Annotated in this window: 51 protein-coding genes (1 of these 51 only partly in view); 40 read left to right on the top strand and 11 right to left on the bottom strand. The window is 50.8% G+C overall.

What is annotated here, in order from left to right:
* Positions 1–114: 114 nt before the first annotated feature.
* From cybH (OEY64_04255) to OEY64_04235, 5 genes are all read left to right on the top strand, one after another.
* Positions 115–897, top strand: coding sequence for a Ni/Fe-hydrogenase, b-type cytochrome subunit (gene cybH / locus OEY64_04255; protein MDH5542160.1), 783 nt, complete (start codon positions 115–117; stop codon positions 895–897).
* A 79-nt stretch (positions 898–976) separates the two neighbouring features.
* Positions 977–2,107, top strand: a complete 1,131-nt coding sequence (locus tag OEY64_04250) for a hydrogenase small subunit (protein ID MDH5542159.1) — start codon at positions 977–979, stop codon at positions 2,105–2,107.
* Between the two features lie 4 nt (positions 2,108–2,111).
* The gene (locus tag OEY64_04245; GenBank protein MDH5542158.1) at positions 2,112–3,764 is read left to right on the top strand and encodes a nickel-dependent hydrogenase large subunit; all 1,653 of its coding nucleotides are present in this window, start codon (positions 2,112–2,114) and stop codon (positions 3,762–3,764) included.
* Positions 3,765–3,774: 10 nt separating this feature from the next.
* A complete protein-coding gene (gene cybH, locus OEY64_04240; protein ID MDH5542157.1) occupies positions 3,775–4,467 on the top strand; it encodes a Ni/Fe-hydrogenase, b-type cytochrome subunit in 693 nt (230 codons plus the stop codon).
* Positions 4,468–4,628: 161 nt separating this feature from the next.
* Positions 4,629–5,123, top strand: coding sequence for a HyaD/HybD family hydrogenase maturation endopeptidase (locus OEY64_04235; protein ID MDH5542156.1), 495 nt, complete (start codon positions 4,629–4,631; stop codon positions 5,121–5,123).
* Positions 5,124–5,147: 24 nt separating this feature from the next.
* Here the strand turns inward: OEY64_04235 and OEY64_04230 are convergent, their stop codons facing one another.
* Entirely contained in the window at positions 5,148–5,435 is a 288-nt protein-coding gene (locus OEY64_04230; protein MDH5542155.1) for a hypothetical protein, read from the bottom strand.
* A 98-nt stretch (positions 5,436–5,533) separates the two neighbouring features.
* On the opposite strand from OEY64_04230, the gene nadB reads away from it, so the two are divergent.
* Positions 5,534–7,183 (top strand): L-aspartate oxidase, encoded by a 1,650-nt coding sequence (gene nadB / locus OEY64_04225; GenBank protein ID MDH5542154.1) that lies wholly within the window; start codon positions 5,534–5,536, stop codon positions 7,181–7,183.
* A 40-nt stretch (positions 7,184–7,223) separates the two neighbouring features.
* Complete coding sequence (locus tag OEY64_04220) at positions 7,224–7,460, top strand: sulfurtransferase TusA family protein (GenBank protein MDH5542153.1); 237 nt, start codon at positions 7,224–7,226, stop codon at positions 7,458–7,460.
* Between the two features lie 47 nt (positions 7,461–7,507).
* On the opposite strand, the gene OEY64_04215 is transcribed toward OEY64_04220, so the two are convergent.
* Positions 7,508–9,118 carry a hypothetical protein gene (locus OEY64_04215; protein ID MDH5542152.1) on the bottom strand — a complete coding sequence of 537 codons (1,611 nt, stop codon included), beginning with the start codon at positions 9,116–9,118 and terminating at the stop codon, positions 7,508–7,510.
* Positions 9,119–9,211: 93 nt separating this feature from the next.
* Here OEY64_04215 and OEY64_04210 point away from each other — a divergent pair, with 93 nt between their 5' ends.
* The 5 genes from OEY64_04210 to OEY64_04190 are packed head-to-tail and all read left to right on the top strand — an operon-like array spanning position 9,212 to position 16,690.
* On the top strand, positions 9,212–11,557 hold the full coding sequence (locus OEY64_04210; GenBank protein ID MDH5542151.1) for a DNA translocase FtsK 4TM domain-containing protein: 2,346 nt from the start codon (positions 9,212–9,214) through the stop codon (positions 11,555–11,557).
* A 42-nt stretch (positions 11,558–11,599) separates the two neighbouring features.
* Positions 11,600–12,871: a hypothetical protein gene (locus OEY64_04205; protein ID MDH5542150.1), complete on the top strand. Its 1,272-nt coding sequence runs from the start codon at positions 11,600–11,602 to the stop codon at positions 12,869–12,871.
* The gene (locus OEY64_04200) at positions 12,846–14,075 is read left to right on the top strand and encodes a hypothetical protein (protein ID MDH5542149.1); all 1,230 of its coding nucleotides are present in this window, start codon (positions 12,846–12,848) and stop codon (positions 14,073–14,075) included. Before OEY64_04205 ends, OEY64_04200 begins: the two co-directional genes overlap by 26 nt.
* A gap of 4 nt (positions 14,076–14,079) precedes the next feature.
* Positions 14,080–15,924 (top strand): asparagine synthase (glutamine-hydrolyzing), encoded by a 1,845-nt coding sequence (asnB, locus tag OEY64_04195; GenBank protein ID MDH5542148.1) that lies wholly within the window; start codon positions 14,080–14,082, stop codon positions 15,922–15,924.
* A gap of 4 nt (positions 15,925–15,928) precedes the next feature.
* The gene (locus tag OEY64_04190; protein MDH5542147.1) at positions 15,929–16,690 is read left to right on the top strand and encodes a WecB/TagA/CpsF family glycosyltransferase; all 762 of its coding nucleotides are present in this window, start codon (positions 15,929–15,931) and stop codon (positions 16,688–16,690) included.
* Positions 16,691–17,255: 565 nt separating this feature from the next.
* Here the strand turns inward: OEY64_04190 and OEY64_04185 are convergent.
* Positions 17,256–18,176, bottom strand: a complete 921-nt coding sequence (locus OEY64_04185; protein MDH5542146.1) for a 2-dehydropantoate 2-reductase — start codon at positions 18,174–18,176, stop codon at positions 17,256–17,258.
* A gap of 117 nt (positions 18,177–18,293) precedes the next feature.
* On the opposite strand from OEY64_04185, the gene OEY64_04180 reads away from it, so the two are divergent.
* From OEY64_04180 to murJ, 13 genes are all read left to right on the top strand, one after another.
* Positions 18,294–19,970, top strand: coding sequence for an ATP-binding protein (locus tag OEY64_04180; protein MDH5542145.1), 1,677 nt, complete (start codon positions 18,294–18,296; stop codon positions 19,968–19,970).
* Positions 19,971–20,089: 119 nt separating this feature from the next.
* Positions 20,090–21,238: a tetratricopeptide repeat protein gene (locus OEY64_04175; protein ID MDH5542144.1), complete on the top strand. Its 1,149-nt coding sequence runs from the start codon at positions 20,090–20,092 to the stop codon at positions 21,236–21,238.
* A 40-nt stretch (positions 21,239–21,278) separates the two neighbouring features.
* On the top strand, positions 21,279–21,731 hold the full coding sequence (tsaE, locus tag OEY64_04170) for a tRNA (adenosine(37)-N6)-threonylcarbamoyltransferase complex ATPase subunit type 1 TsaE (protein MDH5542143.1): 453 nt from the start codon (positions 21,279–21,281) through the stop codon (positions 21,729–21,731).
* Positions 21,728–22,912, top strand: coding sequence for an LPS export ABC transporter periplasmic protein LptC (gene lptC, locus OEY64_04165; protein ID MDH5542142.1), 1,185 nt, complete (start codon positions 21,728–21,730; stop codon positions 22,910–22,912). Before tsaE ends, lptC begins: the two co-directional genes overlap by 4 nt.
* Before the next feature lie 58 nt (positions 22,913–22,970).
* A complete protein-coding gene (lptB, locus tag OEY64_04160) occupies positions 22,971–23,696 on the top strand; it encodes an LPS export ABC transporter ATP-binding protein (protein ID MDH5542141.1) in 726 nt (241 codons plus the stop codon).
* Between the two features lie 13 nt (positions 23,697–23,709).
* Positions 23,710–24,822 carry a hypothetical protein gene (locus OEY64_04155; GenBank protein MDH5542140.1) on the top strand — a complete coding sequence of 371 codons (1,113 nt, stop codon included), beginning with the start codon at positions 23,710–23,712 and terminating at the stop codon, positions 24,820–24,822.
* A complete protein-coding gene (locus OEY64_04150) occupies positions 24,710–25,189 on the top strand; it encodes a hypothetical protein (protein MDH5542139.1) in 480 nt (159 codons plus the stop codon). Before OEY64_04155 ends, OEY64_04150 begins: the two co-directional genes overlap by 113 nt.
* A gap of 24 nt (positions 25,190–25,213) precedes the next feature.
* Positions 25,214–25,711, top strand: a complete 498-nt coding sequence (gene raiA / locus OEY64_04145; protein ID MDH5542138.1) for a ribosome-associated translation inhibitor RaiA — start codon at positions 25,214–25,216, stop codon at positions 25,709–25,711.
* 24 nt (positions 25,712–25,735) lie between these two features.
* Positions 25,736–26,197 carry a PTS sugar transporter subunit IIA gene (locus OEY64_04140; protein ID MDH5542137.1) on the top strand — a complete coding sequence of 154 codons (462 nt, stop codon included), beginning with the start codon at positions 25,736–25,738 and terminating at the stop codon, positions 26,195–26,197.
* Between the two features lie 16 nt (positions 26,198–26,213).
* Positions 26,214–26,639: a hypothetical protein gene (locus tag OEY64_04135; protein ID MDH5542136.1), complete on the top strand. Its 426-nt coding sequence runs from the start codon at positions 26,214–26,216 to the stop codon at positions 26,637–26,639.
* Positions 26,614–26,895, top strand: a complete 282-nt coding sequence (locus tag OEY64_04130) for an HPr family phosphocarrier protein (protein MDH5542135.1) — start codon at positions 26,614–26,616, stop codon at positions 26,893–26,895. The genes OEY64_04135 and OEY64_04130 overlap by 26 nt, the downstream gene beginning before the upstream one ends.
* Entirely contained in the window at positions 26,879–28,690 is a 1,812-nt protein-coding gene (gene ptsP / locus OEY64_04125) for a phosphoenolpyruvate--protein phosphotransferase (GenBank protein ID MDH5542134.1), read from the top strand. Before OEY64_04130 ends, ptsP begins: the two co-directional genes overlap by 17 nt.
* A complete protein-coding gene (gene murJ, locus OEY64_04120; GenBank protein MDH5542133.1) occupies positions 28,691–30,262 on the top strand; it encodes a murein biosynthesis integral membrane protein MurJ in 1,572 nt (523 codons plus the stop codon).
* A 61-nt stretch (positions 30,263–30,323) separates the two neighbouring features.
* Here murJ and OEY64_04115 read toward each other — a convergent pair whose 3' ends face one another.
* Complete coding sequence (locus OEY64_04115; protein MDH5542132.1) at positions 30,324–33,443, bottom strand: efflux RND transporter permease subunit; 3,120 nt, start codon at positions 33,441–33,443, stop codon at positions 30,324–30,326.
* On the bottom strand, positions 33,440–34,504 hold the full coding sequence (locus tag OEY64_04110; protein MDH5542131.1) for an efflux RND transporter periplasmic adaptor subunit: 1,065 nt from the start codon (positions 34,502–34,504) through the stop codon (positions 33,440–33,442). Before OEY64_04110 ends, OEY64_04115 begins: the two co-directional genes overlap by 4 nt.
* Before the next feature lie 363 nt (positions 34,505–34,867).
* Here OEY64_04110 and OEY64_04105 point away from each other — a divergent pair, with 363 nt between their 5' ends.
* Positions 34,868–35,818: a hypothetical protein gene (locus OEY64_04105; GenBank protein MDH5542130.1), complete on the top strand. Its 951-nt coding sequence runs from the start codon at positions 34,868–34,870 to the stop codon at positions 35,816–35,818.
* Between the two features lie 42 nt (positions 35,819–35,860).
* Here OEY64_04105 and OEY64_04100 read toward each other — a convergent pair whose 3' ends face one another.
* The 4 genes from OEY64_04100 to OEY64_04085 all read right to left on the bottom strand — a co-directional run bounded on the left by OEY64_04100 (position 35,861) and on the right by OEY64_04085 (position 40,204).
* Positions 35,861–37,780, bottom strand: a complete 1,920-nt coding sequence (locus OEY64_04100) for a hypothetical protein (GenBank protein ID MDH5542129.1) — start codon at positions 37,778–37,780, stop codon at positions 35,861–35,863.
* 161 nt (positions 37,781–37,941) lie between these two features.
* On the bottom strand, positions 37,942–38,739 hold the full coding sequence (locus OEY64_04095) for an rRNA pseudouridine synthase (protein ID MDH5542128.1): 798 nt from the start codon (positions 38,737–38,739) through the stop codon (positions 37,942–37,944).
* Positions 38,663–39,382 carry an SMC-Scp complex subunit ScpB gene (gene scpB / locus OEY64_04090; GenBank protein ID MDH5542127.1) on the bottom strand — a complete coding sequence of 240 codons (720 nt, stop codon included), beginning with the start codon at positions 39,380–39,382 and terminating at the stop codon, positions 38,663–38,665. The genes OEY64_04095 and scpB overlap by 77 nt, the downstream gene beginning before the upstream one ends.
* A gap of 39 nt (positions 39,383–39,421) precedes the next feature.
* Positions 39,422–40,204, bottom strand: coding sequence for a segregation/condensation protein A (locus tag OEY64_04085; GenBank protein ID MDH5542126.1), 783 nt, complete (start codon positions 40,202–40,204; stop codon positions 39,422–39,424).
* 91 nt (positions 40,205–40,295) lie between these two features.
* Between OEY64_04085 and OEY64_04080 the strand changes: the two genes are divergently transcribed.
* The 14 genes from OEY64_04080 (at position 40,296) to OEY64_04015 (ending at position 56,215) form a co-directional block, all read left to right on the top strand.
* Positions 40,296–40,622: a hypothetical protein gene (locus OEY64_04080; GenBank protein MDH5542125.1), complete on the top strand. Its 327-nt coding sequence runs from the start codon at positions 40,296–40,298 to the stop codon at positions 40,620–40,622.
* 57 nt (positions 40,623–40,679) lie between these two features.
* A complete protein-coding gene (gene rfbB, locus OEY64_04075; GenBank protein MDH5542124.1) occupies positions 40,680–41,699 on the top strand; it encodes a dTDP-glucose 4,6-dehydratase in 1,020 nt (339 codons plus the stop codon).
* Positions 41,700–41,712: 13 nt separating this feature from the next.
* Positions 41,713–42,555 carry a dTDP-4-dehydrorhamnose reductase gene (rfbD, locus tag OEY64_04070; GenBank protein ID MDH5542123.1) on the top strand — a complete coding sequence of 281 codons (843 nt, stop codon included), beginning with the start codon at positions 41,713–41,715 and terminating at the stop codon, positions 42,553–42,555.
* Entirely contained in the window at positions 42,548–43,522 is a 975-nt protein-coding gene (locus OEY64_04065; protein MDH5542122.1) for an ABC transporter permease, read from the top strand. The genes rfbD and OEY64_04065 overlap by 8 nt, the downstream gene beginning before the upstream one ends.
* Positions 43,515–44,369, top strand: a complete 855-nt coding sequence (locus tag OEY64_04060) for an ABC transporter permease (protein MDH5542121.1) — start codon at positions 43,515–43,517, stop codon at positions 44,367–44,369. Before OEY64_04065 ends, OEY64_04060 begins: the two co-directional genes overlap by 8 nt.
* 47 nt (positions 44,370–44,416) lie before the next feature.
* Positions 44,417–45,184 (top strand): hypothetical protein, encoded by a 768-nt coding sequence (locus tag OEY64_04055; GenBank protein ID MDH5542120.1) that lies wholly within the window; start codon positions 44,417–44,419, stop codon positions 45,182–45,184.
* A gap of 121 nt (positions 45,185–45,305) precedes the next feature.
* Positions 45,306–45,812, top strand: a complete 507-nt coding sequence (locus OEY64_04050; protein MDH5542119.1) for a hypothetical protein — start codon at positions 45,306–45,308, stop codon at positions 45,810–45,812.
* A 286-nt stretch (positions 45,813–46,098) separates the two neighbouring features.
* Positions 46,099–46,848 carry a hypothetical protein gene (locus OEY64_04045; GenBank protein ID MDH5542118.1) on the top strand — a complete coding sequence of 250 codons (750 nt, stop codon included), beginning with the start codon at positions 46,099–46,101 and terminating at the stop codon, positions 46,846–46,848.
* Positions 46,849–46,930: 82 nt separating this feature from the next.
* Positions 46,931–47,392 (top strand): pyridoxamine 5'-phosphate oxidase family protein, encoded by a 462-nt coding sequence (locus tag OEY64_04040; GenBank protein ID MDH5542117.1) that lies wholly within the window; start codon positions 46,931–46,933, stop codon positions 47,390–47,392.
* Positions 47,393–47,513: 121 nt separating this feature from the next.
* Positions 47,514–48,746, top strand: a complete 1,233-nt coding sequence (locus OEY64_04035; protein MDH5542116.1) for an aspartate kinase — start codon at positions 47,514–47,516, stop codon at positions 48,744–48,746.
* The gene (cimA, locus tag OEY64_04030; protein ID MDH5542115.1) at positions 48,743–50,359 is read left to right on the top strand and encodes a citramalate synthase; all 1,617 of its coding nucleotides are present in this window, start codon (positions 48,743–48,745) and stop codon (positions 50,357–50,359) included. The genes OEY64_04035 and cimA overlap by 4 nt, the downstream gene beginning before the upstream one ends.
* The gene (locus OEY64_04025; protein MDH5542114.1) at positions 50,356–51,126 is read left to right on the top strand and encodes a protein phosphatase 2C domain-containing protein; all 771 of its coding nucleotides are present in this window, start codon (positions 50,356–50,358) and stop codon (positions 51,124–51,126) included. Before cimA ends, OEY64_04025 begins: the two co-directional genes overlap by 4 nt.
* A 326-nt stretch (positions 51,127–51,452) precedes the next feature.
* The gene (locus tag OEY64_04020) at positions 51,453–54,959 is read left to right on the top strand and encodes a hypothetical protein (protein MDH5542113.1); all 3,507 of its coding nucleotides are present in this window, start codon (positions 51,453–51,455) and stop codon (positions 54,957–54,959) included.
* Positions 54,959–56,215: a hypothetical protein gene (locus OEY64_04015; protein ID MDH5542112.1), complete on the top strand. Its 1,257-nt coding sequence runs from the start codon at positions 54,959–54,961 to the stop codon at positions 56,213–56,215. Before OEY64_04020 ends, OEY64_04015 begins: the two co-directional genes overlap by 1 nt.
* Positions 56,216–56,289: 74 nt before the next feature.
* Here the strand turns inward: OEY64_04015 and OEY64_04010 are convergent, their stop codons facing one another.
* Together OEY64_04010 and OEY64_04005 are read right to left on the bottom strand one after the other, a co-directional pair.
* The gene (locus OEY64_04010; GenBank protein ID MDH5542111.1) at positions 56,290–57,630 is read right to left on the bottom strand and encodes an NAD(P)-binding domain-containing protein; all 1,341 of its coding nucleotides are present in this window, start codon (positions 57,628–57,630) and stop codon (positions 56,290–56,292) included.
* 12 nt (positions 57,631–57,642) lie between these two features.
* On the bottom strand, positions 57,643–57,671 hold the 3' portion of the coding sequence (locus tag OEY64_04005; protein ID MDH5542110.1) for a hypothetical protein. Its footprint extends 883 nt past the window's final position; 29 of the gene's 912 nt are visible here — the last part of the coding sequence; its start codon lies beyond the right edge, outside the window; it ends in the stop codon at positions 57,643–57,645.

Here is a 57,671-nt window from a genome sequence, read left to right as displayed (position 1 = left end):
GCATTATGTTCTTCTCTGTGTTCTTCGGAAATGATAAAGGGAGATCCCTGTCTCCTTTTGATACCACTTTCTTAGGCGTCTTTAACCGACACCCCCTAATAAAGGTATTTCCTTATGAATGCTCACAGAGTAGCGCCAGCACGTAACGGCGAGATTTACGTAGCTGTCAGAACAAAGACCATACTGGCCTGTATCCTTCACTGGATTCTTGTCCTATCCATAATCTGTCTGATCATCACAGGATTTTATATCGCCAACCCTGTCTATTACTACGGCATGGGGGAGGCTTATCAGGCGTTCGCAATGGCAAACATGAGAATGATCCACTTTATTGCGGCAACAACCCTTATCTTCGTATTGATAGTCAGGATATACATCGCTGTCGGTCCGAAAGATTCGATAATCATCAGGGACTACAAGCAGTTTCTCCCGACGCCGAGAAACATCGTCAACGCGGTGAAGCTGGCGTGGTATTTCCTTACAGGCAATGGCGAACATGGGCAATACCGATACATAAACCCGCTTGGCGGGATCGGCGTTTTCGGGATGATAGTTTTCATGTTCGGCATGGTGTTCACCGGCTTCCTCCTCTACCTGCCGGGCGAGAATCCGAACACCATCTGGTACTCGATAGCCGGTTCGTTTACGAACATGCTTGGCGGCCAGCAGAGCGTGCGTCTTCTTCACCATCTGATGATGTACTGCCTGATGTTCGTGATAGTCATTCATATCTATATGCAGATCTGGAAGAACACGATGTTCACGGAGTCGGATATCTCCGCCATCATTGGCGGCTACAAGGTTTTTCCGATGAGTCAGATAGGGCGCTTCTCAGATTACTACCAGGTCGCGGAGGAGGACTTTTTATCGCGTCCAAAGGAGGGGAAGGCAAAATAGATGTCCGGCGTTTTGCCGCGCATTGTTGAATTAAAACCATGGGTGACTAATTCAGGCGTATTGGTGCGAGGAGGTAAGTATGTGTAAGCAGAGGAACCAGTTCGTAGGGCTAGACCCGGAAAGGCGGAGGGACGCTTTTGGCGAAATTGACCGCCGCGATTTCATGTCGTTTTGCGCGACGATGGCCGCCGTGCTCGGGCTGGGCGCGTCATACATTCCAAAAATAGCGGAGGCCGTTGAAAAGGCCGCCGGGAAACCGTCAGTGATCTGGCTTCACTTCGCCGAATGCACCGGTGATTCAGAGGCGTTCATACGTTCCACATACCCCTCCACCGAAGAGCTGATACTTGAGATACTTTCAGTTGATTATCACGAGACGATAATGGCCGCTTCCGGCACGGCCGCGGAAGAGGCGCTTGCCCAGGCGATGAAAGAGAACAAAGGAAAATACATCGCCGTATGCGAAGGGGCTATCCCGCTCGCCGTTCCGCCTGGGCCGGCGGGGAAGAAAGGGGCCTACCTTACCATCGCAGGAAAGACCGGCCTTGAGCTGGCAAACGAGGTATGCGGAGACGCGGCGGCGGTAATGTGCGTTGGCAACTGCGCGTCGTTCGGAGGGGTGCAGGCACAGAGGCCGAATCCCACCGGAGCGGTCGGCATCGAAGAGGCGACAGGTATCCCGACGCTGAAAATTGCCGGATGTCCTCACAACGTAGTTAATTCCGTTGCAACGGTAGTGAACTTCCTTCTCCTCGGAACATTGCCGAGGACTGATAAGCTGGGTCGTCCGCTATTTGCTTACGGGAAGAGGATCCACGACGCCTGTCCACGAAGGGCGCATTTCGACGCGGGGCAGTTCGTCGAAGAGTTCGGCGACCAGGGCGCGAAGGACGGCTGGTGCCTGTACAAGGTGGGCTGCAAGGGACCGCAGACATATCACAACTGCTCGATAGTCGAATACAACGACGGTACTTCGTGGCCGATAAAGGGGGGTCACGGCTGTATCGGATGTTCGGAGCCGAAGTTCTGGGACAACATGTCACCGTTCTACGAGAGACTCCCCAACGTCATACTGCCGGGCGTTGAAGCAACGGCGGACAAAGTCGGCTTCACCCTTGTCGGAGCGGCGGCGGTCGGCGCCGCGGCGCATGCGGCTTATACCTATAAGAACCGCAGAAAATTTGACGACACCCTAAAAGGGGAGGAGTAAGACAATGGGAAGGCATGTAATTGACCCTATTACGAGGATCGAAGGACACTTGAGAATTGAAGTCGAGGTAGAGGGTGGAAAGGTAAAGGACGCGTGGAGTTCCGGAACCCTCTTCCGCGGCTTCGAGATTTTCCTGAAAGACCGCGACCCCAGGGACGCATGGATTATAACCCAGCGGGTTTGCGGTGTATGCACGACTGTTCACGCGCTTGCCTCCGTAAAGGCGGTTGAGAACGCGGTCGGCATCCAGATACCTGATAACGCAAGGCTCGTGCGAAATCTCATCATGGGGGCGCAGTATATCCACGACCACCCGGTGCACTTCTATCACCTTCACGCGCTTGACTGGGTAGACGTGGTATCCGCGCTGAGCGCCGACCCGAAAAAGACATCCGAACTTGCGAACTCCATAAACCCGAACGCGCCAAGGAGCGGGCCGGGAGATTTCAAGAATGTGAAGGACAAGCTAAAGAGATTCGTCGATCGCGGACAGCTTGGGCCGTTTACGAACGGCTATTGGGGCCATCCGGCCTACAAGCTTCCGCCGGAAGCGAACCTGATGGCGGTTTCGCACTACCTCGACGCGCTGGCCCTGCAGAGCAGGATTGCGAGGATGCACGCCATCTTCGGCGCGAAGAATCCCCACATCCAGACCTACGCTGTCGGCGGCGTTACATGCGTAAACGATCTCAATCCCGACAGGATCAGCGAGTTCCTTTTCATACTCAAGGAAGCGCAGGATTTCATAAACAACGTCTATCTCCCGGACGTTCTAGCGGTAGCCCCGTTCTATCTTGATTGGGCAGGTATAGGCGGCGGCCTCAAGGACTATATCTCCTACGGGATGTTACCCGGCAAGGGCGGGAAAGAGCCTGATTCTCTCTGGTTTCCGCGCGGCGTGATAAACGGGCGCAACCTGAATACCAAGCCGCTGAACGTGGACAAGATCACGGAGGAGGTAACTCACTCGTGGTTCAAGGGGGAGAAACCTCTCCATCCGAGCGTCGGCGAAACCGATCCCTGGTATACCGGGATAGAGACCGACAAGGCGGACGGAAAGTATTCATGGCTGAAGACGCCGAGGTACGACGATACTCCGGTAGAGGTTGGCCCGCTGGCAAGGATGCTGGTGAACTACGGAGCCGGACACAAATCGACGGTCGATAACGTGGGTGCCGTACTGAAGGCGCTTGGCGTAGGGCCGGAGGTGCTGTTCTCGACGCTTGGCCGGACCGCGGCAAGGGCGATAGAAACGAAAATAATTGCCGACGAAATGGGATTCTGGATAAACGAACTTCTGGCAAACCTCAAGAAAGGGGATTTCGAGACATGCACCTCGTTCGATATGCCGGATACGGCAAGGGGATTCGGCATGACGGAAGCTCCGCGAGGCGCGCTCGGTCACTGGGTTGAGATCGAAAAGAAAAAGATCAAAAACTACCAGTTGATCGTGCCGACCACATGGAACGGCTCGCCGCGAGACGCCAAAGGCCGAAGGTCGGCATTCGAAGAGTCGCTTATCGGTACTCCGATACATGACCCGAAACAACCGGTGGAGATATTAAGAACCATTCATTCGTTCGATCCATGTCTGGCATGTTCGGTTCATGTGATAGACCCGGTAACCAACGAGGTTTACGAAACCAGGGCGGTTTGAAGGAGGAGCCATGTACGGCTACGGAATATCGGGAAAGAAGAAACAGCTTGTCTATACCCGGAACTTCACCAACCGGCTCATACACTGGATAATCTTCTTCTCGGTCATAGTGCTGATGGTTACCGGCTACTACATCGGCGAACCTGTGGCTATCTACGGGATTGGCGAACCGTACAGGCTGTTCCCGATGGCGAACATCCGCCTTATCCATTTCGTTGCGGCGATGTTTCTCGATATCAGCCTTATGGTATGGGTCTATCTCGCGTTTTTCAGCTGGCACCACAAGTACTACAGGGAGCTTGTGCCGAGCATTGAAGTTATCAAGGAGTCATGGGTGGTTTTGAAATGCTATTTCAACTTCAAGAAACCGCCGTTTTATCCCCGCTTCGACCCGCTCGACGGATTGCTCTTCTTTTTCCTGAACGTCATCATGGTCATACAGATGCTCACCGGCTTCCAGCTTTATGTTATGGCTCTCCCTGAAAGCTACTGGTGGGCCAACATCATTCATCTGACAACCGACTGGGTAACGTGGCTCTTCGGCAATTCGCAGAACGTGCGAATCTACCATCATCTCATGCAGTGGATAATGCTGGCCGGGGTTATCGTGCATGTCTATCTGCAGGTGACGAAAACGATCCTCTGGAAGGACGGGCATATCGGGCAGATTGTCGGCGGATATAAATACAGGGATGTGGATTAGGGCGGTTTCATAGAACTTCCTGAGAGTTCTTTTCAATATCCCTCCCTTGGCAAAACAGGGAGGGATTCAGTGGTGGCAGGCATCGCATATTTACAGCGTGATCATCAGGCAAGGGAGATGCAGTGCGAATTTAGCGGTATACTCTCCACGAGGTGAAGCCGATGAGCAAGGACGAAAAGATAATAGTATTGGGGCTTGGAAACATTCTGATGTCGGACGAGGGTGTCGGGGTGAGGGTAGTCGACAGGCTTAAGGAGATGTACACATTCCCCGCCAACGTGGAGGTCTACGACGGCGGCACAACCGGGATGCACGGTCTCCTTCCATTGATGGAAGAGGCCGACCATATGATAGTGATAGACGCGGTGAACGCCCCCGGCGAGGCCGGGGATGTCTATCGATACAACCTGGAAGATTTCAAGCTGACGATACCGAAAAAACTCTCGGCGCACGATATAGGTTTCATCGAGTGCCTCGCTGTCGCTGAGATAAACGAAACTCTTCCTCGATCGGTCACGGTCATTGGGGTAAAGCCGTCTGACATGACAACGATGTCGATGGATCTTACCGAAACGGTGAGCGCCCGCATCGATGATCTAATGGATATGACAGTTGCCGAACTCCGCTCGCTCGGCGCGTCACCGATCCTATCCTGAAAAATATTCTATCCGTCAGAGAGTTTACTCAACCAAAATAACGATATGCTCGTTTTTCCGGTGATCGTCTATTTCAATCAGAGTGCCGCGGATCTCGTCGTTTTCCGTCAGCTTTACTATTTCCGCTATATCGATCCCTTTCTCGTCAAGGAACGACAACGCTTTCTTCGGGATTAGCTTGGACGCGGTGCGGAGTATCCCAAGCGGGATCTTTATGGTTACGTCCGGCTCCGTTTTGGAATCCTTGAATACCTTGACCTTGAAAAACAGCATGGCGGTTTCCTCTTTGTTTGCCCTCATATTATCAGACATGAATACTCGCCGCAATTGCCATCCACCTATGGCAAAATGGACATATAGGCGAAACCGCGTTTTAATGTTATTAATGTTCATATAGGAGTAGCGGGAAATTGCATAAATCGCCGGTTTTGAAATTCGATTTTGTCGTCGTCGGTTCGGGACTTGCCGGCCTTACCTTCGCGCTTGACGCGGCAAAGAAAGGGACGGTTGCTGTCATCACCAAGCGGGCGATCGATGTGGCGACCACCAGTTTCGCGCAGGGTGGTATTGCCGCCGTATGGGCGGACGACGATTCCTTCGCTGTTCACATGCAGGATACGATAACCGCCGGCGCCGGCCTCTGCAGAGAGGACGCCGTGAAGGTGCTCGTCGAAAACGGGCCTGCGTCGATTGAGAGATTGATAGAGCTCGGCGCGAAATTCACCCATATGAAAAAGGATCCTTCCTCCCCGCTCTCTCTCAGGCAGGAGGGGGGGCACTCGCGCCGAAGGATAGTTCATGCCGCCGACCTGACCGGACGTGAAATAGAGCGCGCGCTGATAGAAGCGGTAAAGGCGGAGAAGAACATCACGCTTTTCGAGGATCATACCGCTATCGACCTCGTCCTGAAATCGCGCATTGAAGGGAGTCTCGACGAAAATGAGAGCGTAGTCGGCGTATTCGTGCTCTCGCCGGAATTCGGTCAGGTAAAAACGTTTATCGCTCCGATCACCTACCTGGCGACAGGTGGCGCGGGCAAGGTCTATCTCTACACCTCCAATCCCGATATATCGACCGGCGATGGAATAGCCATGGCCTATCGCGCGGGGGCGAATATCGCGAACATGGAGTTCATGCAGTTCCACCCGACATGCCTCTACCACCCGGAAGCGAAATCGTTTCTCATTTCCGAGGCGGTGCGGGGGGAAGGGGGATTGCTGAGGCTTATGGACGGCTCCACCTTCATGGAGCATTACCACAAACTCGGATGCCTCGCGCCGAGGGATATAGTCGCCAGGGCAATCGATGCAGAGATGAAGAAGCGGGGCTACGACTACATATACCTGGACGTAACCCACCTTGAAGGGTTCCGTGTGCGCGAGGAGTTCCCGAATATTTACCGCACCCTTCTGGAATACGGGATCGACATGACGAAGGAGATGATACCGGTCGTTCCGGCGGCGCATTACATATGCGGGGGGATAGACGTTGACACATGGGGAAGGACGTCGCTTCCGGGCCTTTATGCCGGGGGTGAGAACGCCTGTACCGGGGTGCATGGCGCAAACAGGCTAGCCAGCAACTCCCTTCTCGAAGCGCTTGTCTTTTCGCACAGGGCGGCGCAGAAGGCGCTTGAGGAGTGGAAACCTGCCGAGATATCGATAAAAAATCCGTGGACGACAGGCAACGCGGTAAATTCCGACGAACAGATAGTCATCGCGCAGAACTGGGACGAAATACGTCGTCTCATGTGGAGCTATGTGGCGATACACCGCTCCAACAAACGGCTTGAGAGGGCCAAGAGGAGAATGGAGCTTCTCCACGAGGAGATAAGGGAGTATTACCACGACTTCATCGTCATCGCCGATCTGGTGGAGCTTCGCAACATCGCGACGTGCGCAAGCCTTATAATAGAATCCGCCATGAAGAGGCGGGAGAGCCGGGGGCTTCACTCCAACATGGATTATCCGGATAAGCTGCCGGGCAAGCCGCTTGAAACGACCATCTGCAGAAAAGAGGAGCTTGAAAGGCGGTGGAGGAAGTCGGCGGTTGTCTTTTAAAAAAATATAATTCACCAGTAAATTTCAAGGAGGTGTAGCAATGGGAACAGTAAAGGCGGACGTAACGCTCGATTTCAAAGGGATGACCTGCCCCCATCCGATAGTTGAGGCGAAAAAGATCCTCGACAGGATGGAAGCAGGAAAGGTGATGCTGCTTATTTCGAACTGCCAGGCTACGAAGGACGACGTAATCAGCTGGACGAAACGGACGGGGAACGAGCTGTTGAAACAGGATGCAAAAGGGGACGTTCACAACTTCTACATAAAAAAGGGGTAGGCCGCGGTTTGCCCGTTGGCATTACTGCCGCCATTGGGCGAGCCTCTTTAGCCGAGTTTTAAAAGGAGCCGCTTTAGAACGTCTTTATCCCTTTCATGCGGGGTGATGACGAGGTATTCTCCCGACGCGCCCCGCCGAACAAAGCGGTAGCGGGTGATGTCGCCATTATCCAGATATTCAATGCCGAGAATCCATTCGACGAGCTTAAGCCAGCCGGGCGGATCCGCAAGTCCCGAGTACCCTGCGACACTGTACGAGGGGGAGAGATATTTTGCCGGGACTATCAGGCACCCGGCTTCGGCGGAGAGGAGAGTGCGGTCCGGTCTGCCGAACCGGTAGATGCTCAGCAGAGGGGCTTCTATCTCGTCGGCATTTTTTTTGTCGAAGTAGTAGGAGAGGTTCTGCACAGCACCGTATCCCGCGATCACGGCGCATTCGTTTCTGGAGAGATCGTTTATAGCTTCAGCTTCGCGGTAGAGTTCCCCTCTGTCGCCGGATCGGGGGAGAATCGTCGTTGTGAAGTTCACTACGCCGATTGCGACAGTTGCGGCTATCAAAAGATATTGCGTACGTCTGGTCGACTCGGCGTCGAGAAATGTTTCGCAAACCGATTTTAATACGGTACCGGCTAGGAGCAGGAGAGGGAAGATCGTCGAGATGAAAAGCTCTTCCTCGCCAGGGAGCCACCAGAGGTTGAAGAGGTAGTATGTAAAGAGCCATACAACCGGAAAAGAAATCTGGTTCTGCGATATCTTTCCGAGTTTCAGAAAATAAACTGCGAGGCCGGAAAGCGTCAGCATGAAAAGCGAGAAGAGCCCGACAGCGGCGTATCTGAAAATGGAGGTTCCTTCAGGGATATGGATAAGATCCCTGAGCTGACTGTCCACCAGTCTCCCTGCGCCAAGGATGCTGAAATTTGCGCTGGTCCCCCACTCGGGATTCGGGTGGCTGGCGTAGGGGATGCAGAAGCTCACAAAGCGGGCGAGCGAAAATCCTCCGCCTGAAGAGAGAAATACGCCAAGGTAAAAAAGGAGGACTAGCATTCCTGCCGGAAGAACGATCGAAAGAAAGGCTTTCAACCGCTCCATCCCGCTTTCTCCGCTCATAAGGAAAAAGAGAGGAATGCAGAAGAGGACATTCGATTGATGGTAGAGAACTGCGAGAGAGAGCAGAAATATGGCAACAATTTTCCGGGAAGCATCCATTTTATGCCCCTCTCCGGCAAGGAGGGGGGTCAGGAGGATAAGAGGGGCTGTTGCCGGTACATACACCTCCGCCTGTGTGGAAAAGAGCCAGAAACCGTTTGAGACGGCGAGGAGTGAAGAGACCATACCGGCTGTGAAAGTAGCTCCGGTAAACCTGTAAACGGCCAAATATCCCCCGCCTATGGCAAGCGAGGCCCATAGGATATTGTGGATCTGGGCCGCGAGAATCACGTTACAGGAAGTACAAAATGCTGAAATCATGAGGTATACGCCCTTTACGGCAGGGGCGAACAGAATGTGGTGGGGGTGGAACATCCCTTCGCCCGATCGCACAGCGGTTGCGTAGGATAGCGAGTCGGGGGTCTGTTCCAGGGATCGGAAAATGAAGAGGAGTGCGATGGTGACAAAAGAGAATATCATCGCTCTTTTTGCCGAATTTTCCGAAATTTTCAACCCTCTTTAACCCCGGTTAGTCTATAGTTCCCTGATTATCCCATGCCGGAGCATTGTTTGGGAGGGGGAAAAAGGGAATTATCAATTTCATGCATGCCCGATTTTAGCGTAAAATATCGAGCAATGGAGAAACGTGGCGGATTGCGAAAAGACAATCTTGCAAAAGAAGTTGGAGGCGTGTTCCTTATCGCCTTTACATTGCTGATGGTGGTGAGCCTCGTATCGTACAGTCAGGACGATATTGCAAGGCACGCGGGCGAAAACGGGAACGGAGCACTTCAAAACCTTGCCGGGATCACAGGGGCATACCTTTCAGTTTTCATGATCCACGCCTTTGGCGGCGCGTCGATCGCCATCCCGGTAATATCGCTTGCGCTGGGGATGCTCCTTTTCAGGGAAAACTCCAAGAAACACGCCGCGGCGCTGGTGGTTGGAGGAGCGCTTTTCATAATTTCCTCGTGCATACTCCTTTTCGTTATCTGGACGCACGATCCACGCTATCCCCATCTCCCTGGCGGGGGCTTCATGGGGAAAATACTGGCAGAGCAGATCCTCGTTAAGGTGCTCGCCAGGCCCGGCGCCGGAATATTCGGAGCAACGCTCTTCTTCCTCTCAATACTCATTGCCACCAGGCTTAGCGTTTGGGAATTCTGGGAGCTGTTGAAAGAGGTCTCCACGAGGGGGTGGGTGCTCCTTGAAGCGGGTATCAGGAAATTCTCAACCAGGGTGATGGAAGGGGAAATTTCAATCTCCGAAAAGATGGCGGAAAAAACAATGTACGACGAAGCGCCGATAATCTCCGCACCGATCTCGGAGCCTGCTCAGCCTAAAATCATTAAAAAGGAATCGGCAAAACAGTCGCCTGTCGATCATGAGTTCATGCCGGAACAGACGAACCTCCCGCTAGTCGAGGACGGGGTCTACTCGCTCCCTCCGATATCCATCCTAAACAAGGCTCCGCAAATAAACAGGGAAAAGAGCGACAAGGAGCTTTTGGCCAACTCGCAGATACTTACGAAGAAACTTGCCGATTTCGGCATCGAGGGGCGCGTAACGATGGTGCTTCCCGGCCCGGTGATAACTCTTTATGAATTTGAACCGGCGGCGGGGGTGAAAGTAAGCAGGATAGTGAACCTCGCCGACGACCTTGCCATGGGGCTTCGTGCCGTATCGGTTCGAATACTTGCCCCTGTGCCGGGGAAAGCGGTTGTGGGGATAGAGGTTCCAAACCTGAAGGTAGAGCTTGGCGGTATCCGGGAGATACTCGAATCGTCCGAGTTCCGGGAATCGGAATCGAAATTGACGATGGTGCTTGGAAAAGACACCTCCGGCCTCCCTGTTGTGACAGATCTTGCTTCGATACCGCATCTGTTGATCGCGGGGGCAACAGGCTCCGGCAAGTCCGTTGGGCTAAACGCTATGATCATGTCCATCCTGTATAAAGCGACCCCGGCCGAAGTGAATTTTATAATGATCGATCCGAAGATGCTGGAACTCTCCGTGTACGACGGCATACCCCACCTCATTTCCCCCGTTGTCACAAACCCAAAGAAGGCGGCGAACGCGCTTAAATGGGCTGTTGAGGAGATGGAGAGGAGGTACCAGCTCCTTGCGGGCGTCGGCTTCAGGAACATAGGTTCGTATAACAGTTGGGTAAGGGAGTTCCTCAAGGAGCAGGCGGCATCGGGGAAGAAGAAGGAGAAAAAGGCGAAGACATTTGAAGTCGATTCCAATGGGCCGGTAGAGGAAGTGGAAGATGAGATAAAGCCGCTACCATACGTCGTTGTAGTAATAGACGAGCTTGCGGATCTTATGATGGTCGCCTCGAAAGAGGTGGAGGACTCGCTTGCGAGACTGGCGCAGATGGCGCGCGCGAGCGGAATTCATCTCCTCGTTGCCACGCAGAGGCCTTCGGTCGACGTGCTCACAGGTCTGATAAAAGCGAATTTCCCGGCCCGCATGTCGTACCAGGTGACGTCGAGGATAGACAGCAGGACGATCCTCGATTCCATAGGGGCGGAAAAACTCCTCGGCAAGGGGGATATGCTTTTCCTTCCGCCGGGAACGTCCCGGCTCAGGAGGATACATGGACCGCTTGTTACAGACGATGAGATAAACGAAACGGTGAACTTCCTTAAAAAGCAGGGGAAGCCGAGATATAACGAAGATATATTGAAAAGCCACGCAAAAACCGATGAGGTAGCGATAAATGGCGGAGAAGAGGACGATGACGACGAATATTTCGAGCAGGCTGTCGAGCTTGTCGCGCAGTCGAGGGTGGCAAGCATAAGCATGATACAAAGAAGGCTTAGGATAGGCTATAACAGGGCGGCAAGGATAATCGAAACGATGGAAGCAAAGGGGATGGTTGGGCCGGCCGACGGGGCGAAGCCGAGACAGGTTCTTATCCCGTCGATAACTGACCATGAAGATGCATGAGGAGAGGTGCGGCGCGCGGCGCAGCAGGATAGCAGTCGGGTAATGGGAAAAAAGGAGCTGACAAAAAATTCCATAATCGTCTTTGCGACGACCTTTATAAGCAGCGCCTCCACCTTTATTTTTCAGATAATGATGGGGCGCTCGATGGATATGGACAGCTTCGGCTGGTTCAACGTTCTTATTTCGATACAGCTCATATTCTCAGTCTTTACCGGCGCGCTCATACTGCTGTTCACCCATCACGCCGCGATGTTCTGGACGCTTGAGGAGAAGGGGAAACTGCACGGCCTCTACACAAGCGCGTGGCGCATCGTGGCTGTTATCGCGGTTGCGTCCACCTGCGTGGTTCCTCTCTCCTCCCCGTTATGGATGGAAACACTCAGGATAGAATCGATACTCTCGGTAATCCTTGCCTCGCTGTTGATAGCTTCCTATTTTCTCCAGGCCGTGCCGCTCGCCTTTGTGCGCGGGATGCAAAAATTCCATTTTTTCTTTTACGGCCTCGGGGGGTCGGGCATCTTCAAGGTGCTTCTCGGCGCGCTGTTCATATATATGGGGATTACGGTGGAAAAGGCGCTTTTTGCTCTCATACTTTCTGTGGTTCTATCAATTGTATTGATACACAGACTGATAATTCCCCTGTTTATCGGCATTCCGGCAAAAGGGGTGGATGTTTCCAGGGAAGAGATGACGTCATACGGGACGAGGGCAGTAGCGGCGATTTTTTTTCCGATGTTCTTTATAAATGTCGACATGATACTGGTGCGTTCACTTTTCGAGCCTGAAATTTCCGGGCACTACGCCGCCTTCGGAGTCTTTGGGAAACTCATTTTTCTAGGAGGGCAGATCGTGGCCGTAGCGCTATTTCCGGCCACGGTGTCGGGCGATACAGCAAAGATCCCCATCGGCAATGACCTTATAGGACGGGCGATAGTGCTGGTTCTTCTTGGCGGGGGTACCGCGGTCGCTCTCTCTGTCGCTTTCCCGGAAAGAATTCTTTACATGCTCTTCAAGATAGACGATCCTTCGACAGCGGCACTCCTTCCGTATTACTGCGGATTCATTCTCGCCGTATCGGTGCTCCTTATAGAGGCGAATCATCGCCTGGCAAGGAAGCAGTACGGATTTCTTCGTGTTGCGATTATTGCCTCCCTTTTGCAGGTAGCGGGGATCATCCATTTCTCCGGTTCGCTCGAGAACCTTTTAAAGTTCCAGCTTGCGCTCTTTACGGCAACAGCCGGAGTGAGGGTATTTTCCCTGTTGCTCGATTCCCGCGAGGGATTGCCGGTTGTCCGGGAGAACGAAGGCGGCTGACAAGGTGCATATCGATATCAAACATGCAGAAGAGATATTAGCTTCCATACAGAGGTACGATTACCGTTCATGGGATCATTATGATTTTTGGGGTTCATCAGCAGGGGTATATCTAAGGAAAAACAGGAATCTCCTTACCATGCCGGTTATCGGCGCGGCGTATATTCTCGACGTACTCCTCCCGAAGATATTCCGTTCAAATATAAAACAGGATATCTCGATGGAAACCCTACCGTCGCTGATGAAAGCGATGTTGATCTACAAAGAGATAACCGGGGACGAAAGGTTTGAAGCCGACAGGGCGAGACTGTTAAGTGAAATGGTTTCAAGGCTTGGGCGCTCCACGAACGGGAGGGGCATCGGGCATCAGTTCGATTGGTACACCACCCGGTTATTAAAGGCGTATACCCCCTGCGTGACCCTCTCATGGTATCTCGTAGATTATATTTTTTACGCCTCTCTTTCGGAACTACCCGAATACAGGGATATACTTCGCGACATTGGGGAGTTTGTGTTCAGTGACCTTGGGAGAAAGGATATGGAGGACGGCACCAGCAAGATAGGGTACACGGAGTTTGACAAGAGGTATGTGGTGAACGCGAATTCATACGGTTCGCTGATACTCCTTATGACCGGGAAACTTTTTAACCGGAAAGATCATCTTGAGCTTGCCGGGAGGTTGAACCGGTTTGTTCTGGCACAGCAGAACGACGACGGCGGGTGGCTCTACTTCGAAAAAGGGAGTGTGCCTGACGAAGAGAACTTCATAGACTGTTTCCATACGGCATTCGTGATAGAGAACCTCATGGCGTACTCCGCGGAGAACGACGACGCGGATACGCACCGGGCGTTCCAGAAGGGACTCGATTATTTCATAAGAACATTTGTCCGGGATGACGGAAGCGTTAAACCGTTTGCGAAGAGCCATCTTCCTCTTGAGCCGGTAATAGACACAAGGAGCGCCGCCGAGGCGGCCAATCTTCTTTCTCTCGCTGGTATAAGGAACGCGGAGTTATTGCCGGTTGCCGAAAAGATCCTCGGCAGGTTGAAAGAGACGATGTTTTGCGAATCGGGGGGGTACTACTACCACAGGCGATACTCTTTCGCCCTTTCGAGGATGAATTACATCCGTTGGGGGAGCGCCCCCGTGGTTGCCGCGCTGGTGAATCTTTCCCATGCAAAGCTGAAACGGAAAGGGGGATGAGCCGATGTGCGGAATTGCAGGCTGGATAAATCACGATGGCTCGCCGGTCAATATTGAAAAACTGGGGAAGATGGGGGATGTATTGGCGCATCGAGGTCCCGATGCAAGCGGCAACTGGAGCGAAGGGGGAACAGGATTCGCGCACAAAAGGCTTTCCATTATAGATATCGAGGGGGGCGCACAGCCGATGCTCTCCGCATCTGGACGATACGCTATCACCTATAACGGTGAGCTTTACAATTTCCGGGAGCTACGGGAAAAATACCTAAAGGATTATCCGTTCTCCACTTCCTCCGATACGGAGGTGATACTTGCCTCGTATGAAAGATGGGGGGAGAGCTGTGTAACCCGTTTCAACGGGATATTCGCCTTTGCGATATGGGACAGGGAGGAGAGGCGGCTTTTCTGCGCGCGGGATCATTACGGGGTAAAGCCGTTCTATTACACCGGCAACGGAAAGAGGCTCCTCTTCGCATCCGAGATAAAATCTCTCCTCGCAGCCGACCCGTCGCTGGCGGAGATGAACATTGATGCGCTCAACAGGGCGCTCATATACAGGTATTCACCTTCGCCTGATACTCTTTTCAATGATGTGGAGAAGCTGAGGCCGGGGCATTTCCTTATCTGTGATAAAGGTAAAGTTTCCATAGAGCGATATTTCTACCGGGAAATGAGCAACGGCAAGAGTGACCCGCGGGAGTATGAGGAGCGGGCTTCCCAAAAGCTTGACGATGCCGTACGGAGGCAGTTGATAGCCGATGTTCCGGTGGGGGCGCTGTTAAGCGGCGGGGTAGATTCCACGCTCCTTACTACGCTGGCTTCGAGGCATTACGGCAGTTCCCTTACCGCTTTTACCGTCGGCTTCAAGGGGGGGGGCGGAACGGATGAGCGGAAACTGGCGGAATCGACGGCGAAACGTCTTGGCATTCGGCATGAAAAACTTGAGATAGACGCTGGCGATTTTTTCAGCGCATTTGAAAAGACCGTTTATCACCTTGAAGAGCCGATAGCCACAACCTCGGCCCTCCCTCTTTTCCTGCTCTGTGGGGAAATAGGGAAGAGCCATAAGGTTGTGCTTTCGGGGCAGGGGGTTGACGAACTGTTCGGCGGGTACTTCCGCCACCTTGCCGAGAAGCTTTCGAGCGGGGTGAGGCCGGTATTTGCATCGGGGATAATTTCAAAACTCCTCTCTGCGGGAGCGGGGAGCGGCAAGCTCGGCAGGGCTTTCTACTCTCTTGGCGAGAAGGACGATCTGAAAAGATTCATGAAGATATTCTCCCTTTTCAACATGGAAGCGCGGGCAGGCTTGATGCGTAGCGTTCCAGAGGAAGACATCTCACCGCTGAGATACTACCTGGGCGATCTAAAGGATATGGATTCGCTAAACAGAATGCTTTACCTTGAGCTTCGCACCTCACTTGCAGATGACCTCCTCTTCTATACCGACAAGGTATCTATGGCGCACTCCGTGGAGGTGCGCGTGCCGTTTCTCGACCGGGATTTTGCATCCTATGTTGAATCCCTCTCCTCCGACCATAAGATCCGGGGGTGGAAAAGGAAGCATCTGTTCAGACAGATAGCAAAAAGGCATATCCCCCATGAAGTGCTGAACCGAAAGAAACTCGGCTTTGAAACTCCGTTCGACGAATGGCTGAGGAAGGATCTCTTTTCGCTTGTCCGGGAAACCGTTTGTGACCCCTCCTCGTTCTCCTCGCAGATATTCAGGGACGGAGCTGTCGAATCAATGTTGAACCTGCACGCGGAAGGGAAGGGGAATTTTTCAAAACAGCTCTTTATGATACTTTCGCTTGAGATATGGTCGAAAAAGTTTGGCGTAAAGGCCGGGTGAGAGGATGAACAACGAAAGCGGAATAACGATTTTCGGAGTACCGGTTGATCCGTTGTCGATGGATGATGCGCTGAAAGAGGTGGATGACGCGGTTAAGAGCAGACGCAACCTTAATATAGCTTTTCTGAACGCGGGGAAGCTTGTTGCGATGGAGAATGACTCGTTGCTTCGCGAATCGGTTCTGTCAGCGGACCTGAGGCTTGCCGACGGACAGTCGGTAGTATGGGGGTGCAGGTTCCTTGGGCATAAGCTCCCCGGAAGGGTGGCAGGCGTGGACCTGATGATGAACATGATGAAAGCAGGAGCAGGGAAAGGGTACCGCTTTTTTCTTTTCGGGGCGAGGCAGGAGGTTATCGAAAAGAGCGTCGAGGAAGCCAAAAGAAAATTCGGCGGGATCAATATCGCGGGTTTCCGAAACGGGTATTTTAGCGAAGCGGAAGAAGAGGGGATTGCCGACGAGATAAGGGATTCCGGCGCCGATATACTGTTCGTCGCAATGAGTTCTCCGAAGAAGGAGATTTTCCAGAAGAAGTACCAGGAAAGAATGGGTGTCCCGGTCATAATGGGGGTAGGAGGGAGTTTCGACATCCTGGCTGGGAAGACGAAGCGCGCTCCGATGTTCCTGCAAAGGCTCGGGCTTGAATGGTTTTACAGGTTCCTTCAGGAGCCGGGGAGAATGTGGAAACGTTACCTTGCTGGGAATACCCTGTTCATCCTTATGGTGCTCCGTTGCCGTCTCGGTATCTGCAACTGTTGCAAGAGATAGCCCCCTTCTTCCCTTTCTACTGATCCCACTCTCAAAGTTTAAAGGTTTATTGGTTGCGGCCGATAAATCCTTATATCGGAGGGCTTGTGGATAACTTCCGTAACATATTGGAAAAGAAGGGATGTTTTTGGAATTTCGGGTGTAAATGTTATAATTGAACTTAGAGAGTTGAATATGAAATGTATTTCATGTATCCTCTCGCCCTTGATGGCCTAAATAGTAGTGGATTTTGACAGATTGTCGCAAAAACTGAATATCTGAGGAGCAAAATGGTCGAATCAAAAGAAAACCAGACGAGATGTAATCATTGTGGCGGTATCCTGACTGTTTCAGCCGAGGAGAGCACGACATGTCTCATGTGCGGTCGTTCTTCAGGTCATAAATGCGACATGTGCTTTTCCATTCATGAAAAAAAACCGGTAGCAGAGAAAAAGCCCGCAAAGAAAAGGGCAAGAAAAAGGGTAGGAGCCTCCAAATAGGATCCTTCCGCAAATAAGCAGATATCTCCGGCATCCCCCGGCATATTGAATGTTGAGATGAAGCTTTATTGAGGAGAGAGACCGGCTTATGTACGGCTTTCACGCCTCTTATCGATCATCGAAACTGAGGCCCAGATCAATTCGTTGTATGGGACTGGCACTCCAATGCGCATCCCTTCACGAACGATCTTGCCGTTGATGAACTCAATCTCTGTCTTTCTGTCCGCCCGTACATCCTGCAGCATGGAAGGTATGACATCGTCCATCTTTTCCGATACCGAGATGTGGCGATCGATGGAGTTTTGCCGAATATCAATGCCTGACTTTTGAGCCACGTCGACAACCTCCCGCATGAGGCTTATGACAATATTCCTTGTCGGTTCAAAGGAGAGTATCTTCCCGACGGAAGCTCCGGTAATGGCGGCCAAACCGTTAAAGCCGGCATTCCAGACAAGTTTTTCCCATTTTGCATTCTGGATTTTTGATGAGATCCTGCACTCTACCCCCGCATCTTCGAATACCTTTCTTATGCGCTCGGCTCTTTCACTATTTTTCCCGTTCAGCTCTCCAATAGTTACCGACCCTGAAGCGGTATGCCTTATCCTCCCCGGTTCATAGAGGTTTGAGCCGATGAAAGCTATGCCCTCCATTATTTTATCTTCGGCAACGGCTTCTTTCAGCATATCAACGCTGTCGACCCCGTTTTGCAGGCTTATTACGACAGTATCTTTCCCCGTCTGCTCCTTTATTTGCGGGAGGATGGCACGCGTGTCGCCGACTTTCACGCAAACAAGTATCAGGTCGAGATCTTCAATTGGATCGAACCGTTCGCTAGCCATGGTTTGAATATCGAAATTACCGCCGATGCTTTCAATATGGAGGCCGCTTGTGCGCAAAGCCTCCAGCTGTCTCCCCCGGGCGCTGAAATAAAGGGTATTTCCTCCTTTGGCCAGTTTTGCCCCAAAATAGCCTCCGACCGCACCAGACCCCAAAATAAGGATTTTCATCTAATAAAACTATAATATAAATAGTCAGTTATGACGATTAGTTAATTGGCGTAGAATGACTATTGAAGATGTAGGAGAGATATCCAGATTGAAACAACCTGATGGGGATGAGTGACTTTGGCAGACAAAGTGGAATCAGAAAGGAAAAAGAGAGGGGTATCCGGGAAGATAACCAAATCTACCCGTATTCTCATCGTTTCCGAAGATAACGAATTCAACGACTCATCCTCTGCTTTCCTGTCTAAATTTGGGTATACCGTCGGAGTCGCTGGGGATATCGAAACAGTTAAGGCGTGCTTTAAGGAAGGGGCGCCGTCGATAAATATCCTGCTGGTTGATCTTTATATTTCCTTTGATGATCCACTTGAGGTTATGTCCTATGTCCGGAGGGAGATGCCGGGAGTTGAAATAGTCGCCGTTTGCTATCCGGACGATACCGGAAAAATAATGGAGAGTCAGGTAAAGGGGAAAGTAAACGGAATACTTCCCAAATCGGCCGGTATACCTGAAATGTTTGAGGATATGATCGGGGCGCTGGCGTCTAAAACATTCTCGGGAACCGATGAATCGGCCCGTCTCCGTGAACTTGAAAGCGCGATGGAGGTCGCGCATGTTCTATCTGCGCCATCTCTTGATTTACAGCAGAAGCTCGATATCTGTCTCGGTATAGTTCTAAAGCATTTTGAGGCTGGAAGGGGATCAATACTCATAGTTGACGAGAAGGCGGATGAACTCGAAATAGTCGCAAACTCCAGAAGGGAACTGGTCGGCGTAAGGGTTCCGCTGAACGATATCTCGGTAGTCTCTTGGGTCGCTAGAAATAAAAGGCCGTTAAACGTCGGCGACCTCTCGAATGTTGAGGAATTTGATTTTCAGAAGTCATCGGAATATAAAAGGGACCCTTTCCTCTCTTTTCCAATAATCAGCGAGGACAAACTGCTCGGAGTGTTCAATATAACTGACAAGGAATCGGGGTTATTTAAAAGGGAAGACGAAGTAGCGCTTGGGAGTTTTCTTGACAGAATAGCGGTGACCATGGATAACGCGCTATTGGTGGATAGCGTTCGCTTGGAGCGTGAGAAGCTTCGGATCGCTAATAAGGAACTTAAGAAGCTGGAAGAGCTTAAAAACAATCTTGTAAGCATGCTGGTGCATGATCTAAAGGGCCCTATCGGTGAGGTAATGGCAAACCTGAGCCTCCTAGAAGAGGCTGAACTTAAGGACTTTGAAAAGGACACTCTTCTTATAGCCAGGGCCGGGATCGACAATCTGCAGGGAATGGTCATGGATATCCTGGACGTAAACAGGATGGAAGAAGGGAAGTTCCACCTTAATTACAGCAGTATCGATATGCGGGATATTGCGAAAAAGAAGATAGAAATGATGGATGGCCTGATGAAGATGGATAACAAGCGAATTGTTATGCAGGAAACCGGCTCCAATTTTATAGCAAAGTTGGATGCTTCCATTATTTCAAGGGTTCTGGCAAATCTGGTTACCAACGCCAATAATTACACTCCTGACGGTGGAAAGATCACAATTCGTGTCGAGGATATCGGCCCAAATAAAATACGGGTCGGGGTGCAGGATGAAGGGCCGGGCGTCCCCGAGGAGTTCAAGGAGATAATATTCATGAAATTCGGACAGGTGAAGGGTGACCAGAGAAGAAGCAAGTACAGTACAGGTCTTGGCCTAACATTCTGTAAAATGGCGATGGATGCCCATGGTGGGGAAATATGGGTTGAGGACGCCCCTGAAATCGGTTCCATCTTCTATTTCACGTTGAATCGGTAGGTGATATTCTCTCTTATTGCCGAAAATGCTTTAGCTCGAAAAAATTAGTCACAAAAAAATTCTCGGCAATATATCTTTGTGCTAGTATCTATGGGATGAGTACCGTCATAAATAAAAATATGAAAGTCCTGGTTGCGGACGATATGAGCAACATGCGAAGGACCATACGGGGCATGCTGAGGCAAATGGGGATTGAAAACGTTGCTGAAGCCTCAAATGGGGAAGAAGCCCTTCAAAAAATCAGGTCGGAGAAAATCGATTTTGTAGTTACCGACTGGAACATGCCGAAATTAAGCGGTATGGACCTTTTAAGATCCATAAGAGCGGATGAGGACAATAGAAGCGTGCCTATTCTGATGATAACCGCGGAAATAACCGAAGAGCAGATAGCTCACGCGGCGGAAAGCCTTGTTGACGGGTACATTATCAAGCCTTTTGTGTTCAATATATTTGAAAACAAGATGCAGGAAGTCCTTGAAAAACGCGCAAAACCGCATCCGATCGAGATCGCGATAAACGTAGGCAAGGCTTTCACAGAAAAAAAACTGTACGACAAGGCGGTAGAGGTGTACGCAAAGGGGTTGCAGAAATTTCCAAAGTCAGCGCGGTTGATGGTTGCCTTGGGGAATGTTCTTGCCGAAAAAGGGGATACCGGTAGGGCAGAGGACATGTTCAAAAAAGCGAATCAGGTCAATCCGCTGTTTATCAAGGGGCATGAAGGGCTTTCCACTTTGTTGGAGAAACAGGGTAGAACGGATGAGGCTCTGAAAGCTCTGGAAAAAGCGGCTAAGATCAGTCCGAACAACCCTGTTCGCCAGAAAAATATCGGTAAAATCCATCTGAAGCATGGCGATAAGGCAAAAGCGCAAATCGCCTTCAAGGTCGCCTTGAGACAGGCCGGGAATGATGACCGTCTTTCTGCCGAGATTGGAGAAGCGTTCATGGATGCGGGGATGGAGGACCAGGCCGCTACGGCGTTCAAGCAGTCTCTAGCTTCGGATCCGAAAAATCTCAGCGTCTACAACCGTCTTGGTATAGCGCTCAGAAAGAAGGGGCGATATAACGAAGCGATCGCGGAGTATCGAAAAGCTCTTGCCGTGGCGCCGAAAGATGAAGCACTGCACTTCAACCTGGCAAAAGCGCTGTTTGAAGCAAAAAAATATGACGAGTCTCTTGATATGTTGAACAGAGCATTAAAGCTGGATCCGGAATTCAAAGAGGCGATGGAGCTTAAAAAGCAGGTTGAATCCGTTAATATGAGTTTCTAGCCCTTTTTTCCAGGTTCCATCGGGCGGGATTACGTCAAAAATATTTAGTTATTCGAGCCAAAGCGAAGAAGAGACCGAGGATACCGGTCGACATCTTGCTTCCATTCTCAAAGAGGGGGATATTATCCTGCTAAAAGGGGAGTTGGGCGCCGGCAAAACAACCATGGCAAAAGGGATATTGCATGGCTTGCGAGGCGAAGGATATTCCGGCGTCAAATCGCCATCCTATACAGTTCTGAATATTTATCCTGGAGTTCCTCGTGTACATCATTTCGATTTTTACAGGGTTGACGACCAGGCAGATATTGAGGAACTCGGTTTGAATGACTATTGGGGGAAGGGCATCTGTATTGTGGAGTGGCCAAAGGAATTTTGCGATTTCATGCCCGGAAGAAAAATTGTGGCCGATATCACTATTGGCGACGGCGACCGCAGGGAGATTTTGATAACTTCGGACGATGAATTTGTATTGGAACAGCGGAACCTGTTATGAAAATATTTAGTAAGGTGCTGAAGATACTTGTCCTGGCGGCGATCATTTCCTATCTGTTCTGGTTCTCTTCCGGCATGTTTGCCGATAAAACCGCTAGTAACCACAAAACCGAAGTTGGAAAAAAAAGCGGATTGAAAAGCAAAATGGAGAACATAACTATCACCGAAAAGAACAAGGATGGCGAATTATTACAGGTGCGCGCTGTTGAGGCTCAAATAAGCGACAGACATGTTGAGTTAAGTAAACTTGAGGTCGTTTTTCATCCATCCGGGCAGCCGCCGATAAATCTAACTTCCGAGACAGGATTTCTGCAAAATAAAACAAACGACGCGGTATTTTCAGGGAATGTGGTTGTGAAATCTGAAAGACCGTTCCAGTTGGAGTCGGAACGTTTTGACTGGGCTTCCGAATTGAAGCTGCTGACTACCAGCGAAAAAGTGACGCTGGTGCGAGACGATCTTACTGTATTGGGTAAAGGGATGATCATGAATCTGAAGACGGAAGATGTTGTTGTGCTTGAGTCGGTACGCGCAACTTCCAGTCTGAGCACCATCACCGGAAACCGGGGAGAATTTTTCAATTCACCGAAAAAGGCGGTTGTGACCGGAAACGCGAAGGTTCTCCAAAAGGGTGGCAAGAGGGGGGATAAGCCCGCTGAGGATGTGGAAATAAATTCCGATGAAATACAGGCCTTTGCCGACGAGGGTAGCAAGGAGATGGACAGGGTTACCGCAAAGGGCAACGTGGTGATCGTTACTGAAGATAGAACTGTTACCGGAGACTACGGAGAATTCTTTAAATCGCCGAAAAAGATGTTCGTATCGGGGAATGCCATGATCGTGCAAAAAGTGGAGAACAAGGGGAGCAAGGGCGTGGATGAGGTCCATATAAATTCCGATGAAATAGAGGCTTTATCCGGCGAGGGGGGAGAAGAGCTGGAAAAGGTGACCGCGAGGGGGAACGTGATTATCGTTACTGAAAAGAGAAGAATAACGGGAGATGTTACAGAGCTCTTCTCCAAGGAGAAAAAAGTGGTTGTTTCGGGCAACGCTACCTTGAAGGAAGACGAGGATGACATCAAAGGGGAGAAAATAATATACTTTTATGACAAAGACGATATAATTATTAGCGGGGGCAGTGGTAAAAGGGCGAAAATGCTGTTAACCCCTCAGAAGCAGTAATTAAGTTGTAAAGTTATGAGACATTAACCCTCCATGGGCTTTTTTAGGAGGAAGTTACTTGCGCGTATTGCGGGCTAAAAGTCTTACAAAGAGTTTCCGCGGAAAAAAAGTAGTTAATAGTGTTGATATCGAGATAAATCAGGGCGAAGTTGTCGGTTTGCTCGGTCCAAATGGAGCCGGCAAGACAACCACGTTTTATATGGTAGTTGGGCTTTTGAGGCCGGAAACAGGCTCTGTATATTTGGATGATGTTGACATTACAAAATTGCCTATGTACAAGCGGTCAAGGGAGGGGATTGGCTATCTCTCACAGGAGCCGTCCATTTTCCGCAAATTGACGGTGCTGGAAAATGTGCTTGCGATTCTTGAAATGCTGCCGTTAACCCGCCAAGATAGGGAGAAAAGAGCGCTGGAATTGCTGGATGACTTGAATATCGCCCACTTGGTCGATTCAATGGCATCTGCACTTTCCGGCGGTGAACGCCGCAGGCTCGAAATCAGCCGGAGCCTTGCCATCTCCCCCGCCTTTCTCCTCCTTGACGAGCCTTTTGCGGGGGTTGATCCTATAGCTGTTATGGAGATCCAGTCGATAATCATGGAACTGAGGCAAAAAGGTATTGGTGTGCTTATTACAGATCACAACGTGCATGAGACTCTGGAAATTGTCGACAGAGGTTATATTATGAGTGAAGGGGCCATTATTGAGAGCGGCTCCCCGAAAAAGATAGTTGAATCCGAGGAAGCCAGAAAAGTCTACCTGGGATCAAATTTCTCCATGAGATAAACGGAAGAATATTATGAAATTGAAACTTGCCGCAAAGATGTCGCAGAGACTGATAATGACCCCTGCGATGCAGCAGGCGATCAAGCTCCTCCCTCTCACGAGGATGGAGCTGGTTGAGACTATCAGGCAGGAGCTGGATGAGAATCCGTTCCTTGAGGAGAGCACCGAGGAGGAAATCCAGAAGCTGGAGCCGGAAGCAGGGCTAGAGCCTTCAGACCCGGAAGCCGTCCCGAAAGATACCGGTTTTGAAGAAGAGGAACTGGTAAAGAAAAAGGAGGAAAAATCCTCCGATGATGTTGATTGGGAATCCTTCCTTGAGGAGGAGGCATACCAGGGGGGAACGGGTGAGGGGTATAACGACAGACCCTCGCTGGAGAACACCCTTCGAAATTCCGTTTCCCTCCATGACCATCTCTTGTGGCAGTTGAACGTGACGATAGTCGATCCGCATAAGAATGAGATAGGACAGGTTATCATCGCGGATATTGACGACGACGGTTTCTTTAAAACCGACCTGGCCCAGATTGCCGAGGAGATAGGGGTAACCGTGGAGGAGGTCGCTGAAGTCCTTGAGGTGATCAAGAATTTTGATCCGACCGGGGTAGGCGCGGCTGATATCAAGGAGTCCCTGATGCTTCAGGCCGAGGCGCTGGAACCTGACGATCCGGTAATTCGGGATTTGATAATGAAACACCTTGATCACATTGCGGAGAGGAATTATCCAAGAATAGCAAAGGACCTCGGAGTCGACATAGAAAGGTTGATGGAGGCTATTGAATTTATCAGGACTCTTGATCCGGCTCCCGGTTCATCCTTCGGATCGGAGAAGCCGGAGTATGTGGAACCGGATCTTTATATCGTAAAGGTGGATAACGAATGGCAGGTATACCTGAACGATGACGGTATGCCGAGGCTTAAGATAAACAATTTTTATAAAGATATTGAAAACCAAAGGGAGCCAGGCCCCGGAGAACGGGTCAAACGGCGAAAATGCCGAAAAAGAGAAGGAGTTCGTGGAGACCAAATTCCAGTCCGCCATTTGGCTCATAAAAAGCATCGAACAGCGCAGGCAGACGCTCCTCAAGGTTGGCAGATCCCTCGTGAAGTTCCAGGAAGGTTTCCTTGAAAACGGCATTTCCCATTTACGCCCCCTGGTTTTGAAGGATGTTGCCGATGATATCGAAATGCACGAGTCGACCGTGAGCCGTGTAACACGCAATAAATATATTCATACACACCAGGGGATTTTTGAGTTAAAGTTTTTCTTTCATAGCGGCATTGGCTCATATCTAGGCAATACTGTTTCGTCCGTTAGAGTAAAGGAGATGATTAAAAAAATTGTTATGGAAGAAGATGAAAAAAAACCGGCTACCGACGACAAGGTTGTTGAATTGTTGCAATCTCGCGACGTGAAAATCGCGCGTCGTACGGTGACCAAATACCGCAAGGAGCTAGGTATACCCCCCGCATCCAAGCGAAAAAGAATATATTAACTTTTCACATAATGGGAGAATCGCATGCTCGTCAACATACAGGGTAGAAAAATTGAAGTAACTCAGCCTTTGAAGAGTTACGCACTCGAAAAGGTCTCTGTTTTGAACAAGTACCTGGACGGAAACGTAAAAGTTCATATGACTTTGGCTGTGGACAAAAAGTTCCAGCAGCGCGCCGAGGTTTCCGTCACGGCAAAAAACCTGCACCTTAAAGGAGTTGAGGAGAGCGAAGACATGTACGCCTCTATCGACAAGGTGATGGATAAAATTGCAAGACAGGCAAAGAAATTCAAGGAAAAGATAAAGGATCACCACGCTAAGGATAAGGATTCAGAAGCCGATGTTGCGCGGGAGATCATCAGGGAGAGCTCGGAAAACGCTCCGCAAATGTCCGACGATGAGGCAATTCAGGAAATTATCGACTCAAACAAGCTTGCGCTTGTCTACAAGTCCCCCGAAAGCGAAAAGATGAAAGTCGCGTATTATCGTTCGGACGGCCTCATTGCCATCATGGAAGCATAGAGACATGATGGATTTGAAACGAACATGAGGCTTTGCGATCTGCTATCGCCCGAAGTGGTCATAACGGATCTTGCTTCGGACACAAAAGAAGACGTATTGCGCGAGATCGTGCGGAAGCTTCATTCCGCGGGGAAAGTTCCCGACGTCGAGAAGTTCGTCGCGATATTGATGGAAAGGGAACGGCTCGGTAGCACGGGGATAGGTGAGAACATAGCCATCCCCCATGCCAAAAGCGACGACCTTGACGGGATGATCGCCGCCTTTGCCATCTCCCGAAAGGGGATAGATTTCGATTCTCTGGATCAGAAAAAGGTTCATTATTTATTTCTTCTGCTTGCGCCGAGCGGAGAGGCGGGAAAGCATCTCAAACTCCTCGCCAGGATATCAAGGCTTACCAGGATAGGAGGTTTTTGCAAGAGTTTGCTGGCTATTGAAATGCCCGAAGCTATCCTGGGCGCGATAGAAAAAGCCGAGCAGTCGCTATAACTTTATTGGGGGCCATATGGTAGGTGTTGTAATATGCGCGCATGGCAATCTTGCGCATGAGCTTCTTGCTACCGCGATGTTCATTACCGGGAACGAGGGCGCCATGACAGCCGTCGCGCTCGATCATAACGTTGACGTAGGTGATGCCAGGGCAATGGTCAAAGAGGCTATCCGCTCGGAAGATGACGGCATGGGCGTTCTTGTGCTGACCGACCTTTATGGAGGTTCCCCTTCGAATATCTGCATGTCCCTTTGCAATGATATGAAAATTGAAATAATTTCGGGCGTAAACCTTCCGATTCTGGTGAAAGCGGTTTCTTTGCAGAAGACCCACGACCTGAATACCATGGCCAAAAAGCTAAAGGAATACGGCAAGGAAAATATTTACCTGGCCTCGGATTTCCTGAAATCAGGCGATGCAAAGAGCAAAAGTAGTAATTAACAATCCGCTGGGGATGCATGCAAGGGTCGCCTACGGTTTTTCCAGACTTGGGGAATCCTTTAAATCGAAAATTTCAATAGCTGTTGAAAACGGCGACCGGAAAATGACAGGGGACGGCAAAGATATCATGAGCATACTTTCGCTTGGAATTTTGCCCGGATCCAGGATAATCATTGAAACGGAGGGTGAGGATGAAGAGTACGCACTGAAAACCCTCATGGAATATATGGATATGGACAATGTCGAAAAAAACTGATCAAAGCAAGGTTTTCAAGGGCATTGTCGCCTCGCCCGGAATAGCTATCGGCAAGATATTCGTTCTCAACAGGTTTCACCTCTGCATCATAAAACAGGAAATTTCAGCTCAAAAGGTGAAGGAAGAAATACAGCGTTTCGATAGCGCCATTGATGCTACAAAAAAAAGGATGCTCGAAACCGTCAAGAACAACGTGAAGAGCATGACTAATAATCTCAGCTATATTCTTCATCCCCAGATACAGCTCCTCGAAGATCCTTCTATCATTGACGCAACCAGGGAGATGATCGAAAAGGAGAAAGTAAACGGGGAGTGGGCTTTGAAGTATACATACGACAAGCTCACTGTAAGATTCAAGGCCATCAAGGATCCTTTTTACCGTGACCGGCTAAGGGATTTTGAAGGTGTAATAAATAGTGTTCTTCAGACCATGACAGGCCTTGAAAATGACGACATCGACAGCATTCAGGAGCCGGTTGTAGTCGTAGCCCACGAACTTTCCCCTTTCGATGCCATCAGGCTGACCTCCTCCAATATTCTCGGCTTCGTAACTGAAGTTGGTGGAAAGACTTCGCATACCGGTATCATCGCTTCTTCGCTCCATATCCCAGCGCTGGTTGGGGTACAGAAAATTACCCGGTTCGTGCAGGCAGGGGATACGGTGATAATCGACGCTTTTTCCGGGCGCCTCCACCTGCACCCTACGGAGAAGAGTTTTCAGTTTTACAATAAAAGAAGGCAGGATTATCTCTACTTCGACCAGAAACTCGAATCCGAGGAGGCCGGGCTTGCCGCGGAAACAAAAGACGGCGTTAGGGTTTTCCTTAAGGGGAACGTTGAATCGTCGCAGGATGTCAAATCTTCCATCGAGCATGGAGCTGAAGGGATTGGCCTCTTCAGGTCGGAATATCTCTTCTTGAACCGGGGGAATTTCCCCACGGATGAAGAGCAGTTCCAGGAATACAAGAAAGTTGCTGAGGAGATATCCCCCCATCACGCGGTCATAAGGACCCTTGATATAGGCGGCGACAAGGTGCCGGTTAGCTGGGATGAAGAGATAGAGGCAAATCCGGCACTGGGCCTTCGCGCCATCAGGTATTGTCTTACCTATAAGCAGGTGTTCACGACTCAGCTTCGGGCGATCCTGCGGGCCTCGCATTACGGCAAGCTAAGGATCATGTATCCGATGATAAGCGGCGTTGAAGAGGTGATGCAGGCAAACCAGATTCTCGAAAAGGAGAAGAAGGCTCTTAGAAAACAGAAGATACCCTTCGACGAGTCGATCAAGGTCGGAATTATGGTGGAGGTACCCTCGGTCGCGCTTACACTCGGGCATTTCGCCCAGTATGTGGATTTTGTCTCTATCGGGACAAACGATCTCATCCAGTATCTTCTCGCCGTTGACAGGGGGAACGAAAAGGTCGCCATGATATACGAGCCGCTCCACCCGGCCGTGATAAGGACTCTGCAGATAATTATCCGCTCTGCGAATGAAAGCAATATCCCCGTCAGCGTATGCGGACAGATGAGCGCGGACCCTGTCTATTCGTATCTCCTCACGGGGATGGGGAAGGTGGACGACCTTTCAATGGAATCGCACTCCATCCCGAAGGTGAAGAAGTTCCTAAGGTCTATCTCATCGGAAGACGCAAGGAACGACGTCGCGAAGATCATGCAGATGAGCCGGATAAAGGACATCAGGAAATACCTGGTCAATAAACTCTCTCCGCTATTGGAAGACGGTCTCATCTCGGAAGTTGGCGCGGAGGACTTTGGAAAAGGCGTTTTCGACTAGGTGAACAAGCCAAAACCGGGCAGGTCGATGTTCAGGGCCGCCTTTGTCGTTTCATTCTTCACGCTGGTAAGCCGTGTATTCGGCTTCGTCAGGGATATGGTCATAGCCAATTATTTCGGCGCCGGCTCAATAGCAGATTCATTTTTCATTGCGTTCAGGATACCGAATCTGTTGAGAAGGCTGACAGCGGAAGGGGCTCTCTCCGCGGCATTCATCCCCGTATTTGCGAAAACGCTTCAGAAGAACAGGGTGGAGGCGTTCCGCCTGGCCAACAATCTCCTTGCCGTCATGACGCTCATCCTTGTGCTCATCGTTACTCTTGGAATTGTTTTTACCCCCGAACTGCTGAAGGTTATAGCGATTGGATTCACCGACGAGGAGGAGAAATTCCGGCTTACCGTTCAGATGACAAGGCTCCTCTTTCCGTACCTCGTTTTTATTTCCCTCGCCGCTGTGCTTATGGGGATATTGAACACTCTCGACCATTTTGCATCGCCCGCCGCTTCCCCGGTGATGCTGAACGCTTCGATAATTATCTGTGCAATTTATCTTCGCGAGTCGTTTGATCTCCCTGTATTCGCGCTTGTCGCCGGGGTGCTGATAGGGGGCGTGCTTCAGCTTGCCATCCAGATCCCATATGCCATTAAACATGGATTTATTTTCAGCCCGGTTTTCGATCTGCGCTCGGAACTGTTGCGCAAGGTATTCATGCTTACAATACCGGCACTGTTCGGCGTTGCCGTGGCTGAGATCAATATGTTCATCGACACCGTGCTGGCATCGCTCCTCAAGGAAGGTTCCGTCTCATACCTCTATTACGGCAACAGGCTCGTGCAGTTTCCGCTTGGTGTGTTCGGTATCGCGATGAGCACCGCTCTTTTGCCGGCGCTCTCATTCCAGGCCGCCGACAACAATCCGGCAAAAATGACCGAAACAATATCCAGGTCGTTTCGCGCCATCATGATGCTTGTTGTTCCGTCTACTGTCGGGCTTGTGGTTCTCCGCGATCCTATCGTGAATATACTTTTCGAACGCGGCGAGTTCGATTCCGTCAGCACACTGAATACGGGAATAGCAGTAGGGTATTACAGCGCCGGGCTTTTAGGATTTGTGGGTGTGAAGATCTTCGTCTCCGCCTTTTACGCGCTTGGGGATACGAAGACCCCGGTTAAGGTTGCAAGCGTAGCGATGGTGGTGAATATTGTCTTCAATCTGTTGCTGATGGGACCCCTTCAGCATGGCGGTCTTGCGCTGGCTACTTCAATAGCTTCCTTCGTAAATCTGGTTACTCTCATCTTCCTGCTTCGAGGACGGCTTGGGGAGATTGATGGCGCGAGGATGTTCCGCAGTTTCGTGCTTTTAACCCTCGCCTCGCTCTTGATGGCCGCTGTTCTGTACGGCGGATGGGAAATTTTCTTCCAAAGGGGCTACACTGTTTTAGGGCTCATACTCTCCATAACAACCGCTGTCGCAGTCTATTTTGCGGCAGTATGGATGATGAGGATGGAAGAGCTTACGGATATAGTAAATTCGATAAGGACCAAGCTGAGGAAAATAGAGTCCAAGAGCTGAGAACCTTGTTCACTGGATTACGGCCTTTGCCTTTTATCGCCAGTGATATCCGATAGATCCTTTATTGTGCCGTTTTGCCGAGCATGTTGTAGTAGATCGGGATCAGTACCAGTGTAATGAGCATTGAAAATGTGAGGCCGCCGATTATCGTAACGGCAAGAGGGCGAAGCAGCTCGGCTCCCTGACCAAGTCCGATGCCGAGCGGGAGGAGTCCGCAAACCGTTGTCATGGTAGTCATAAGGATCGGACGCAGACGCACCCTGCCTGCTTCGATGATCGCCTGCCGTTTTTCCATCCCCTCTCCCCGAAGGATTTCCACGAATTCTATAAGAACGATCGCGTTATTTACCACGATACCGGCAAGCATGATCAAACCAAGCCAGACCGGCATGGAAATGGGCATACTTATCACACCGAGCGCTATCGCTACCCCTGGGAGGGTAAAGGGAACCGCGAGCAGGATAATAAACGGGTTACGCATCGATTCGTACTGCACCGCCATGACAACCAGTACCAGAAAAAGGGCCAGACCCAACAGCCAATGTACGGTACTGCTCCCTTCCTGCATTGTCTCCACCATACCGGCATCGTATATACCGTACCCATCCGGGAGAGGGAGGTCCGCGAGGCGCTGCCAGACGTCCTCCGTCGCTTCGGAGATGGAAATGTCCGCGTTTATGGATGCCGTAACCTCAACTACGCGCCGCTGGTTATCCCGAAGTATCTCCGCCGGGGTGGATGCAAGCGAGACCTTCGCCACATCGCTTAGGTAAATCGTATCCCGCCCATCCGCGCTCTTCCCTATAGGGAGAGATTCAAGCTCGCCAACAGTGTCGGCATTCGACCTCGGTAGACGTATCCGAATCTCGATCTTCCTGTCCCCGTCGATAAAGTCAGTCGGCGTTTCCCCGTCGAGCGCAAGCCTCATTTCGCGCGCAAGACGCTTGACGGTAAGGCCGTATTCAGCGAGCCGTTCACGGTCGATGTCTATTGCAAGCTCCTCGCGCTTTTCCTCGGAGGAATGGGTAACATTCCTGAGAACGGCGGATTTCTTCAGGCGTTGAACTACCTCCTCGGCAAGCGCTTCCATGCGCGAAATATCCATTCCGACGATACGGAGCGTCACGTCGTCATCACCCCCACCCATTCGCATCCCTCGAATGTTGCCGGAGCGCATATGTACTTTTATTCCGGCCATCCCCATTTCATCTATCTTCTTCTGTATTCCGCGAATCCACTCTTCGCTCGACAGATTGCGCTTGGTAAGCGGCACCAGTTCAATCGAGATGCTCGACCGATTTGCTGTTTCGCGCTGGGATCGTCCAAATATGCTCCCGCCGATCGTTGAGAATACCGACATCACTTCCGGCTCGGTGGAAAACAATTTTTCCAGACGCGTCACGGTGGCGTTCATGTCTTCAAGAGGGATACCGGCATCGGCGCTGATATTTATCTGGATTCGCCCGTCGTCAAGGGAGGGGAGAAAGAGCTGTCTTCCGCCCAAAAGAAAATACAAAGATAAGGCAAGAAGCAGTATAAGCGTTCCCAGAATGATGTTCTGCCTTCTTTTGTGCTCAAGGAGGTTGGAAAGAAAACCGGCGTAATATGTTTGGGCGATATGGAGATATTTGTCGGTAAAAAGACGCACCCGCCCCGATTTGATGGAGCTTACATGAACCGCAAGAGCCGGGGTGAGCGTGAGCGCGACCACCACCGATGCTATAAGTGAGGAGATAACGGTAATTATCAGTTCGCGGAACATCAGTCCTACCAGGCCTGAAATGAAAAGGAACGGCACAACAGCCGCCAGGCTGGTGGATGTGGAGGCGACTATCGCGGAGTTGACCTCGCCAGCAGCCTCTTTCCCTGCAACAGGGCCGACAAGCCCTTCACGCTGATGACGGAAGATATTCTCCATTATTACTATCGCACCGTCGACGACCATTCCAACCCCGAGGGCAAGCCCTCCAAGCGTCATTATGTTCAGGGTCAGTCCCGCCATTCCCATAAGTGAAAATGTAACGAGCACTGCTAGAGGAATGGCGGTGCCGATGATAAGCGTACGGCGGAGATCGCCAAGGAAGAGCCATACGACGATCATGGCAAGCAATGCTCCGCCGGTAACCGCCGAGCTGGCGTTGCTTAAGGCGTCCCTGATGTAAAGCGACTGATCGGATACTTTCTGGATGGTGATATCCTCCGGTATCAGCCTCTGGCTGTTCAACCACGCCAGACGTTCCTCCACGTTGTCGGCTACCAGCACCGTGTTTGAAGTAGGCTGTTTCTGGATCGCGACCTTTACCCCCGGTTTGCTGTTCAGGCGCACCCGTATCCGCTCATCCTTGTGGCCGTCGATGATTTCCGCAACTTCCGAAAGATGCACCGTCCCCCCGGCAGGCAACGGGATGGGGAATTGCGCCAGCTCTTCTAGCGAACTGAATCTCCCCGCGGTGCGGCTGATATATTCCCGCATCGCGGTTTCAATTCGCCCACCCGCAGATTCAACATTCGCCTCAGCGAGCATATCGGAGATGGATGATACCTCCAGTCCGAGCTGTTCGAGGCGGTATCGGTCGGGGAGCACCTGTATTTCGCGTTCCCTCCCACCGCCGACTTCCACTGCGGCGACCCCCGGAAGGTTCAGGAACCATTTGGAGAAAACGTAGTCTATCCAGTCGCGAAGGGCCACCGGATCGCGGGTTTCGGATGCGACAACGAGTTCGTAAACCGGGATCTGCGATGGATCGAGCTTGTAGATCGTCGGCGGGAGAATCGTATCCGGGAAAAATCTTTTTGCGCGGTCGAGCCGGGTGCTTGCGTCACGAAGAGCGATATCTATATCCTTGCCGTACTCGAAAGAGAGATCCACCGATGAATTCCCTTCGCTAGTGCGCGACAGGACGGAGATGGCATCCTCGGTAATCGCCAGCTGCTCTTCCAGCTGACGGGTAATGTCGTCTTCCATGATCTTTGCCGCCACGCCGGGATCTGAAATGCGCACACGTATATTCGGGTAGATGATGTGCGGGAGGAGGTCAACCGAGAGCGCGTAGAAATTGAACAGCCCTATAACGGCGAAGGCGAGGGCTATCATGCTTACGCCTATCGGGTGGCTGATGGACCAGGAGGCCAATCCACCGGAACGGCCCTTCTGCGCTGTTGCAGGGAGGGGCTGGGTCATCTCGGTTTTTCCACCGACTCCGAAGGAATCCGAGTTACCACCTTCTTCCCGGCGCCGAGGCCGAGGAATCCCTTCGAAACTATCTGCTGGTCAGGTTCAAGCCCTTCGAGTATCTCTACCAGATCTTCAAACCGGAGGCCGGGGCGGACAGGCTGCCGTTCTACGACCTCATTATTCACGATGTAAACGTAGGTTCCTTCCGAATCCCTCCGCATCGCGGCGAACGGGATGACGGTCCTTTCGGTTTGCGGTGTTTGGATAGTTACTCTGCAAAGCTGGCCTGCGGTCGCCGCTTCCGGTATGTTCGTCAACGCCACCTCCACCTTGCCAAGCCTCGTGTTCGGGTCTATCGTCGGATGGATTCGCGAGATAACGCCCGGAATCGGTCTGTCCGGGATAGCGTCTATCATGACTTCAACCTCGTTTCCGACGGCAAGGAGAGGCATCGAAAGTTCGCTTACCGTTACCTCGGAATAGAGCGAGTTCCTGTCGAGGATGGTAATAAGATGGGTATGGACAGGCGCCACCACTCCCGGTTCGGCGTTGCGGACCGTGATTATCCCGTCATACGGCGCGCGGATCTCGGTATCGTCAACACGGATGCGGGCCATTTGTTCAGCCGCTTTCGCGACGTCGCGGATCGTCTCCAGCTCGAGTATTTTTTCCTTTGTCGTGATGTTGTTTTTGGCGAGTTTGCCGATCCTTTTATAATCCGCCTCCCCCTTTTTTCTTTCGGCCACAGCCTGGGCAAGGGAGGCCCGCAAACGCCTGTCGTCAAGTTTTACGAGTATATCCCCCTTCTTCACTCTATCCCCTTCGTACACTTTCACCGCGTCGATGCGCCCCTGCTCCTGGTTGTAGAGCATGGTGATGCGGCGGGCGGAAAGGGTTCCTGTTCTGGTTACCTTGTGTGAGAGCGCGGTTTTCTGGACGGTGACTATTTCAACGAGGTTCGCCTCATCCTGTTTCCCCTTGCCGAAGGGGTCGGACGAAGATCCTCCTCCACATGAGGCAAACGCGATCGACAGCAGAAGCATAAAACAAATGTTGCCGGTTTTCATCAACCTGTAAATCTCCCAATCTCACCGCAATTATAAAACAAAAATCGCACGATTCTGTAATGATAATCCGGATCGAAACAAAAAGGGGGAGAAAAACTCCCACTCGCCTGTTGTGGAATGCCACGGGCCGTCCGGTTTTATCCGGTCGCCATAGTTGTCCGCTGTCTCATGAGTGGTGCTGTTTTCGATATTTGCCGGGTCGGAGTTGAAAAAAGGAGCCTCGGTTCATTCCCCTTCTCTGCGTGAAAATTGTGCCGGTATTCTCCGTTTTGAAAAACGTAATTCAAGTGATAAAATTCATATCGCAAGGATCGTCGAGCAACAAGGGGGCTTCTTATAACCTGAATTTTCAAGGAGGGGGAAATGAAACACGATACCCATATCTATATCGCGGCGAAGGCGATAGACCTTACCAGGCAGAGTGTGGATAACATCCGTACCGTGACGGGGAGGCATCTCTCAGGAACAAGCAAAAGCAGAGAGAGAAGGGAGTCGACAAAGCGGCAACGGATAATGAGGTATTACGAATCTTTTTTACGCGAGGCGACATGGGCACCGGACGACATTCTTGCCGATAACGACCCGAACCACATTTTCAAACTTTTTACCGACAAGGATTTTCCGGGGCACAACCTGAAGGAAAAGGATAAATTTGAATTGGACGGAACCCTTTATTACCGGTTTGGCGGGGCGCTTCCATATCATGTGGACCACCTGGCGCGTGTGATAGCGCACATGGGGAAGCTCCGCGATTTTAACGACCAGTTCGAATTACGCCAGATGATGTATCTCTACATGCTGATAAGCCATTACGTCACGGACGCGCATGTGCCGATGCATTGCGACCTGAGGGACGACCCTCCGAATGAAGGGAAGGATCAAGACCCGAGCCGCAGGAAAGGAACGGCGAAGCCGAAAGGGAAATACATGAAGAGCAGTTCACACGCGGAGGTAGAAGGAATATGGGACGACGCGGTGAAACCGGTGGCTGTTTTGGAAAAGATCATCGAGCCGGCGGACGAAAAACATGCGGCAGAACCGACGGAGCTTTCACCTGATGTTACATTCACGTTCAAGGACTGTAAAAAGGGGAAGATCATAGTCGTCAAGGATATTCCGAAAAACGGGCTTATGGATTTCATGATAGACGTTTGCATTAAAAGCAAGAAGAGGGGGGAGGAGATATTTCCAGTGGGCAACCCCGAGGTTATGGACAAAGCCGCGCTGAAAAGGCATACGAGAGAGATATTTGCCGATGCGATTGGAAACCTTATGTCGGTCTGGCGTCACATATGGGAGTCGCATACGGAATAACAGGAAAGGCGGCGGCATTGAGAGGAATGTATAAATGCTGTGTCAGAAAATGATGTTCACGGTCACGTAGGGGCCGTGCCATAAATCAAACCTGCCGAGCTCCATTTCAAGCGACGTTTCGGAGATGGTCTCTTCGTCTGTCGTGGATTGACCGCTGAAGATGAACGACGCCCTCGCCTTGTAACCGGCGGTAAGCGCGTAGCCGAGGCCGCTGTATTTCAGGAATGCCCGCTGATAGATGTAGCCCAGTTCCAGGTCGCCCTCCAGTACCCCGGCGACCAGCAAGTTTATTGTCTTTTCCGAATAGTCCTCTATTCTGTTCTCCCAGTCGCCAGACATCGCCGGGAAGGCGAATCCAAAGCCGATCTTCCCTGAGCTGTAGAACCGTTCAAGGTCGGTCTCGTACCGTTTCGCATATGCCAGTATGTCGTAACCTCCAACCAGTGTTAACTTTCTCAGGTGGAAATTTTCGTCGAAGATGACGTACTGGATGGTTTTGGTATAGTCGCTGAATCCTAAAACGGTAGGCATCTTGTAATCTGCCCAGTCTACCCCCCAGTAGAAGCCCCTTTCCTTCATAACGAGCGCGGCGAATTTCCTGTAGGCGGTTTCGAACTCCACGTCGGTGATGGTGTTGAGGATATTGTCGTTCAGAGTGGCTATTCCGTTTACCTTGCTCTCTTCGTAGTAAAGCCTCAACGAAGATTGCGGCGAAAAGAAATCATGGATGTCGAATGCTACCGTGAGGAATCGCGAAGCCTTCTTCACGAGTTCACCTTTCTTATCCGCTTCATTTTGCAGGTAGGTTATGGCGAGCTGCCTCTTGCCTATCCTCCCCTGGAAATACTGCGATTCGTATAGCGCGTCGGAGATGTCGTAGTCCGCGTTGTAAAGGGTTTTTCCGTTTTCTCTGATCTGGCTGTCGGCATTCCACGAAAGTTTGCTCAAACCGGCCCCGAGAAGGAATTCGTAAATTCTTTCAGAGGCGAAACCTGTCGCGTGCTCCGGAGTTTCTTCAGATAACGTTTTGAAATCTCCATCGAGCGGGAGGATGAAGTAGACATCCTTCTTTTCCGTGGAGTTCCAGGCCGTCACGTAGATATTCTTTTCTCCGGCATATACGCTGGGGTCAAAGCCAACGTTGCGGTCCTTCGAGTTGTACAGCCAGCCGTAGGAAATATCTTCATCCGAGATAGCTCCTGCGGCGAACACAATCCCCTTGTTGAAGCTGTTTACGTACTTGTAAACAGCGAGAGCGACATTTCCGTTTCCAAGCGGGTAAACGGAGAGCACCCCCTTGCGGTCACCCCTCCTTGAAAGGCGGATAGGGGTCACTTTCCATTTCTTCATGTCGGAAATCCATATGAAGTCGTTTTTACCGACGGCAATCACGGCGATATCGCCGGAAAGATTGTTATTTATCTCAACATGCTCGAATGGTATCTCGCCTGGAAGGGTAAGGTCTCCGTTGATGACTATCCCCTCGCTAGTTGCCTCCACAATCCCACCATCAGGCATGATGGTAATGACAGGTTCGGTAAAAATGGAGGCCAGTTTTATGTTACGTTTCGCAAAATGGTAATTGTATGCCGGGTAATTTTTCCCCTCGTCGTCCAGGAGAAAAGTTTCAGTGGAGAATATCTTGTTCCCCTTCAAATCCCTGCCGATAACGTACTGGTGCTCGACTACAGCATACGCGGCTGAACTGTAGCGGGCCTTTGTAGATATCGTTAGCGAACTATCTTCGCTTGTAAAGCTTTTTATGGTCTCCCCCTTGTGGTTTACCACCTTGTGATTGCAGAGCAGAAGGGGAGGGCAGCTGCTTTGCGTCTTTATGTCGGGGACTCCAATCGAATCGTAATAGGCTTCCGCGGTTTTCTTTCCTTCAATGGGGGGTGTGAAGGCATATTCGCCGACATCCATCGTAATGGTGGCGGTCAGCAGAACGGCGATCTTCAGCAATTCAAAGTCTCTCCAGTGAGATTGTTAATAAATTATTATATCCATATATCGAAGTTTCAGTCCCGCCATTTTGGGAAAAGGTAGCGCAGTAAATGCTGACTCAGCATATCCGCCCACCTCGGCATGGGGCTTTCGCGCGGATTGTCCGCGTCAATACACCTTTATGACGCGGCGTTCTTTAATGCTTTGACCTCTTTTTCGGAAAGATGACGGTAGGCGCCGAGCGGGAGGTTCGACAGCTTTATCGGCCCGAAGGCGACGCGGGAGAGTTTTACCACCGGATTGCCGAGCGTTTCGCAGACAATGCGGATGTGATGTTTTTTCCCTTCCGTGAGGTCGATGGTGAGAAAACTGTTGTTCCCCGAGGTGCGAACAAGCTTAACATCGGCGAAGCGGTATTTTATCCCTTCAAGGGTAATGCCGTAGCGCATACGGCTTAATGTCTTCTCGCTCACCGTGCCCCGTACCTTGGCATGATACTTTTTAATGATCTTAGACGACGGGCGCATCATCTTCTGGGCAAATGCGCCGTCATTCGTGAGGATGAGGAGGCCGGTCGTGTTGTAATCGAGACGCCCCACCGGACTTACCTTCTGTTTTATCTCCTTTGTTATGTCAAGTACCGTAGGTCTCCCTTCCGGATCGTAAGTAGTGCATAGCACTCCGGCAGGTTTGTTCAGGATGATATATGTTTTGGATACGGCTTTGACCTGCCGTCCGTCGCATGTGATCGAATCGGATGACGGATCGGCCTTGGCGCCCGGCTCGGTGACCGTTTCGCCGTTTACGGCAATCCGCCCCTCTTTTATCGCCTCTTCCGCTTTTCTTCTTGAAAAGAGGCCGGCGTCCGCGAGAATTTTCTGAAGCCTTGTCCCCTCGCTGCTATTTTTCCTTTTCTTCGTCCTCTTCTTCGTCGTCGTGTTCGCTATCTTCTTCTTCATCGTCTTCCAAGTCGTCATAATCTTCCTCTGCGGGCTCTATCATTGCCGCTTCTTCCTCTAGTTGAATGTCGTTTTCGTCCTTTTCTCCTGAATCTTCATCGATGCCGTCAAGCGCCAGGCTCGGCTGCGTGATCTCTTCGTCGAAGTTTTCGGGGAATTCCTTGAGCATCGGCATATCGGAAAGTTTTACCAGTCCGAAATATTCCAGAAACTTTTTTGTTGTGCCGAAGGTCATCGGTTTACCGGGCACCTTTTTGCGCCCCATCGTTTTTATCAGGGTCTTGTCTAGAAGTTTCCCTATTACGCCGGAACTGTCCACCCCCCTGATGTCTTCAACTTCCTGCCTTGTTATCGGCTGTTTGTAGGCGATTATGGAGAGGACCTCCAGCGCGGCATGGGAGAGCCTCGTGGAGCGTTCCAGCTTGTGGAACCTCTTAATGGTTTCCACATGCTCAGGTTTCGTGCGGAGCTGGTATCCTTCCGCTATCTCCACTATGCAGAGGGCGTGCCCCTCCAGTTTTTCATTGATCTCCTCGACTATTGAAGGGATGTTGCTGTTCTCCATACCCTCAAGAACAGATTTAATATTTTCAGCGGAGACTGGGCCGTCCGATACGAACAGGACCGCTTCCAGCGCTTGCGCTTCTTCACTCAGTTTCAAACTTGTTCCTCCCGGCTTTCGGATTCCTAATATTTATCATCATGCGTCTATCTCGTTGATAATCGCGCTTACAGTTTCAATTTCCCCCTCGCGGCTCTCGTCCCCCTCATCCTCCGATGCCTGCACCCAGATGGGTCCGAATTCCTTCTCCTGAAAAACCCGTATCATCTGCTGTTTCATGAGTTCAAGGAGGGCCAGGAGCGTTCCGACAAGCTCCATTTTCCCTTTTGCTTCCGAAAACAGGTCCTCAAACCTTGTGCGAGGCGTTTTTTCCAGCATTTCAAGAACATATGCTATTTTTTCCGTTATCGATATCTCTTCGAGCTTTATCTCGTAAAGCCCTTCTTCCCCCGCCTTTATTAGTATCTTCCTGAACGCCTCCATGAGTTTTGTCACCGATATCTCCTTGAGGTAGTCGGCGTCGTCTTCGTCCCACTCGGTGATGAATGTTCTGGCGAACGTGGAGTTCTGAATAAGTTCCTTCTCTCTCAATCCCTGGGCGGCTTCCTTGAATTTTTTATATTCGATGAGGCGTCTTACAAGCTCATCGCGGGGATCGACCCCTTCCTCCTCGCCATCCTCGGTCGGCACGACCGGGAGGAGCATTTTCGATTTTATGTATGTAAGCGTTGCCGCCATTATCAGCCATTCGCCTGCGACCTCAAGATTGAGCTGTTTCATATGCTCAAGGTGCTCGAAATACTGCTTTGTGATCTTGGATATGGGGATATCGTAAATGTTTATCTCCTGCTCCTTTATAAGGTGCAGGAGCAGGTCCATCGGCCCCTCAAAAACGTCCAGATGTACTTTGTAATCAACCATAGAATAAACCTGCTTATTATTAGGGGCGCATTATACACTTTATGGCGGTGCCGTGTTAGGATAATTCCAATTTCCAGGAGATATATAGGTAATGGACATATTCAGACAGTTTTGGGAAACATTTGATTTTAATGACTTGGCCGATCTGGCCCTATCCGGCAGGTTGCAGGAATATCTGTTATCGGGAACTTCGTTCGGGATAATTGGACTGTTTGCCCTGCTGATAGCGATGAGACCTACAAGGTATATCGGTACGCAAGGGGCCAAATGGACGCTAGGTGTTCTCATCTATGGTACAAGCGGCGTTGCACTGAAGAATTCCGACATATCCCAGGTAGGGCCGTTCGTTCTAGCTCTTGCCTTGGGACTTTCCGTTGTCGGCTATTTTATCTGGACGAGACTCATCAGGCAGGATTGACCGGGTGATCTTTTACAGCGGTTCCTGCGGACTTCAAAGGCTTCGACACCACACCATATGAAAATTCTGGTAACGGGTGGAGCCGGTTTCATCGGGTCGAATTTTGTCCGGCAATACCTTTTCCGGCACCCCGGCGATACGGTAGTAAATCTCGACTCCCTCACATATGCGGGGAACATGAAGAATCTCGATGACTTCCTCGACAGCGGAAACCACAAGTTCGTAAAAGGGGATATACGGGACGCGGCTAAGGTCGACAAAGCTATGAAGGGGATGGACGCCGTGGTTCACTTTGCGGCGGAATCCCATGTCGACAGGAGCATTGAGAACGCCTCCGAGTTTCTCCTTACGAATGTCATCGGCACCGGAGTTCTTCTGGAAGCGGCGAAGAGGCACGGCATTTCAAAATTTGTCCATGTCTCCACGGACGAGGTATACGGGTCGATCGAGAAGGGTGCATTTACAGAGGACAGCCCGCTCAAGCCGAGTTCTCCATACTCCGCCAGCAAGGCATCGTCGGACATGCTGGCGCTTTCATATTTTACGACCTTCAAACTTCCGGTTGTAGTTACCAGGTGCACGAACAATTTCGGGCCGTACCAGTTTCCTGAAAAGATAATACCTCTCTTCATCACGAATGCCGACGCCGGGAAAAAGCTCCCAATCTACGGCGACGGCCTCAACGTGCGCGACTGGATCCACGTTGAGGATCATTGCTCGGCGGTGGACACGGTACTTCAAAAAGGGGCGCCGGGGGAGATATATAACATCGGCGGTGGGAACGAGAAGAACAACCTGGAGATAACGGATATGATACTCCGCGCGCTCGGCAAACCAGATTCGCTGAAACTCTTCATTGAGGACAGGCCGGGACACGACAGGCGTTACGCGATAGATTTTTCCAAAATAAGCGACAGGCTCGGATGGGCACCGGAGCATTCGTTTGAAGAGGCTATCAACTCCACGGTGAAGTGGTATATGGACAACCGTTCATGGTGGGAAGAGATCAAATCGGGCGAGTACACCGGGTTTTACGAAAAACTTTACGCCGAAAGAATAAGCCGGGGGCGCTCCTGAAAACCTCGGCTTTATGAAGAAGGTGATCGTTACCGGGAGCAGCGGCGGACTGGGGAGCGAATTGTGCCGTCAGATAGAGGATAAATGGCCCGGGTCGTCTGTTCCTTTCGACAGAAGTATTGCCGATCTTTCCCGCGCGGACGAGATTGAAAAGGGGCTTCAGGACATCGGCGGTGAGGATCTGATAATACACTCCGCCGCCATGACCGATGTTGACGGATGCGAAAAGGATATCGAATCGGCCCGAAAAATAAATGTGCTCTCGACTCAATCTATCGCGGAGATGGCAAAAAAGAAGGGAGCAAGGCTTGTTTTCATCTCCTCGGATTATGTATTCGATGGTAAAAAAGAGGCTCCGTACCTGGAAGGTGACGCGCCAAACCCGCTGAACGTTTACGGAAGGACGAAACTTGAAGGGGAGAGGGTCACGGCGCAGCTGGATGATTCTCTCATTGTCCGCACGTCATGGCTCTACGGGAATACTGGAAAGAACTTCGTGAAGACAATGCTCGCACTCGGCGAAAAGGGCGGGCCGTTGAAGGTCGTAGACGACCAGGTTGGCGCGCCTACATATTATCCCGACCTTGCCGAGGCGATTTTAAAGATGGTAGAAAAAGAGGTGACCGGAACCGTTCATATATCGAATTCCGGTTCTTGCAGCTGGTATGAATTCGCAAAGGCGATTTTTGAGGAGAAAGGGATGGATGTAAAGGTTCTGCCTGTGCCGTCGTCGGAGTTTCCAAGACCCGCGAAGCGCCCCGCCAATTCCAGGCTAGACTGCGGCAGGTATGCCGGAATAGCCGGGAAGCCGCTCAGGGATTGGCGCGACGCGCTGAAGGAGTATCTGGGTGTTTAACTACCTTGTGAGGCGGCTTATCATGATGGTACCGATAATGTTCGGCATTACGATAATCACCTTTATTGTCATTCACCTCGCGCCCGGAGAACCTACCGACAGGATGACTGAGATGAATCCGAAGGCTTCCGCCGCGGCAAAGCAGAGGATGAGGGAGATGTACCACCTTGATAAGCCTCTGCATGTCCAGTACGGTCTCTGGATTTCGCGCCTCGTGGTGCTCGATTTCGGACGTTCCTTTTCTCCCGACGCAAGGCCGGTGCTCGACAAGATAGCCGAGAGGCTCCCTATCACGATATTCATCAACGTAACATCGCTCGTGCTTATCTTTATCATGTCGATTCCGATAGGGGTCTTTTCGGCGACGCATCCCGGCTCGGCGTTCGACAGGGGGAGCACTCTATTCGTCTTTATAGGTTTTTCCGCGCCCGGATTCTGGCTTGCGCTTCTCCTTATGATACTCTTCGGCGTTCAGCTCGGATGGCTACCCATCTCGGGAATAAGGTCTATTTACTACGAGCAGTACACCACATGGGGAAAGATAATTGATCTCGCCAGGCACCTCCTGATGCCGGTTTTGCTGTCGTCGCTCACCTCGCTCGCTTTTCTCTCCCGCATAACCAGGCAGAACATGCTTGAGGTCATACGGCAGGATTACATAACAACCGCGCGCGCGAAAGGGTGCCATGAAAAGAGTGTCTACTACCGCCACGCGCTAAGGAACGCCCTTCTCCCGATAGTGACGATAGTCGGCCTTTCGATACCGTCGCTCATAGGGGGGTCAGTAATATTCGAGACAATATTCTCCATCCCGGGGATGGGACAGCTCTTTTACGAATCTGTCATGTCGCGTGATTATCCGCTGGTCATGGGGATACTTGTTATCGGCGCAACGCTTACGCTTATAGGGAACCTCGTCGCGGACCTCAGTTACGCAATTGCCGACCCGAGGATAAAGTATGAGTAACGGCAGTTCAGGCTCATTCTGGAACCATGTTTGGAACCGCCTGAAGGGGGATTCATTTGCCATGACCGGAGGGGCGATCGTTCTGTTCCTCTTTTCGGTCGCCCTTCTTGCCCCGTTCATTTCACCCTATGATCCGTCCGACGTAAACACATCGATCCTGTTGGAGCCGCCTAACCTGAAGCACTGGCTTGGAACGGACGAGCTTGGCCGTGACGTATTGAGCAGGATGATCTATGGTGCGAGAATATCGCTGATGGTAGGCTTTATCTCGGTTGGAATAGCAACCGTTATCGGGATAATCGTCGGCGCCATAAGCGGATACTACGGCGGTCTTGTCGACGAAGTAATGATGCGTTTCGTCGACGTGATGCTCACCTTTCCGACATTCTTTCTTATCCTGGCGGTTATCGCGATGCTTGAACCGTCCATCGTGAATGTCATGATAGTCATAGGGCTTACGGGGTGGATGGGTGTCGCGCGCCTGGTAAGGGCGGAGTTCCTTTCATTGAAGGAGAGGGATTTTATCCCGGCGGCGAGGTCGATAGGGCAGAGGGACATAATAATCATTTTCCGCCACCTCCTGCCGAATGCCATGGCTCCGGTACTTGTATCGGCTACTCTCGGAATAGCTGGGGCTATTTTGACTGAATCCGCCTTGTCCTTTCTCGGTATCGGGGTTCAGCCACCCACGCCGAGCTGGGGGAGCATCCTTACGGAAGGGAAGAACTATATCGAGTTCGCCTGGTGGCTATCTGTTTTTCCAGGGCTGGCAATACTCATAACAGTGCTCGCGTACAACCTCCTCGGCGAATCGCTGAGAGACGCGCTTGATACGAGACTTGGGTGATAACGGGAGTTTTTTAAAACTGAGTGAGGGGATGTATGGTGAAGCTGATGAAGATCTATATTTTTGCTTTTTTGGTTCTGTTTTCCTATGGATGCGCCAGTACACTCGGGTACAGGGAAAAACCGAACGATGTCAAAAAGATGTCTGAGATATCGGTTCTCATAGACGTCTCCGTTGCAAAGGATATCCTCGGGCTGAAAGACATGGTGGATGTGCCGGAAAATCTCGATATGGGCAACGATTCAGCCGGAAAAATTGCCGGGAAGCTGAAAGAGGCTGGATATAAGACTGGAAAAACAGAAGTAGCATCCATAGGCGCGACATTCAACGGGTTCACGGAATACAAAGTGATATATGATCCTTCCGAGCGGTCAGTATCGAGCATCAAACATAAAACTTCCATCCCGCCGTTCTTCATTGAAACCGCATACGATGACAATGAAAAAGTGAGGGAGAGATTGCTGGAACTGCATAAAGGGCTTTTGAAGAGGGACGCGGAGTCTATCAAAGGGTCAAAATCGCTTGGATTCATAAGCGACGGTCTCCTGGTCGTCCAGGAAGGGGGGTTTGTCGATTCATGGGGTAAAAAGGTGTTAAAGGGAATTTACAACTTTTTCATCGTGATTTTCAGCGGGGGAAAAGCCGATGGGGATATGAAGTCGGAGGACGGCATGTGGATACGGATGTACCTGATAGAACTGAAATCGGGAGAGGTCGTATGGGCCGGCGCGGAGGAGACCAGCTCATCCCCGACTATGCCAAAGATGGGAAAACTTGCCAAAAAGGTGATGAAAAGATTCCCCACGAAGCAGTAAAACCGTTTTCCCGGTTCCTCAAAAGCAGGATAGCTGGAAAAATTTATATACAAATGATAAATTTATATCTTGTGGAAATGTTCTTGCAGTAAGCAACAATATTATCTTTGAGGAGTTTGTTATGAATCCCGCACACGTACACTTGGCATTAAATCATATTCCGGTAATAGGCTCGCTGTTGGGCATCGGCATCCTGGCTTACGCGTTCTATGCGAAGAGCGAAGAACTGAAGAAATTCAGTTTCACCTTCTTTGTCGCGATAACTTTATTGAGCTTTCCGGCCTTCTTCTCAGGCGAGGCTGCAGAGGAAAAGATTGAGAAGATGGCTGGCGTAGAAGAGAAGTACATTGAGGAACATGAGGAGGCGGCAGAGGCGGCATTTATAGCCGTGCTTATCCTTGGCGCGCTCGCTGGCGCAGGTCTTTTCAACCAAAAGAACAGTGGAAAACTTCCAGCATGGTCAATGAACGGCGTGATCGCGATGTCGATCATTACCCTTCTTCTTATGGGGCGCGCTTCCAGCCTTGGCGGTGAGATAAGGCATCCCGAGATCAGATCCGGCGGCTCCGCAATGTCGGGGCAATCAATGGAGCATGAAGGTCATGAAAGCGGGGAGCATCAGCACTAATAGACATTTTAAAGTACCGTAGAGATTGATTGCCGGGTGTTCCGCGTGACTGATAATCCGCGGGACACTGGAAAAGTGCCTATTCCCTCCATCTGCTACTGTTTGGGGAATTCACTGACGGCCGGTTTTGCGCCCTGACCCGGTCGTTTCTGAGGAGATAGTTATGTGTTGGGGGTGGCATTTGACTCTCCCCTTTTGTAGAATAGCCGTGGATTGTTAACGGGTTTCGACCCTTTCTAATTATCCCTTGAATAGTAAACATGTTTTGTAGTGAAGAGGTGCAGGAATGAAGGTAAGTATCAGGTTGTTCGCTCAACTGGGACTCCTGTTTATGTTGTCCGTTTCATATCCATGCCTGTCTTTTGCTGAAGAGCGGTCCGGCAAAACGGGAGATAATGGAGGTTCCGATGAAGCGACGCTTGCCATAAAAAAGATGGCGTCTCTCACGCTGATGGGGGATTCCGCCGTGCTTGACGGTGTAAGGAACGATTATATAGATATCCCCTTCAACCGGAAGGTTAGCTATGAAGTGGTGAAACACATCTCCTATGTCCTTCGGGAGAAGGGGTATAGCATATCCAGCACCCTGGATTCCTCGGTAGGGGCATGGCTCGACAATAAAAACGTCCTGAAACTCAAAACAGGTGAGACGGAGCAGGGGATCGTGCAGGGGGAGGAAGAACAAGTTCCGCCGCTTTTCATAAATTTCCCTTTCTCACGGGATAGTGAAAAGGAGTCTATCCTGATAAATTTCCACAGGAATCTTCATAAGGGAAACCAGAACTATTTCACGGAGGCGGGCGAGCTCGGGATCGGAGGGGACGCAGTGATGGTATTTCACATTTCCGGGGAGGTATTTTCGACCGATCCAAAGGTGGGACATGGACGGTCCGCTATGAGCGCCTTTCTCATCAACCTCAAAACGGGTGAAAGGTTATGGGAGAAGGTGGTTACGGCGAACGATTTAAATCCTACCATCAAGAACTTTCTGGAGGTTTCAGACAGGATAATGGCCGATTTCCCGGACCACTGGTGACTGCGGCATATCTCTCGCCTTAAGGCTTGTTCATGGCAAAATATTCATAGCGGGCCATTTCGGCTTAGCATATAATTCGCCAATGCATAGAAAAGACAAGGAAATTACAGATATTTCAGAAATGGAATCGGTGATAAAAAGCGCTGAGATCTGCCGGATAGGCCTTTGCGACGGAGATATGCCGTATGTCGTACCGGTTAATTTCGGGTACAGGGAGATGAAGGTTTATGTGCATTGCGCAATAAAGGGGCGAAAACTCGACATTATCGCCGCAAACAGCAACGTATGTGTTGAGTTTGAAACCGGGTATGAACTCGAAAGAAAAGGTGATATCGCGTGCGACTGGGGGGCGAAATATAAGAGCGTTATAGGCTTTGGCACGGCTGAGCTGGTAGAGGATACAGAGGAAAAGCTGGAAGCTCTCAAGATACTGATGGCGCACTACGACAGCCGTGAATTTGTATTTACAGAAAAGGAAACCAGCAAGGTAGCGATAATAAAAATCAGTTTAAGTGAGATAACCGGGAAGAAAGCGCACTATTAAAAATCCTGGAAGGGATGCGTGAAGTTATCGGTGTACATCAGCGGTTTATAAAAAAAGTAAGGGTTTTTTTATAATAGAATCTCTTTAACCTTGGATGCATAAAAGATACAATTAGAAAATTATGGCATTTATAGTTCAGAAGTACGGAGGAACGTCGGTAGCTGATGTCGAGCGGCTGAAAAAAGTCGCAGACAAGGTTGCCTCAAGAAAGGCGGAAGGGAACCGCATGGTGGTCGTTCTTTCCGCGATGGCGGGGGAAACCAACTCTCTTGTCGAACTGGCAAAGCAGGCGAGCGACAATCCGGATGAAAGGGAGATGGATATGCTCCTCTCTTCCGGTGAAAGGATAACCATCCCGCTACTGGCGATGATCCTGAAATCGCGCGGGATAGACGCAATTTCGCTTACGGGGAGGCAGTCCGGCATATTCACAGATGGAGCGCATACCAAGGCGAGGATAAGGAACATTGATACAAAGAACATATTCAAATGGCTTGAGCGGGACCATGTGGTTGTTGTAGCCGGTTTTCAGGGGTACAGCGAGGAGGTTGATTCGGTCACGACGCTCGGCAGAGGGGGATCGGACACAACCGCGGTTGCGCTTGCCGTGGCGCTGAAAGCGGATCAGTGCGAGATATACACCGATGTGGATGGAGTATTCACGACCGATCCGCGAATCGTTCCCGAAGCGAGACGGATCGACAGGATCTCGTACGAAGAGATGCTGGAGATGGCGAGTCTCGGCGCGAAGGTATTGCAGACCAGGTCGGTTGAGTTTGCCGCGAAATATAACATGCCGATTCTGGTAAAATCATCTTTTACAAACGGACCCGGTACATGGGTAACAGCGGAGGAGCCTTCTATGGAAGAGGTTTTGGTTTCAGGGGTTGTGTACAACAAGGATCAGGCGAAGATCACCATTGCAGACGTACCCGACAAACCGGGTTGCGCCGCGAAGATCTTCGACTCGCTGGCGCATCACAACATAAACGTTGATATGATAATTCAGAACGTAGGGGAGAAGGGGCTTACAAGTATTTCTCTTACGGTTCCCAGCGACGAGTCGAAGAAGGCTCTTTCTGGACTGAAAGGGGCGGCAAGTGAAATCAAGGCCCGCGAGGTTCTGCTGGAAGAGAATGTCGGTAAGGTTTCCATCGTCGGCGTCGGCATGAGGAGCCATACCGGTGTTGCGGCAAGGATGTTCCGCCTTCTGGCTGATGGCGGGATAAACATCCAGATGATATCGACGTCCGAAATAAAAGTTTCGTGCGTAATAAGGAAAGACGAAATAGACAAGGCGGTAAAACTGCTTCATGACGGTTTTGAAATGGAGAAAGAAAAAACGGTAAAGTGAAAGCGGCAAGGCAGATACTGATCTATGATTCCACACTGCGGGACGGGAGTCAGGCGGAAGACGTCTCCTTCTCGCTGGAGGATAAACTCGGTATAGCCAAGAAACTTGATGACCTCGGTTTCCATTATATTGAAGGGGGATTCCCCGGCTCAAACCCGAAGGACGAGGCGTTCTTCAGGGAAGTAAAAAAGCTGAAGCTTAAAAACATCAAGGTCGCCGCTTTTGGAAGCACTCACAGTCCGAAGTTCACCCCTGCAAAGGACCCTAACCTGAAACTCCTCGTAGAATGCGGCGCACCCGTTGTAACGATCGTCGGAAAAAGCTGGGACCTCCATGTAACCGACGTGCTTAAGGTCAGCAGAGACGTCAATCTTGAGCTGATAGCAGGTTCCATTCGCTATCTCAAATCGCGCGTAAAAGAGGTGATGTTCGACGCGGAGCATTTTTTCGACGGGTACAGGAGCAATCCAGATTATGCCGTAAAAACGCTGAAGGCGGCGCTGGACGCCGGCGCCGACTGGGTGATCCTCTGCGACACGAACGGCGGTTTCCTCCCTCACGATGTGGGGGATATTGTCGCCGATGTCATAAGCAAGGTCGACGGCAAGGTGGGGATACACTGCCATAACGATACCGATACCGCGGTGGCGAATACGATAGCCGCCGTCAGGGCAGGCGCGTTGCAGGTGCATGGAACGATGAACGGAATAGGGGAGAGGTGCGGAAATGTCAATCTCTGTTCCGTGGTTCCGGCGCTTCAGCTGAAAGCGGGGTATGACTGCATCTCACCCTCAAACATGAAAAAAATGAGGGAAGCCTCTCTCTATGTGTACGAGATGGCGAACATGAGGCACCGCATCCATCAGCCGTATGTAGGGGATTCAGCGTTTGCCCACAAGGGGGGACTGCATGTCGACGCGGTTCTGAAAAATTCGAAAACATATGAGCATATTGCGCCGGAAATGGTCGGCAACAGCAGACGCATTCTCATATCGGACCTTGCCGGGAAGGGGAGCATTCTTGCGAAGGCGCGCGAGTATGGTATAGATATCGAGTCGGGCGACCCGGTAGCGAAAAGCATTGTCGCGAACATCAAGGAACTTGAAAATCAGGGTTTCCTTTTTGAAGGGGCGGACGGATCGCTGGAGATATTAATGAAAAAGGCCAAGGGTGAATGGGAAAAGAAATTCGACGTTCTACGGGCAAGAACGATAGTTTCCATCTCGTCCGACCAGATGACACCTTTCAGCGAGGCGGTGATAATGGTAAGGACCCCTGACGGAGAGGTGCATCACGCGGTCGCGGAAGGGAACGGGCCGGTAAACGCGATGGACAGGGCCATCAGAAAGGCTCTTACAGACTATTATCCCGAACTTCGCAACATCCGTCTCCTTGATTTCAAGGTGCGCATACTCGATGAAACATCCGGTTCAAAGGCGAAGACGCGGGTTCTCATAGAATCCGGCGATGATTCCGGCGGCAAGTGGGGGACAGTAGGTGTTTCGGAAAATATCATCGAAGCAAGCTGGCAAGCGCTATTGGATTCCATTGACTATCTTCTCCATAAGAAAGGGAGCAAGGGAGCAAGGAAAGGAGGCAGGAAGAAAAGATGAAGTATTCACACTTCGCGATAACGGACGTTGGGAAACGGCGAACTAACAACGAAGACTCCGTATTGGTGAATGTGAATTTGGGGCTCTACCTGGTAGCTGACGGGATGGGCGGTCACGCCGCGGGGGAAGTTGCCAGCAAACTCGCGTTAAAAACTATCGAGTCCTTCTTTCTCGAAAATCCCAACATAACCGAAAAGGATATCAACAAGCGCCACTCGTTTCCCAAAGACATGGTGCTTCCGGAAAAGAAGCTCGCCCTCTCAATAATGATCGCAAACGACGCGATAAAGGAAGCTGTTACAAAAAAACAGGAACTCATGGGGATGGGGACTACCGTGGCAACCATGCATACAGCGCTTGGGCTTCTGTTCCTGGCGCACGTTGGCGATAGCCGAATATACAGGTTCAGGCGAAACCGCATCTTGAGAATGACTGAAGATCATAACCTCTTCGAGCAGGAGTTGAAAAAAAACATATATTCCAGGACCGAGCTGGAAAAACTTCCGCACAGGGACGGGCTTGTGAGGGCGCTTGGTCATATGGATAAGGCAAAAGTGGATATCAGCATAGCAACACCAAGAAAAAATGATCTGTTTCTGATCTGCAGCGATGGCCTCACCAATATGGTTGAGGAGGAACAGCTTCTGGATATACTGATGTCGTACCTGGACAACCTCGAAGAGTGCGGTCATCTCCTCGTCAGGATGGCAAACGAAAATGGCGGAAAAGATAACATAACGCTTATTCTCCTAAGAGCCGACGGCTAGATTTAAACAAAGAAAAACATACGTTTTAGCCGGCTCATCCAACTAAGAAAAAGGCTTAAAAAGGCCAAATAAAATGTAAAATTATAGACAGGGAAAACTATCGTTGAAATGTACGAAAGACGTGCATAAAAATGTAAACAATTGTAAGTGCCTGTAAAATATACGAATACCACTGTCGATACCGAGATATTATGCAAGGGAATTAAAATAATTTTTGTTAGAATAAATTAATTTGAGCCTTTATTGAGATATACGGAGACAGATTCGGGATTGAAGCGAATCAATCCTTGCTCCGCTTGGTAAGTCACGCATAAGCAGAGGAAAAATTGAGCATAATAAAGAAAGACTTTGAATCAAAGGCTTTAATACCTGCCTTGCCGAAATTCATGGTGATAATTTCCTTGTTGCTGGCGATTTTCGCTTTCCCATCGCTCGCGAATGCCGAATCACTCGGTACATTGATCTCCCCGGGCGACCTCTCTTACCTTCATGATGAGGTGGAGGGGCTGACAAACTGCACAAAATGTCATGCTCTAAGGGGGGGGATACCGAATGAAGGGTGCTTGGACTGTCATAAGGATATCAACGAGCGGCTCAAGGCGCGCAAGGGATATCATACGACCGTCAGCGATAAAAAGTGTATAGAGTGCCATCCCGACCATAAGGGGACGGCATTTACCCTTATAGAGTGGGATCAGAAAAAATTCGACCATAACGCCACCGGCTACAAGCTTCTCTTCAAGCACGAAAAGGTTGATTGTGAGAAATGCCATACAGCCAAAACAAAAAAAGGGGTAAGAAGTTTTCTTGGCCTTCAAACAACCTGTTTTGCCTGCCATGAAAAAGACGATAAACATAAAGGCAAACTCGGCAAGGAGTGCGAGACTTGCCATACCGAAAAGGACTGGAAGGAAACGCTCTTTAATCACGACAAGACAAAATATCCATTACGTGGCAAACACCTGAAGGCAAAATGCGAGACTTGTCATCCGCAGAAGGACAAGGGGATATTCACCGTCGAGAAGTACGATACCTGCACAGCTCCCGGCTGTCACGACACGAAGGAACGCGGGTTCTTCACCCATGGCGAGCAGTTCAAGGGGAGAAAGTGCGAAGAGTGTCATACCGTCAACGGCTGGAAACCGTCGGAATTCAAGCATGAGGACTCAAAGTACAAAGGGTACAAGCTGGAAGGGAAGCACGCCGAGGTTAAATGTGAAAAATGCCACAGGGCCGACCCCGGCACGAAGGAGGTTCTCTTTAAACCGTTTGATACAAGCACATGTAACACCCCAAATTGCCATGACACCAGGGAGCGCGGCGGCCTTACCCACGGCGAGCAGTTCAAGGGGCAGAAGTGCGAAAACTGTCACACGGTCAAGGCGTGGAAAGAGACGCTGTTCAAGCATGAGGATCCCAAGTACAAAGGGTACAAACTGGATGGGAAGCATGCGGAACTGAAATGCGAAAAATGCCACAGGCCGGATCCGACAACAAAACAGGCCCGATTTAAACCGTTCGACACAAAGACGTGTAATTCGGCAGAATGCCACGATACCAAGGAGCGCGGCGGTCTTACGCACGGCGAGCAGTTCAAGGGGCAGAGGTGCGATGATTGTCACACCACCAAGGCGTGGAAGGAGCCGACATTCAAGCATGACAATCCCAAATACAAGGGGTACAAGCTGGAAGGGAAGCACGCCGAGGTTAAATGCGAAAAATGCCACCTTATCGATCCTGCAACCACAAAGCCTCACTACAAACCGATAGACACAAAGGAGTGCAACAACAAAGGCTGCCACGACACGAAAGAGAAGGGGGCCTTCACGCATGGTGACCAGTTCAAGGATAAAAAGTGCGACGATTGCCATACCGCAAAGGGGTGGAAGGAGCTTAAGTTCCAGCATAACAGGGACAGCAAATACTCACTTATAGGGAAACACGCGGAGACCAAGTGCGAAAAATGCCATATGAAGAAAAACGAGCAGACGGTCTGGAAACCCCTTGAGACCACATGTTATGCCTGTCATAAAAAGGACGACAAGCATAAAGGGGAGTTTGGCCAAAAATGCGAAGAGTGTCATAACAGTTACAACTGGCAGCCGGAGAGCTATTTCCACGACATGACCGGATTCTCGCTTAAATACTCACATGCACAGGCCCGTTGTGCCGAGTGTCACAAGGTCAAAGGGAGATATGACGGCCTCACCGGTTCCGATTGCACGTACTGTCATACCGATCCGCACTTCAGGCAGTTCGGCACCGATTGCGGTGATTGCCATTCCGCAAAAAGCTGGCTGCCGGAACTCTTCTCGCATAACAATACCGGCTTCCGTCTTGAAGGGAGGCACAGGATCGCCAAGTGCAGTGACTGCCATCAGAACCGTATTTACAGGGATGTCCCCGTTGACTGCCTGCAGTGTCACGCCAAGGAGTTCCTCGATCCGAAGCTGACTATGTTCCACTCGCTGTCGCGCACCGATTGTCAGGATTGTCACAAGGTTTATTCGTTTGTTCCGGCAACTGATCACGCGCATGAGATCTGGTCGTTTAACGGTGCCCACAGGATTCTAAAAAAAGAGTGCGAAAAGTGTCATAACACGGCGAATTGGGCTGTGCTTTGGCCCGGCGCTGAGGCCCCGACCGATTGCAACCTCTGCCACACAGAGGATTACAATGCGGCAAAATCGGATAATTCGACTATTGGCCATCAGGTCGCAAACGCGGCGACAGACTGCAGTCAGTGTCACGGGATAGGTTCCATGACTTGGGAACAGATAAGCTATAGGCATATCGCGATGACCTTCTCAAATGGTCACAAGCCGATTGAGCAGGACTGTGTAAAATGCCATGAAAAAACCTCATTAGTGCTCCTCGCCAAATTCACAGGCGCAACGATGGAGACCGAATGCGAGTATTGCCACCAGCCCGAGTTCACTGCGGCAAACACGGATATTGCTCTGGTCGCCCATTCCGTTGTGGACGAAACGGTTCAATGTATGAAGTGTCACCTTACGCTTGGTCAATGGAAACCGGCGTCTTACGGTCACAACACAATGACATTTTTGGGACCGCACAAACCGATAAAAGACACATGTGATAAGTGTCACAAACCAAAATCGTCCGATCTGCTCGACATATATCTGACCGCGGAGCTTGCTACGGACTGCAACATATGCCATTTGACCGAATATAACGAGGCGGCGTCGGATAACTCAAAGGTTGGGCATGCCGCCACGGATGCGATCACCACATGTGCGTCGTGCCATCCCACGACTGCGATGACATGGACTGCCATCGGCTACGTACATGCTCAAATGACATTCTCCGGAAAACATTTGACGGCGAAGTCTGATTGTCTGAAATGCCATCAGGCCGCGTCCGTCAATCTTCTCGCCAAGTTCACCGGGGCAACGTTTGAAAGGATCTGCAAGGATTGCCATATGGACGAATACAACAGCACAACCACGTTGGGGCATGCAGACCCGACAAATCTTGAATGCGGTGTTTGCCACAAGACATCTGGCTGGCTACCGGCGTCTTACGGCCATACCACTATGACATTCAATGGCCGCCACGTGCCATTGGAAGACCAATGTGACCGGTGCCATTTGATAAGTTCTAGCGAATTGAAGTTCCCCGGCGCAACACTAGAACAGCAGTGCGAAGACTGCCATAACCATCCAGCGATGACCAGGAAAGATACGAACTTCCTCCATGAACACAATGGCCAGCCGCGGTGCGATCCCGCCTGGTGCGCCGACTGCCACAAGGTTACGGACAGGAATTTTGACGACGGGCGAGACCTTCACGGTGGAGTTTGCGACGACTGATGAAAAAAATATTTGTTATTGCGGCCATTCTCCTCTCTCTGGTACAGGCTTGGCCTGCCCATGCGAAAGTCACCGGAAACCTCTCCGCCTCGTTCTTCGAGCTGAAAGACGATTCGTCCGCCTACAAGTACAACTATTGGGATACGCGGGTGAAGCTCACTGCGTCTGAGTTCATGGGGGAGAACAAGTTCATCAACCTTGACGCGAGAACGAGGGGAACGGGCGAAAGCGATCTGAACGAGAACATCCCCGAAACAAGGATCAGGGATGCAAACCTTGAAATTCAGAAAGGGTTCTGGAACACAGACCTTGTTTTGGGGAGGCATTATGTGGCGGATGTTCCCGGCGCGGGTATCGACGGAGTGTCGCTGAAACATTATACGGGGGAGCTATCAGGCTTCGGCATGTTCGGCGGCACACAGCCCGACCCGCACATTGATCGCCTGTCGTCGGAGTTCGTGACGTATGGCCTATTTGGTTTCAAGAGGGAGAAAAAGTACGGTATCTCGGGGGGATACGCTTCTTCCATTTATAATGGTAAAGAAGATTCCTCTTTCATGTTCACAAACTATGACTGGCGCATTAACGACAAACTGAACGTATACGCATCGGGAAGAGGGGATCACAACGTGCTGGATGGCGGTTTCGATCTGACGCATCTTCTTGCAACGGTCGGCTACAGGATAGGCCGAGTGGCAAGACTCGGATTTACATACTACCAGTACAGGGCGGTACAGCTGTACGAATCGATGGATTACGATATAAATCGCGAACTGCAGAAATCATACAGAGTGAACGGAACACTGAATATCAGCAGGGGGACGAACCTTTATGCAAGGTACGACCACCGCACAAGGGAGAGCGATAACAAGTCGGCGGAGATGTATACCCTCGGTCTAAGGAAGAGCGGGCTGTTCAGATATCTCTTTTTCGATTTTTCATATAACGATATTAACTACTTCACCTCGCAGTCGAACACATACCGCACCTCTCTCGGCGCGGACATATCGACCAACATAAGCGCCGAGGTGAACGCTACGGTCATGGAAAATAGCCAGGACAAGGCCTCGAACAAGCTAAGGCAGACGATGTACGGAGGCTCGCTGAACTGGTACAAAGGGAAAAGTTTTTACGGCTCAGTCAGCTATGAGATATCGGAAGAGAAATATCTTGACGTAGACTCAGTCTTTATCGCTCAGGCCGATAACGAGTGGAGGTCGTCATCCGTCTTCGCCCTCATCGGCTACCGCTTCTGATAGTAAAGCAGCGGGCTCAGGATTTCGAAAAAGGTTCAGCCCCGCGCTGGCAGGGCTGGGTGTAAGGCAATAAACTACCGCGTGCCGAACTTCGTTTCTATTTCGATGCCAACCTTGCGGAGGAAGTCGTTTGGGAGTTCGCCTCCGGCAAATACGAAAACATAGTCGTTCGGCAGTTCGGAAGTTTTACCCCCCTGTTCCAAAACGACAGATTCTTTCTTTATCTCAATAACGTTGGACGACATGACAAGTTTTACCTTGCCGGTTTTGACCGCTTCGTTAAGGCGGGTTCTGTTCCCCTCCTTGATCCTCGCGAAGCTCTCCTTGCGGTAGGAGAGGTCTACCTGGTTGCCCAATTGCGAGCCGAGCGCTACTGCCGCCTCAACAGCGGAGTCGCCCCCTCCCACAACAATAATCTTGTTGTTCTGATATTTTTCCGGCTCCAAGAGGCGGTACATCACCTTCGGCAGTTTTTCGCCGGGAACTCCGAGTTTTCTAGGGGAGCCTCTTCTGCCGATGCTCAGGAGCAGAAATCTCGTTTTAAGCGTCCGCTTGTTCGTCTTTACGATGAAATTCCCGTCCGCGGATTTTGCCTCTTCAACTTTCTCTCCGCCATCAACGACTATTCCGGTTTTGTCGACGATATCATTCCATACATCAAGAAGCGATTCTTTCGACATCTCTTTCAGCTTGACGTTCCCGTATAAAGGAACCTTGACCGAGCTTGTCATAACGATCTTTGCGCGGGGGTAGGAGAGTATCGCTCCACCAAATGAGGATTCCTGATCCAGGGTTATGTATTTGAGATTTGAAGCCTTCGCCTGAAGAGATGCCGCCAGGCCAGCCGGACCGGCCCCTACGATTATCAGGTCGTAAACATCGGGCTTCTTCGAAGAGCCCAACTCCTTTAGGTCCTCGGCGATGTACTGGACGGCTTCCTGCCCCTGGAGCATGGCGTTCCTGATAAGCCCCATTCCGCCGAGCTCTCCGGCTATGAATATGCGGGGGACGTTCGTTTCAAAATTCGGAAAGACCTGAGGGATGTCGACACCGCGCTTCTCGGTGCCGAACACCAGTTCGATGGCGCCGACAGGGCAGGCTCGCGCGCAAGCGCCGTGGCCGACGCACCGGGATGCGAATACCGTCTCTGCCTTCCCGTGGATGGTGCCGAGGATCTCCTTCTCCGGGCAGGCCTTGATGCAGGCGCCGCTTCCGATGCAGATATCCCTGTTCACCTTCGGATGAAGGCTAACAGGCTCGCGCAGGCCGAAGTTCTCCGCCTCCTTCTGCCTCCCTTTCACCTTTTTGGAATGTCTGTTGTGCATCCAAATGTAGGGGAGGACGAATAGAATGACCATGACCGCCCCGGTAAGCGGGACGATGTTGTCGATGAGGATCTTTGGTATGTTGTCCATTTTCGCCTGCCCTTACGCGTTAGCGCGGAATAGGTAATATA

The organism is Nitrospinota bacterium (assembly GCA_029881495.1).
GTDB lineage: Bacteria > Nitrospinota_A > UBA7883 > JACRGQ01 > JACRGQ01 > JAOUMJ01.
The sequence above is the reverse complement of the archived record's forward strand: the minus strand, read 5'-3'. Positions and strand labels throughout refer to the sequence as shown.

What these genes read in the sequence shown, in the direction of transcription:
- raiA (MDH5542138.1), top strand. Translation starts at nt 25,214, where the DNA reads ATGCTCGTCAACATACAGGGTAGAAAAATTGAAGTAACTCAGCCTTTG.
- OEY64_04140 (MDH5542137.1), top strand. Translation starts at nt 25,736, where the DNA reads ATGAGGCTTTGCGATCTGCTATCGCCCGAAGTGGTCATAACGGATCTT.
- OEY64_04080 (MDH5542125.1), top strand. Translation starts at nt 40,296, where the DNA reads ATGGACATATTCAGACAGTTTTGGGAAACATTTGATTTTAATGACTTG.
- OEY64_04035 (MDH5542116.1), top strand. Translation starts at nt 47,514, where the DNA reads ATGGCATTTATAGTTCAGAAGTACGGAGGAACGTCGGTAGCTGATGTC.
- OEY64_04185 (MDH5542146.1), bottom strand. Translation starts at nt 18,176, where the DNA reads ATGAAAATCCTTATTTTGGGGTCTGGTGCGGTCGGAGGCTATTTTGGG.
- OEY64_04040 (MDH5542117.1), top strand. Translation starts at nt 46,931, where the DNA reads ATGCATAGAAAAGACAAGGAAATTACAGATATTTCAGAAATGGAATCG.
- OEY64_04175 (MDH5542144.1), top strand. Translation starts at nt 20,090, where the DNA reads ATGAAAGTCCTGGTTGCGGACGATATGAGCAACATGCGAAGGACCATA.
- OEY64_04015 (MDH5542112.1), top strand. Translation starts at nt 54,959, where the DNA reads ATGAAAAAAATATTTGTTATTGCGGCCATTCTCCTCTCTCTGGTACAG.
- OEY64_04025 (MDH5542114.1), top strand. Translation starts at nt 50,356, where the DNA reads ATGAAGTATTCACACTTCGCGATAACGGACGTTGGGAAACGGCGAACT.
- OEY64_04060 (MDH5542121.1), top strand. Translation starts at nt 43,515, where the DNA reads ATGAGTAACGGCAGTTCAGGCTCATTCTGGAACCATGTTTGGAACCGC.
- OEY64_04050 (MDH5542119.1), top strand. Translation starts at nt 45,306, where the DNA reads ATGAATCCCGCACACGTACACTTGGCATTAAATCATATTCCGGTAATA.
- rfbD (MDH5542123.1), top strand. Translation starts at nt 41,713, where the DNA reads ATGAAGAAGGTGATCGTTACCGGGAGCAGCGGCGGACTGGGGAGCGAA.
- OEY64_04115 (MDH5542132.1), bottom strand. Translation starts at nt 33,443, where the DNA reads ATGACCCAGCCCCTCCCTGCAACAGCGCAGAAGGGCCGTTCCGGTGGA.
- OEY64_04130 (MDH5542135.1), top strand. Translation starts at nt 26,614, where the DNA reads ATGCAAAGAGCAAAAGTAGTAATTAACAATCCGCTGGGGATGCATGCA.
- OEY64_04210 (MDH5542151.1), top strand. Translation starts at nt 9,212, where the DNA reads ATGCCCGATTTTAGCGTAAAATATCGAGCAATGGAGAAACGTGGCGGA.
- OEY64_04155 (MDH5542140.1), top strand. Translation starts at nt 23,710, where the DNA reads ATGAAATTGAAACTTGCCGCAAAGATGTCGCAGAGACTGATAATGACC.
- OEY64_04245 (MDH5542158.1), top strand. Translation starts at nt 2,112, where the DNA reads ATGGGAAGGCATGTAATTGACCCTATTACGAGGATCGAAGGACACTTG.
- OEY64_04135 (MDH5542136.1), top strand. Translation starts at nt 26,214, where the DNA reads ATGGTAGGTGTTGTAATATGCGCGCATGGCAATCTTGCGCATGAGCTT.
- lptC (MDH5542142.1), top strand. Translation starts at nt 21,728, where the DNA reads ATGAAAATATTTAGTAAGGTGCTGAAGATACTTGTCCTGGCGGCGATC.
- OEY64_04230 (MDH5542155.1), bottom strand. Translation starts at nt 5,435, where the DNA reads ATGTCTGATAATATGAGGGCAAACAAAGAGGAAACCGCCATGCTGTTT.
- OEY64_04055 (MDH5542120.1), top strand. Translation starts at nt 44,417, where the DNA reads ATGAAGATCTATATTTTTGCTTTTTTGGTTCTGTTTTCCTATGGATGC.
- OEY64_04085 (MDH5542126.1), bottom strand. Translation starts at nt 40,204, where the DNA reads ATGGTTGATTACAAAGTACATCTGGACGTTTTTGAGGGGCCGATGGAC.
- OEY64_04010 (MDH5542111.1), bottom strand. Translation starts at nt 57,630, where the DNA reads ATGGACAACATACCAAAGATCCTCATCGACAACATCGTCCCGCTTACC.
- OEY64_04220 (MDH5542153.1), top strand. Translation starts at nt 7,224, where the DNA reads ATGGGAACAGTAAAGGCGGACGTAACGCTCGATTTCAAAGGGATGACC.
- OEY64_04250 (MDH5542159.1), top strand. Translation starts at nt 977, where the DNA reads ATGTGTAAGCAGAGGAACCAGTTCGTAGGGCTAGACCCGGAAAGGCGG.
- cybH (MDH5542157.1), top strand. Translation starts at nt 3,775, where the DNA reads ATGTACGGCTACGGAATATCGGGAAAGAAGAAACAGCTTGTCTATACC.
- ptsP (MDH5542134.1), top strand. Translation starts at nt 26,879, where the DNA reads ATGTCGAAAAAAACTGATCAAAGCAAGGTTTTCAAGGGCATTGTCGCC.
- OEY64_04095 (MDH5542128.1), bottom strand. Translation starts at nt 38,739, where the DNA reads ATGACGACTTGGAAGACGATGAAGAAGAAGATAGCGAACACGACGACG.
- cybH (MDH5542160.1), top strand. Translation starts at nt 115, where the DNA reads ATGAATGCTCACAGAGTAGCGCCAGCACGTAACGGCGAGATTTACGTA.
- rfbB (MDH5542124.1), top strand. Translation starts at nt 40,680, where the DNA reads ATGAAAATTCTGGTAACGGGTGGAGCCGGTTTCATCGGGTCGAATTTT.
- OEY64_04110 (MDH5542131.1), bottom strand. Translation starts at nt 34,504, where the DNA reads ATGAAAACCGGCAACATTTGTTTTATGCTTCTGCTGTCGATCGCGTTT.
- OEY64_04190 (MDH5542147.1), top strand. Translation starts at nt 15,929, where the DNA reads ATGAACAACGAAAGCGGAATAACGATTTTCGGAGTACCGGTTGATCCG.
- OEY64_04235 (MDH5542156.1), top strand. Translation starts at nt 4,629, where the DNA reads ATGAGCAAGGACGAAAAGATAATAGTATTGGGGCTTGGAAACATTCTG.
- OEY64_04205 (MDH5542150.1), top strand. Translation starts at nt 11,600, where the DNA reads ATGGGAAAAAAGGAGCTGACAAAAAATTCCATAATCGTCTTTGCGACG.
- asnB (MDH5542148.1), top strand. Translation starts at nt 14,080, where the DNA reads ATGTGCGGAATTGCAGGCTGGATAAATCACGATGGCTCGCCGGTCAAT.
- OEY64_04045 (MDH5542118.1), top strand. Translation starts at nt 46,099, where the DNA reads ATGAAGGTAAGTATCAGGTTGTTCGCTCAACTGGGACTCCTGTTTATG.
- OEY64_04105 (MDH5542130.1), top strand. Translation starts at nt 34,868, where the DNA reads ATGAAACACGATACCCATATCTATATCGCGGCGAAGGCGATAGACCTT.